Annotated in this window: 43 protein-coding genes; 17 read left to right on the forward strand and 26 right to left on the reverse strand. The window is 64.0% G+C overall.

Features of this window, described 5'->3' with window-relative positions:
- On the forward strand, positions 1 to 127 hold a 127-nt coding region (locus Q4I23_RS02085), incomplete at its 5' end, for a transposase (RefSeq protein ID WP_498525168.1).
- A gap of 6 nt (positions 128 to 133) precedes the next feature.
- Here Q4I23_RS02085 and Q4I23_RS02090 read toward each other — a convergent pair.
- Both Q4I23_RS02090 and Q4I23_RS02095 read right to left on the reverse strand, forming a co-directional pair.
- Complete coding sequence (locus Q4I23_RS02090; protein ID WP_498525141.1) at positions 134 to 1,285, reverse strand: DegT/DnrJ/EryC1/StrS family aminotransferase; 1,152 nt, start codon at positions 1,283 to 1,285, stop codon at positions 134 to 136.
- Entirely contained in the window at positions 1,282 to 1,692 is a 411-nt protein-coding gene (locus Q4I23_RS02095; protein ID WP_498525142.1) for a sugar 3,4-ketoisomerase, read from the reverse strand. The genes Q4I23_RS02090 and Q4I23_RS02095 overlap by 4 nt, the downstream gene beginning before the upstream one ends.
- A gap of 378 nt (positions 1,693 to 2,070) precedes the next feature.
- Between Q4I23_RS02095 and Q4I23_RS02100 the strand changes: the two genes are divergently transcribed.
- Positions 2,071 to 5,202, forward strand: a complete 3,132-nt coding sequence (locus Q4I23_RS02100) for a glycosyltransferase 61 family protein (protein WP_498525143.1) — start codon at positions 2,071 to 2,073, stop codon at positions 5,200 to 5,202.
- Between the two features lie 110 nt (positions 5,203 to 5,312).
- On the opposite strand, the gene Q4I23_RS02105 is transcribed toward Q4I23_RS02100, so the two are convergent.
- From Q4I23_RS02105 to Q4I23_RS02115, 3 genes are all read right to left on the reverse strand, one after another.
- Positions 5,313 to 7,211, reverse strand: a complete 1,899-nt coding sequence (locus Q4I23_RS02105) for a hypothetical protein (protein ID WP_498525144.1) — start codon at positions 7,209 to 7,211, stop codon at positions 5,313 to 5,315.
- A gap of 236 nt (positions 7,212 to 7,447) precedes the next feature.
- Positions 7,448 to 9,955 carry a glycosyltransferase gene (locus Q4I23_RS02110; protein WP_498525145.1) on the reverse strand — a complete coding sequence of 836 codons (2,508 nt, stop codon included), beginning with the start codon at positions 9,953 to 9,955 and terminating at the stop codon, positions 7,448 to 7,450.
- 37 nt (positions 9,956 to 9,992) lie between these two features.
- Positions 9,993 to 10,793 (reverse strand): glycosyltransferase family 2 protein, encoded by an 801-nt coding sequence (locus Q4I23_RS02115; protein WP_498525146.1) that lies wholly within the window; start codon positions 10,791 to 10,793, stop codon positions 9,993 to 9,995.
- 386 nt (positions 10,794 to 11,179) lie between these two features.
- Here Q4I23_RS02115 and gmd point away from each other — a divergent pair, with 386 nt between their 5' ends.
- The 5 genes from gmd (at position 11,180) to fcl (ending at position 16,021) form a co-directional block, all read left to right on the forward strand.
- A complete protein-coding gene (gene gmd, locus Q4I23_RS02120) occupies positions 11,180 to 12,241 on the forward strand; it encodes a GDP-mannose 4,6-dehydratase (RefSeq protein WP_454021106.1) in 1,062 nt (353 codons plus the stop codon).
- Between the two features lie 19 nt (positions 12,242 to 12,260).
- Positions 12,261 to 13,229, forward strand: a complete 969-nt coding sequence (locus Q4I23_RS02125; protein ID WP_237908207.1) for a GDP-mannose 4,6-dehydratase — start codon at positions 12,261 to 12,263, stop codon at positions 13,227 to 13,229.
- Positions 13,230 to 13,377: 148 nt separating this feature from the next.
- Positions 13,378 to 14,235 (forward strand): ABC transporter permease, encoded by an 858-nt coding sequence (locus Q4I23_RS02130; RefSeq protein ID WP_237908208.1) that lies wholly within the window; start codon positions 13,378 to 13,380, stop codon positions 14,233 to 14,235.
- Between the two features lie 15 nt (positions 14,236 to 14,250).
- Positions 14,251 to 15,033 carry an ABC transporter ATP-binding protein gene (locus Q4I23_RS02135; protein ID WP_237908209.1) on the forward strand — a complete coding sequence of 261 codons (783 nt, stop codon included), beginning with the start codon at positions 14,251 to 14,253 and terminating at the stop codon, positions 15,031 to 15,033.
- 4 nt (positions 15,034 to 15,037) lie between these two features.
- A complete protein-coding gene (fcl, locus tag Q4I23_RS02140; RefSeq protein ID WP_498525147.1) occupies positions 15,038 to 16,021 on the forward strand; it encodes a GDP-L-fucose synthase in 984 nt (327 codons plus the stop codon).
- Positions 16,022 to 16,029: 8 nt separating this feature from the next.
- On the opposite strand, the gene Q4I23_RS02145 is transcribed toward fcl, so the two are convergent.
- Positions 16,030 to 16,905, reverse strand: a complete 876-nt coding sequence (locus Q4I23_RS02145; RefSeq protein WP_498525148.1) for a glycosyltransferase family 2 protein — start codon at positions 16,903 to 16,905, stop codon at positions 16,030 to 16,032.
- A 128-nt stretch (positions 16,906 to 17,033) separates the two neighbouring features.
- Here Q4I23_RS02145 and Q4I23_RS02150 point away from each other — a divergent pair, with 128 nt between their 5' ends.
- Genes Q4I23_RS02150 through Q4I23_RS02160 form a run of 3 tightly spaced genes read left to right on the forward strand, consistent with a single transcriptional unit; the run spans position 17,034 to position 22,357 of the window.
- Positions 17,034 to 19,271 carry a peptidase domain-containing ABC transporter gene (locus tag Q4I23_RS02150; protein WP_498525149.1) on the forward strand — a complete coding sequence of 746 codons (2,238 nt, stop codon included), beginning with the start codon at positions 17,034 to 17,036 and terminating at the stop codon, positions 19,269 to 19,271.
- Complete coding sequence (locus tag Q4I23_RS02155; protein ID WP_237908212.1) at positions 19,234 to 20,592, forward strand: HlyD family type I secretion periplasmic adaptor subunit; 1,359 nt, start codon at positions 19,234 to 19,236, stop codon at positions 20,590 to 20,592. Before Q4I23_RS02150 ends, Q4I23_RS02155 begins: the two co-directional genes overlap by 38 nt.
- A gap of 55 nt (positions 20,593 to 20,647) precedes the next feature.
- Positions 20,648 to 22,357, forward strand: a complete 1,710-nt coding sequence (locus Q4I23_RS02160; RefSeq protein ID WP_498525150.1) for an SEL1-like repeat protein — start codon at positions 20,648 to 20,650, stop codon at positions 22,355 to 22,357.
- Between the two features lie 8 nt (positions 22,358 to 22,365).
- Here Q4I23_RS02160 and Q4I23_RS02165 read toward each other — a convergent pair whose 3' ends face one another.
- The 7 genes from Q4I23_RS02165 to Q4I23_RS02195 form a co-directional block, all read right to left on the reverse strand.
- Positions 22,366 to 23,217: a GNAT family N-acetyltransferase gene (locus Q4I23_RS02165; protein WP_498525151.1), complete on the reverse strand. Its 852-nt coding sequence runs from the start codon at positions 23,215 to 23,217 to the stop codon at positions 22,366 to 22,368.
- A 29-nt stretch (positions 23,218 to 23,246) separates the two neighbouring features.
- The gene (gene rfbA / locus Q4I23_RS02170; protein ID WP_498525152.1) at positions 23,247 to 24,113 is read right to left on the reverse strand and encodes a glucose-1-phosphate thymidylyltransferase RfbA; all 867 of its coding nucleotides are present in this window, start codon (positions 24,111 to 24,113) and stop codon (positions 23,247 to 23,249) included.
- On the reverse strand, positions 24,110 to 25,039 hold the full coding sequence (gene rfbD, locus Q4I23_RS02175; protein WP_498525153.1) for a dTDP-4-dehydrorhamnose reductase: 930 nt from the start codon (positions 25,037 to 25,039) through the stop codon (positions 24,110 to 24,112). Before rfbD ends, rfbA begins: the two co-directional genes overlap by 4 nt.
- Positions 25,032 to 26,105: a dTDP-glucose 4,6-dehydratase gene (rfbB, locus tag Q4I23_RS02180; RefSeq protein ID WP_237908217.1), complete on the reverse strand. Its 1,074-nt coding sequence runs from the start codon at positions 26,103 to 26,105 to the stop codon at positions 25,032 to 25,034. The genes rfbD and rfbB overlap by 8 nt, the downstream gene beginning before the upstream one ends.
- 92 nt (positions 26,106 to 26,197) lie before the next feature.
- Positions 26,198 to 26,776, reverse strand: coding sequence for a dTDP-4-dehydrorhamnose 3,5-epimerase (gene rfbC / locus Q4I23_RS02185; RefSeq protein WP_498525154.1), 579 nt, complete (start codon positions 26,774 to 26,776; stop codon positions 26,198 to 26,200).
- A gap of 211 nt (positions 26,777 to 26,987) precedes the next feature.
- Positions 26,988 to 28,670 (reverse strand): glycosyltransferase family 4 protein, encoded by a 1,683-nt coding sequence (locus tag Q4I23_RS02190; RefSeq protein ID WP_498525155.1) that lies wholly within the window; start codon positions 28,668 to 28,670, stop codon positions 26,988 to 26,990.
- Between the two features lie 112 nt (positions 28,671 to 28,782).
- On the reverse strand, positions 28,783 to 30,474 hold the full coding sequence (locus Q4I23_RS02195; RefSeq protein ID WP_498525156.1) for a M10 family metallopeptidase: 1,692 nt from the start codon (positions 30,472 to 30,474) through the stop codon (positions 28,783 to 28,785).
- A gap of 457 nt (positions 30,475 to 30,931) precedes the next feature.
- On the opposite strand from Q4I23_RS02195, the gene Q4I23_RS02200 reads away from it, so the two are divergent.
- The 3 genes from Q4I23_RS02200 (at position 30,932) to Q4I23_RS02210 (ending at position 35,407) form a co-directional block, all read left to right on the forward strand.
- Positions 30,932 to 32,071, forward strand: coding sequence for an NAD(P)/FAD-dependent oxidoreductase (locus tag Q4I23_RS02200; protein WP_498525157.1), 1,140 nt, complete (start codon positions 30,932 to 30,934; stop codon positions 32,069 to 32,071).
- A 496-nt stretch (positions 32,072 to 32,567) separates the two neighbouring features.
- Positions 32,568 to 33,704 (forward strand): dTDP-4-amino-4,6-dideoxygalactose transaminase, encoded by a 1,137-nt coding sequence (gene rffA, locus Q4I23_RS02205; protein ID WP_454021094.1) that lies wholly within the window; start codon positions 32,568 to 32,570, stop codon positions 33,702 to 33,704.
- A gap of 119 nt (positions 33,705 to 33,823) precedes the next feature.
- Positions 33,824 to 35,407 (forward strand): hypothetical protein, encoded by a 1,584-nt coding sequence (locus Q4I23_RS02210; protein ID WP_498525158.1) that lies wholly within the window; start codon positions 33,824 to 33,826, stop codon positions 35,405 to 35,407.
- Between the two features lie 30 nt (positions 35,408 to 35,437).
- Here the strand turns inward: Q4I23_RS02210 and Q4I23_RS02215 are convergent, their stop codons facing one another.
- The 5 genes from Q4I23_RS02215 to Q4I23_RS02235 are packed head-to-tail and all read right to left on the reverse strand — an operon-like array spanning position 35,438 to position 39,366.
- A complete protein-coding gene (locus Q4I23_RS02215) occupies positions 35,438 to 36,382 on the reverse strand; it encodes a glycoside hydrolase family protein (RefSeq protein ID WP_498525159.1) in 945 nt (314 codons plus the stop codon).
- 17 nt (positions 36,383 to 36,399) lie between these two features.
- Positions 36,400 to 37,062: an acetyltransferase gene (locus Q4I23_RS02220; RefSeq protein ID WP_454021091.1), complete on the reverse strand. Its 663-nt coding sequence runs from the start codon at positions 37,060 to 37,062 to the stop codon at positions 36,400 to 36,402.
- Positions 37,059 to 37,697: a class I SAM-dependent methyltransferase gene (locus Q4I23_RS02225; RefSeq protein ID WP_454021090.1), complete on the reverse strand. Its 639-nt coding sequence runs from the start codon at positions 37,695 to 37,697 to the stop codon at positions 37,059 to 37,061. The genes Q4I23_RS02220 and Q4I23_RS02225 overlap by 4 nt, the downstream gene beginning before the upstream one ends.
- The gene (locus Q4I23_RS02230; protein ID WP_498525160.1) at positions 37,694 to 38,665 is read right to left on the reverse strand and encodes a glycosyltransferase family 2 protein; all 972 of its coding nucleotides are present in this window, start codon (positions 38,663 to 38,665) and stop codon (positions 37,694 to 37,696) included. The genes Q4I23_RS02225 and Q4I23_RS02230 overlap by 4 nt, the downstream gene beginning before the upstream one ends.
- A complete protein-coding gene (locus Q4I23_RS02235) occupies positions 38,662 to 39,366 on the reverse strand; it encodes a WbqC family protein (protein ID WP_454021088.1) in 705 nt (234 codons plus the stop codon). Before Q4I23_RS02235 ends, Q4I23_RS02230 begins: the two co-directional genes overlap by 4 nt.
- A gap of 104 nt (positions 39,367 to 39,470) precedes the next feature.
- On the opposite strand from Q4I23_RS02235, the gene Q4I23_RS02240 reads away from it, so the two are divergent.
- Positions 39,471 to 39,833, forward strand: coding sequence for an EamA family transporter (locus tag Q4I23_RS02240; RefSeq protein WP_454021087.1), 363 nt, complete (start codon positions 39,471 to 39,473; stop codon positions 39,831 to 39,833).
- Between the two features lie 71 nt (positions 39,834 to 39,904).
- On the forward strand, positions 39,905 to 40,756 hold the full coding sequence (locus Q4I23_RS02245) for a class I SAM-dependent methyltransferase (RefSeq protein WP_498525161.1): 852 nt from the start codon (positions 39,905 to 39,907) through the stop codon (positions 40,754 to 40,756).
- Positions 40,757 to 40,902: 146 nt separating this feature from the next.
- Here the strand turns inward: Q4I23_RS02245 and gmhA are convergent, their stop codons facing one another.
- The 6 genes from gmhA to Q4I23_RS02275 all read right to left on the reverse strand — a co-directional run bounded on the left by gmhA (position 40,903) and on the right by Q4I23_RS02275 (position 50,485).
- On the reverse strand, positions 40,903 to 41,478 hold the full coding sequence (gmhA, locus tag Q4I23_RS02250) for a D-sedoheptulose 7-phosphate isomerase (protein ID WP_498525162.1): 576 nt from the start codon (positions 41,476 to 41,478) through the stop codon (positions 40,903 to 40,905).
- 87 nt (positions 41,479 to 41,565) lie between these two features.
- Positions 41,566 to 43,119: a methyltransferase regulatory domain-containing protein gene (locus Q4I23_RS02255; protein WP_498525163.1), complete on the reverse strand. Its 1,554-nt coding sequence runs from the start codon at positions 43,117 to 43,119 to the stop codon at positions 41,566 to 41,568.
- Complete coding sequence (locus Q4I23_RS02260; RefSeq protein WP_454021083.1) at positions 43,116 to 44,363, reverse strand: glycosyltransferase family 4 protein; 1,248 nt, start codon at positions 44,361 to 44,363, stop codon at positions 43,116 to 43,118. Before Q4I23_RS02260 ends, Q4I23_RS02255 begins: the two co-directional genes overlap by 4 nt.
- Positions 44,364 to 44,433: 70 nt before the next feature.
- Positions 44,434 to 45,039, reverse strand: a complete 606-nt coding sequence (locus tag Q4I23_RS02265) for a class I SAM-dependent methyltransferase (protein ID WP_237908234.1) — start codon at positions 45,037 to 45,039, stop codon at positions 44,434 to 44,436.
- A gap of 20 nt (positions 45,040 to 45,059) precedes the next feature.
- Complete coding sequence (locus Q4I23_RS02270) at positions 45,060 to 49,244, reverse strand: glycosyltransferase (RefSeq protein WP_498525164.1); 4,185 nt, start codon at positions 49,242 to 49,244, stop codon at positions 45,060 to 45,062.
- Positions 49,245 to 49,456: 212 nt separating this feature from the next.
- Positions 49,457 to 50,485 carry a calcium-binding protein gene (locus Q4I23_RS02275; RefSeq protein WP_454021081.1) on the reverse strand — a complete coding sequence of 343 codons (1,029 nt, stop codon included), beginning with the start codon at positions 50,483 to 50,485 and terminating at the stop codon, positions 49,457 to 49,459.
- A 444-nt stretch (positions 50,486 to 50,929) separates the two neighbouring features.
- Here Q4I23_RS02275 and Q4I23_RS02280 point away from each other — a divergent pair, with 444 nt between their 5' ends.
- On the forward strand, positions 50,930 to 51,991 hold the full coding sequence (locus Q4I23_RS02280) for a glycosyltransferase family 4 protein (protein WP_498525165.1): 1,062 nt from the start codon (positions 50,930 to 50,932) through the stop codon (positions 51,989 to 51,991).
- 90 nt (positions 51,992 to 52,081) lie between these two features.
- On the forward strand, positions 52,082 to 52,918 hold the full coding sequence (locus Q4I23_RS02285; protein ID WP_237908238.1) for an ABC transporter permease: 837 nt from the start codon (positions 52,082 to 52,084) through the stop codon (positions 52,916 to 52,918).
- A 78-nt stretch (positions 52,919 to 52,996) separates the two neighbouring features.
- Here Q4I23_RS02285 and Q4I23_RS02290 read toward each other — a convergent pair whose 3' ends face one another.
- Complete coding sequence (locus Q4I23_RS02290; RefSeq protein ID WP_498525166.1) at positions 52,997 to 55,198, reverse strand: FkbM family methyltransferase; 2,202 nt, start codon at positions 55,196 to 55,198, stop codon at positions 52,997 to 52,999.
- Positions 55,199 to 55,231: 33 nt separating this feature from the next.
- Positions 55,232 to 56,509 (reverse strand): ABC transporter ATP-binding protein, encoded by a 1,278-nt coding sequence (locus Q4I23_RS02295; RefSeq protein WP_498525167.1) that lies wholly within the window; start codon positions 56,507 to 56,509, stop codon positions 55,232 to 55,234.
- Positions 56,510 to 56,606: the final 97 nt, after the last annotated feature.

Here is a 56,606-nt window from a genome sequence, read left to right on the forward strand (position 1 = left end):
CATCGTCGAGCGCCTGTGGGCCCGGCTGAAAGAATGGCGCGCTATCGCCACCCGCTATGAGAAGACCGCCGTCTCCTTCATGGGAGTGCTTTGCTTGGCCGCCGCTCTCGACTGGCTCAAGTCCTAACAGGCCCTAGATAGGGGCGACCGTGGGCGTGCGTTTTCCGGTATCAGTCTTTTCCAATTGCCGGGCAATGCCTGCTGCGACCACGCATTCGGCGTCAGGTGGCAGGTGGGGACCAATGGGCAAGCTGAGGATGGAGGCAACGATCCGATCAGTCGCCGTGGGGCCAGGATGGCGCTCCCCAATGGCCGTATAGATAGGCTGTCGGTAACAGGCGATGGGATAATGAATGCCTGTACCGATCCCTTCAGCAGTCAGGGATGCCTGGACCTGATCTCGGTTCTGGAGACGCACAGTGTAAAGATGCCAAACCGGCTCAGCCCAATCGGGAACTACGGGAAGGAGTAGTCGGTCGGCCATGGGCGCCAGAAGCTCAGCATAGCGCGCGGCAGTCGCACGGCGCCGGTCGTTCCAAACATCGTTGTGGCGCAAGCGGACGCGCAGCAGCGCGGCTTGCAACTCATCAAGGCGGCTGTTTGTGCCTTCAACCTCGTGATGGTATTTGACGGCCGACCCGTAGTTGCCCAACTTGCGGATACGTTGGGCAAGCCCTGAGTCGCTGGTGACGACCGCCCCGCCATCGCCATAACAGCCGAGATTTTTGCCTGGATAGAAGCTGAAGGCGGCGGCGTGGCCAATGCTGCCTACCCGTCGGCCCTTATAGCGACCGCCATGGCCCTGTGCGGCGTCTTCCACCACCAGAAAACCGTGCTGTTCGGCCAGGGCCAGGATCGGGTCCATGTCCGCTGGTTGCCCGTAGAGATGTACGGGTATGATAGCGCGGGTTCGTGGGGTGATGGCGGCGGCAATGCAATCGGGGTCAATGTTGCAGGTGGCTTCGTCGGGCTCGATGGGAACCGGGGTGGCGCCCACCGCTGAAACCGCGAGCCAAGTGGCAACGAACGTATGTGCCGGCACGATCACCTCGTCCCCCGAGCCGATGCCGGCAGCGCGCAGGATCAGAACCAACGCGTCGAGGCCATTTCCGACGCCGACACAATGCTTCGCCTCGCAGTACTTTGCGAACTCCGTTTCAAAGGCGGAGACTTCCGGGCCTTGGATAAACCAGCCGGCTGTCATTACCCGACGCCAGGCTTCGTCCAGTTCGCTTTGCAATTCTCGATAGGTACTAGCCAATTCAAGAAAAGGAATCCCGCTCATCGTGCTCCAACCTCGGTTAGAAAATTATCGTAATCACGGATGTAGTCTGCTTCGTTATAAAACTCAGATGCCAAAACCAGCATCACGCAGCCGCCAGAGAAGTTATCAATTTTTCTCCATAGCATTGGCGAGATGTATAGGCCATAGTATGAGCGATTAAGGTGAAAGGTCCTCTGTGTGAAGCCGTCGTCAAGGGTCACATCACAGCTGCCTGACATAGCAATATAAAGCTGCTGCAAGTTACGGTGAGCGTGGGCTGCTCGCTCCGATCCTCCGGGGACGTCGTACAAATAGTAAACACGCTTCATTGAAAACGGAATGTGTTTTTCGTTCTCAATAAACGTAAGATTTCCTCTATAGTCCTCGACCTTCGGAAAATCAATAATTCGGCAATTATTGATGCTCATAATTTGCTCCATTTCACCGGTCGGCATTGATGCATTGCCGATATTCGCCTCGCGAGTGACATCATTTCCGGAAGGCTTTATAAGCTTTTCCTGGAGGAATATAGATGTCAATTTGCCGTGACATCTTGAGAGAGCGATTGTGCGACCTGGCAAGCATCGTCCAATCCGTACCAAGTCTCTTGACGTCTGTGGGGAGGGAATTTAGACAGGATAGCCTTCTGAAAGCAAGGGCGCCGCTATTTGCCGGTGGGGACTCTTGATGCCCAGGTGCAGAGCTTCACTGCTTCCACGATCAGTTTCAGGGAAATGCGTTGTGGCACAGCCACTGCCGTGGCGATACCTGGACGCCAAATTGGCGAATAGCACCAATGTGGTTGGATGGGGCGCAACCTGCGTGGTTTGCTCTGGATTTTCCAGAAATCACATGGTTATGGCGGCCCTTGTGCTGTGGCAAAATACATCGATGGGAATGTGATGCGGCTTTATGCTGAAAATGATGTGAGCGCAGATTTCGTTGCCCTGTGCGAGGTGATGGTGTCCGATCCGGCCCTTCTCGAGGATACCCTCCCGCAAGTGCTGGAAACCCTCGAAGCGATTCGAGCGCAGGGCAGTGGAGCAGAGCAGCGCTTCCTTGAAAAGCTGGCCGATATCACATGTTTCAGGGAGGACGTGGTTTCCAGGATAGGCCCAGCTCTTCGATGTGGATTTGGAGCGGTGGAGGTCGAATATCTGCAACGGGTGATCGATCGGCGCGGCGGACCGGAGCCCGTGCTTCTTGATGCCTTGATCGATGCGTTGCGCCATGCTGGGCGCCCGGTTGAAGCACTGGAGGCCGCTCGCCAACTGCGCCAGATGCAGCCGGATAGCGTTGTTGTCCGCATTATTGAAGCCGAAGCCACTCGCCACGTCGGCGATCATGAAGAGGCTGAGCGTCTGCTCCGCAGTGCGTTGCCTCATATTCAAGACAACCCCTGGGTGCCGTTCTGGTTGGCCGAATATGCGGCTCAGCGCGGTGACTGGCACGATGCCCAGACGCTTCTCCAAACAATTATGCCGGCTTTTCTACACCAGCCGGCGGCTGAACTTTTTTGCCGGAGCGGGCTTATGGCCGTTCTGGCTGAAAGCGAGGGCCCCTCAGGGGGAACTGGCCCATTGTTGGAGGCCGCCGCGGACAAGCTTGGCAGACCAGCCCACTTCTACCCGGAGCTGTTCGGTCGTATCGCCGCCGGTCATGGGAAGGAACTGGCGCGGCTCTACATCATGTCCCGGCGCCACGGAACCGCGCCGGCTCAGGACAGCATTAGAGCCGCGCTGTTCGCAAGCGTGGTGACTGGCGACCCCAGGGAGATGGTCGGCGTTGCAAAGGATTTGCATCGGGCCGGTTTTCCGACCGACGCCCGGGAATACCTGTTTCGGGCTCGCCGCCAAGCCACAGCTCCCAGCCACCTCCTGGGCTGGCATTGCGCAGATTTTCTGCGCCACGACGGATTTCCAGACGAAGCCAACAGAATCATCGACGAGTTGCTGAGAGAGCATCGGGAAGATTACGATGCATTGACCCAGCTTGCCGAGAGTGCCCAATCTGCCGAGCACTTCATTGATGAGGAGCGATTCCGGACAGCCGCCTTGGCGGTGCGGCCGGAGTGTCCACATACATGCTTGCGGATCGCCGAGATCGCCATGGCAGTGGGAGACGACAGCAGGGTGGTCGCGCAGCTTCGCGGCTTACCTGCTTTGGCGGATCATCCCCGCGCCATGCTTCTGCTGGCCCGTGCCAGTTTCGCCATCGGCCATTATGACGAGGCGGTGGAGTTGGCCGGGCGGGTTCTGGCCGTCTGGCCGGGCGATGATGAAACGCGGCACTTCCTCGGCCTTGTGTCCGCGCTGATCGCCGCCCGAGCGGCTCTTTTGAACGCTGACACGGCGGCATGCCTCGATTCCGCGGTCTTGCTCGATCATGGGCGGACTCTGCTTAGCCATGGCATGAGCGCGTTGCTCGTCTCCGCTTTGGCGCCGCTGGTGGATTCGGTTGACCCGTCGGTTTTGCCCGTGCTGGTTGAGGCCGCGTTCGCCACGAACGACGGTGTTCTGGCTCGACGGGCACTGGAGCGGCTTCTGTCCGTCACGAAGCCGGACGGTCAGGTGGCGTTTGCGAGGATCGTGGAGCGTGCCGGTGATTTCGCTGTCTGCGGGGGGGCTTTCGGCGAGGCTGCCGGCTGGTATCATCGCGCCAACGCCCTTGCCCCGTCCGAACACATCGATTTCAAACTGGCTGACCTTGACCGTCGGCGGGAAGGCGCCATACTGGCCGCCATCGTCGATCGGATCGATCCGCTATCCGTCGAAACCGGCGATGTCATAATCGGCCGGATGATCGGCCTTGCCGAAGCGGCCCAGGAGTACGCCGACGCGCATTTCCAGATTCCCTATAAGTGCGTTCCGCTTGACTTCGAGCGCGACCGGTTCGACCGCTTCGACCAACGACATGCCGAGCCTTTGGCGCTCCATCTCGGCGTTTTCCAGAACGTGCTGTGCGGTGAGATTTACGCTCCGATCCTGCCTAAGCACCGGCGCATCATTTTCAACGCAACCTATTCAAATTTTGCGAACTCGGGCGCACCGGTGCGTGTCTTCGGCCGCAGTTTCGAATACACAGTCAAAAACCCAGTCGAGGTAATCGATGAGCCGGTCGTAATCATTGGCGGTTCCGTCGAATATAATTATTACCACTGGCTTCTCAACTGGCTGCCGCGGATCATGATTGTCGAAGAGGCTGGGCGCTTGTGGCCGGAACTGTCCCGGTTCAAGTATCTGGTGCATCCCAATGTCCTGTCAGTGCCCCAGTTCCGCGAGAGTATAGACCGGCTTGGCATCCCGCATGAGCGTCTGTTGCTGGCCGATCCCAGCCGCAAGTCCCTGTTGCTGCGGCGTTGCGCTGTACCGTCCTTCATGGTTCAGCAATTCTATCATCCGCAGGTGCTCAATTTTGTGCGTCAGCGGGTTGGCGGCATTGCCGATGTCCAACCGACCGACCCAGCAACGGGGCGGCGTGTTTTTATCAGCCGGCAGAATGTGAAGGGCCCGAAGCGGCGTATACACAATTATGAAGCGGTTCTGCCGATACTCAAAAAACACGGCTTCGACATTGTCGAGATGGAGTCAATGAGCTTTGGGGATCAGGTTGAACTTGCGCGACAAGCGTCATTTATCTGCGCTATGTCCGGCGCCGCACTGACCAACTTGGTGTTTGCGAGCCCAGGGAGCCGCCTGCTGCTATTGTCACCCAACTATCTTTACGAGGCTGCGACTCACCGATATTGGAGCGGGATGGGACGTTTTCTGGATTTTGGCTTGGAGTTTTTCCTGATTCATCATTTCTTCGACGGAGAGCGGGAGTGGCGGTCAGAAGACCGTCCTTTCCATCCAATCGGCGACATGAATCTGGACGCGATCATCGATCCTGAAGCGCTCGACCTTTGGTTGGCCAAGCAGACCGCGCCGGCCGGCTGAGATGGATGGGCCATCGAAGGCCCGGTGTGGCTTCCAGTATGTGATGGCTCCGATGTTCGCCATAGGATTTCCGAACTTTACCTATGCATGGTCGGGGCCGGAAGTCCTGCTCACGCCCGGCCCATCTCCTGCCGCCAGTTCCATGTGGTCTTGAGATTGGCGATTTTGGCCCAAATGACAGCGCCCGGACAACAGAGGTCGTCTCCGATGGCCAAAGCGGAGGGGGCGATCAGTTCCTCGTCGGGCATATTGACCACCGCCTCGACCTTTCCGTCGATGGCCAGGATTGCCACCTTCCGGGTCTGAAGAACACAGACCGAAACCGAATACCAGTGGCCGATCTCGATGGAGCAGGGACGGGAATAACAACTAATCTGGGAGCCCGCTCTTGTCCCAACACTAGCGACAAGCGCGGCAGCCTCGGGACGATAGTAAACGGCAAGACCACGGGCTTTCTGCCATTCATGCGATTTGGTGCCAATCCATATCAGGGGAAGCCACCCGGTCGGATTCTGGTCGATGCAGAAATCGAACGATACGGCGGCGGTGTCCGCAGGCTCCAGTGGTGTGGCGAGGTCAAGGCGGGCGTTTCCCGGCGTCATGATGGCCGCGGGTCCTTGTGCAACGGGTTCGCTCAACGGGCAGAAGACGACGCTGCCCATCGTTTGTGGCCGCAATGAGTCCAGTGAGACCGACATGCCATCGGCGATCGGCCTCCGGATGTCTTCCGGCAAATCCTTCATGTCTTCGCCTTCCTGAACCACCAGGGCGCTCGCTGTTGTCGGCGTGCCCCGGAAGTGGTCGGTCGCGTCTGGGAACGGTGCGTAAGGATCGCCTGCGCCCTCTTGCCATGCCTTGAGGCGTTTCAGGGCAGGGTCTAGCCATTCCGTGGAAAAAAAACGGTCTTCCGGGACGTTGTAGCGGGTCAGCAGCCAGTACAGCAAAGCGCGGTGACGTGGGGTTTCACGCCAAGTGCCGATCAGGTTCGGTGCCTGTTCGATATAACCGGCCGCGAAGAAACTGGCGAAATCGCCATCGCTTGACAGGAACGGCAGGCCATAGAACAGGGCCAGGAAGCCAACCTTCGACGAGATTGACGTTATCGCGTCCACATGAGGGGCCAGATATTCGCAGGGTCCATGACCGCTCGGAAGTAGAGGCGGCAGGAAATGTACATTGTCGAATACCGCTTTGAGAGCAGCCTGGGTGGTGATGGAAAGCCCCCCGCCGGCCGGATGAGGCGGCGCAATCAGGGCGGTGTCCGCCGGCAACTTTCTGGCTACCGTCCAGATCAACTCTGCCGAACTGGCGATGTGGGTTCTGGAAGAGAAAAGATAGTCTTCTGTCGCAAACGGCAGTGGCAAAAGGACAAGGTGACGATAGCGTGCCCGTAGTTCTTGGATCAAGCGTGTGTATGGGGAATTTTTGTCGATCACTGAGCGGACATGGGAGCGGATCTCTCCAATCCATTTTTCTTCCGGAGGCCCATAAAGGAGAGTTTCGACAATGGAATTTTGATTATGTGCCAGGAAGGCTGCGCCATCGGGGCCGACTGGATCTAGGAAGAGGCTGAGCGGAAACGGCGGGCGGCAGAAAAGAGAAGCCTCGGAGTACAGGATCGGCAGAGGGCCGAAGGCCCGCCGATAATAGTTCGCCGGAGACCATGTCACCACAAGGGCGGGAGGACGGTGATGGAAGGCGCGCAGCAATTCGGCCGCCATGAGATCTTCGGCGGTTTCAGCGTGACCTGTGAATAGACGCGCAACAAGTGGTTGCCCCTGAAGGCCAAGGCATTCGGTTATGGCTCCAGTATCGAGATAGGTCAGCAAATCGGGAGGAGCGTCAACATCGCTGGCCTCCGCCTGCTTTCTATATCGCTCCCCAAGAACAATGACCGGATCCCATCCTCCCGCCTTCTGAAGTGTTCGGGCCATCCTGACAGCCCAGCGAAACCAAGTGACAGGAAACTCTTGGAGAAGCGGTTCGATATGGAGGGCGATCGTAATCAAGATGCTTTCCATTCCGGGGGTGGTTATGTGACCGTGCTACACACGGTAGCCGTCAGTGAGGCTAACTAACTTGCAATTTCCATAGTGCACAGCAAGTTATTCTATAATGGCACCACGGCAGTCCCTCAGGTGCAGAGGAGCTTTCAATCCTCGGCATTGCTGTGATTGAAGCGATCCGGACGGCGCGTGGTGCGGGTGTGCATCCCCCTGCATCGGTGTTTGGCGATCTGCTGCAATCACTCCGGCAAGGGGCGCAGCAGGCGGTATGGTGGGCCCAGCGGTTCGAAATGCGGGTTGTAACAGGGATCGTTGGACAGGCGCTCGCCCCAGCGGTTTCGCAGATGGCGGGCTTCTCCGGCCAGGCGGGCCATCTTCTCTGGCGTATCGTCGGTGCCGCGCGTCTGGGTTTCGAGGTGATAGAGCCGCGCGTGCGGCGTCCACAGAACCCGTAGTCCTGCCTGTTGGAGCTTCAGGCAGTAATCGACGTCCGCATAGGCGACGGGCAGATGCACCATGTCAAACCCTCCGACCGCTTCGAAAGCGGCCCTCGAGGTCAGCAAGCAGGCGCCGGTGACCGCCGAGACGGTGCGGGGCAGCGCGGCTTGGCCAAGATGTCCCGGCTCGTCGGCGCCAAGTCCCACGAAGGCGTGCCCGGCCGCGCCATCGGCGCCGAGGACGACGCCGGCGTGCTGAACCGTGTTGTTGGGGTAGAGCAATTTCGCCCCCACCGCCCCGACTCCGGGCCGGGCGAGCAGGGCCACCATCTCGCTCAGCCAGTCCGGGGTGATGGCGACGATGTCGTTGTTGAGGAAGCACAGCGCGTCGCTCTGGCTGGCGCCGGCTGCGGCGTTGTTGATGGCGGCCCAGTTGAAGGGACCGCGGAATCCGGCGACACGAAGCCGCGGATCACGCGCCAACGAGTCGAAGAAGGGGCGCGACCGAGGATCGGTGCTGTCGTGATCGACCAGGATGATCTCGTAGTTGGGGTAATCGGTCCTGCTCAGAAGGCTGGATACGCAGTCCCGAACCAGATCCACCGCATCCTTGGTCGGGATGACGATGGTTACCTTCGGGGCGGGCGAGGGGAGGGAGTAACGGACACGGGCACAGAACAGCCCGCCCGACCGGCTCCGCGTCTCGTGGTCGGCCGTGACGGTGGCGCGACTTCCGATGCGCCGCTGGTGCTCGCCCACCACGCGCTCAATTCCGGCCATGATGGCGGCTGGGTCACCGCCCCCCGACAGCGAAGTCGGGTTGATGCGCCAATGGTAGAGGATTCGGGGAATATGCCGGATGCCGCCGGCGCCGACCCGTTCCAGAAGGCGCAGCACCAGATCATGGTCCTGGACGCCCTCGGTCCCCTCGCGGAGTCCTCCGACCTCAAGCATCAGCCGCCGCTCGACCACCAGGAAATGGCAGACATAGTTGATGGATTGCAGCAGTTCGGGATCGAAATCCGGCTTGAAGGCGGGAGCGGTGTGCCGGCCGTCGGGGGCGATCCGGTCTTCGTCGCTGTAGAGAACGGGGAAGGGCGCCTTGGCCAGTTCCTCCGCCATGCAGAGCAGGGCATCGACGGCCAGCCGGTCGTCATGGTCGAGAAAGGCCACATGGCTTCCGGTCGCCAAGGACAGCGCCCGGTTGGTGTTGGCGCTGACACCGCTCCGGGTTCCGCTGAACACCGCGCGGATTCGGGCATCGCGGGCAGCTTCCCGCTGGATCAGCATGCGCACCGCGTCGTCGCGGGACGCATCGTCGGCGATGCAGAGCTCCCACTCCCCATAGGCTTGGGCGCGGACGGACTCGATCGCCTCCGCCAGCATCCACAGCGGCGGATCGCAGACCGGCATCAGCACCGAGAAGAGCGGGCGTTTCTCCAGCGCGGCGGCCCGCTTCGGCAGTTGGAGCCGGCGCATGGAGGTTTCGCTGTAATGGTCGTCGAAATAGGCGGCGTAGTCGGCAATGGACCGGGCGGAGGACACCCGCCGCCGCGGCACCTCGGCCCGGATTTCCCGCAGAATGCCGGCAAGCTCGTCCAGCCGATCCGACAGCGCGTCGGTCCGGTCGGCCTCGGCCTCGTTCAACTCGATGGCGAGGGGGCCGAACACCACCGCGCCGCTGCGCCGGTCGCACAGTTGCAGGGTACGGCCCGACCGGACGGTGAGCAGAACCTCGAATCCATGGTCACAGGTGGCGAAGCGGCTCAGGAGATCGCGGCGCTGCTGGTTGGCGACCGCTCTGGCAACGATGCGGTCGTCGACCAGGACATCGAGTTCGACCGTTTCCCGCTCATCCTCGGCATTGACCGCCCAGCCAATGACCCGCGCCCCTTCCACGCTGTCGACATTCGCCTCCACCTTGCGGCTGGCGGACAGAGACAGGCCGTTCTCCAGGACATGGCCGGTCGCGGCGACACGCAGGGCGACGGGGGTGCGCGCCGGGTCGATCCCGGGGAACAGGGAGGCGATATCCAGGGCGAAGCCGCAGGGCACCGGGCGGCCCAGCAACTGCGAGAGGCTTCCGCTCTCGCGGTCGGGCGTGAAAACCGCCTCACCCGTGCCGGCCGAGACGATGAGCGGAACGGGCGTGTCGGGCGCCGTGACGGATAGCACCCAGCCGGTCACACGCGTCCCGTCCCATGCTTCCACCCGTCCATAAAAGGGGGCGGTTGCCGAGGGTCGTCCCAGATCGCCGGTGGTCGTGCCGCCGTTTTCCGGTTCGGAGGGGCGTGCAGGCAAATGGGTCATGGTGAGGGTATCCTGAAAAAGCTGCCGCACGGTCCCATCAGGAGGAGCGCCGACGCAGCGCCTCCGTGATCTCCCGGCGGAACTCTTTCATCTCATCGTCGCCACGCCAAGCCGGACGATGGATCTCGTCCTTGATCACCTCGTCCAGCACGCGCCCGTTGGCCGCCACATGGGCTTCGTTGTAGTAGGAGTGCCCAGTGTCGACCGAAAAGCCGTGGGAGAGATAGAAGAAGTCGGCCTCATGCGGGTTTTCGGTCGGAATGGGTCGGCCGCCGTACCCCGCCTTGACGATCCGGATGGTGTGATCGGCGTGTTCAAAACCATAATGCTTGAACCGCGTGTCGTAGTATCCGCAATAGGAAATCACCTCTTTCGTAAAGGCGGACACCTGCGCCGTCAGCGAGCGGCATATGTACGGATCCTGCGGTACGCCCGCCCCTCCGACGATTTTGTCCTGATACCAGGGAGGCAGAAGGTTGATGTGCCCCCAGAGGTTCAGGGCTTCAACCCATGGGGCCTCCCATTCCGGCTCGATCGGATACGAGTCGTCTTCAATGATAAAATATAAATCGGCTTGCGTAAAATTATTCAAGTAAAACAGGGCTCTATTTTTGTTCCATGATATTCCTTTGTTTTGTCCTGTTACGTAATTTATTTCATTTTCTTCAAGAAATAGCTTAGTGTCGTCAGATGATCCATCATCGGCGACGATTATTTCGTATGAATGATTTGTATTTGCTTTGATTTTTTTGATAGTTTTGGCAAGGCAATCAACGCGATTGTAGGTAATGACGCCTATTCCAATGGTCTGGCTTTCAGTATTGTTTTTATCTTTCATAATTCTGTCCTGCATCGTATGCGATATGCCCCAGCGATGTTTGCGGAGATCATTGGAGCATATTTTAAAACTTCGGTTTGCACTTTTATTCGTAAAATTGCTTAAAGCCAATGTCTTGTCAACCGGCGTCAAGAGAAGGGGGCAGCTCGATGCCTGCTCCTAGACACGCTTTGGGGCTGCGACAAGCCTGTGGATATGGACTGGCCAGACAGCAAAGATGTTGACGCGCGTAATGGAACCGCGCACTCATGCACAGCCCTTGCGAGGGGTGCGATCACCGGTCTCCAGCTTGGGCTGGGTGGCTGGGCGGTATCGGGGAATGGCTTCGGTGCGCGACATACCGCCTGGAGCGTGGAAGATCACGATCTCTGAAACAGGAGCGAGCGTTGAGCAAGGTTGCTTTGATCACTGGTGTTACGGGACAGGACGGCGCCTATCTCGCGGAGCTTCTGCTTTCGAAGGGCTACACCGTCCACGGTGTCAAGCGGCGCTCGTCCTCGTTCAACACCGAGCGGGTGGAGCATCTGTACCATGACGTTCATGAGGGCAACGTCCGTTTCCGGATGCATTACGGCGACCTGACCGATGCGACCAACCTGATCCGCATCGTGCAGGAAGTCCAGCCCGACGAGATCTACAACCTTGCCGCCCAGAGCCATGTGCAGGTGAGTTTCGAGACTCCGGAATACACGGCGAACTCCGACGGGCTCGGCACGCTGCGCCTGCTGGAGGCGATCCGCATTCTTGGTCTGGAGCAGAAGACGCGCTTCTACCAGGCTTCCACCTCCGAGCTGTACGGCCTCGTGCAGGAGACGCCACAGAAGGAGACGACGCCCTTCTACCCGCGCAGCCCCTACGCGGCGGCAAAGCTCTACGCCTACTGGATCACGGTGAATTACCGTGAGGCCTATGGGATGCACGCCTCCAACGGCATCCTGTTCAATCATGAGGGTCCGACCCGCGGCGAGACCTTCGTCACCCGCAAGATCACCCGCGCCGTCGCGGCCATCCAGCTCGGCCTGCAGAAGGCGCTCTATCTCGGCAACCTGGACGCCAAGCGCGACTGGGGCCACGCCCGGGACTACGTCGAAGGCATGTGGCGCATCCTGCAGCAGGACAAGGCCGACGATTACGTCCTCGCCACCGGCGAGACCCATTCGATCCGCGAGTTCGTGGAGTTGGCCTTCGATTGCGTGGGCCGCAAGATCGAATGGCGCGGCACGGGCGTGGACGAGAAGGGCGTGGACGTGGCGACCGGCGACGTGCTGATCGAGGTCGATCCGCGCTATTTCCGCCCGACCGAGGTGGATCTGCTGCTGGGCGATCCGTCCAAGGCCCACTCCAAGCTGGGATGGAAGCACACCACCACCTTCCCGGAACTGGTGCGCGAGATGGTGTCGAGCGACCTTGCGCGTTTCGAGCGCGAGGCGGCGGGACGCCGGGCCTGATTCCGCCGGAGGAGCCGCCGTGGCGCGGACCGCACTGATCTTCGGGGTGTCCGGGCAGGATGGAAGCTATCTTGCCCGGCATCTGCTCGACCGCGGCTACACCGTCCATGGCACCTCGCGGGACTGCGAGATCGCGTCGTTCCGCAATCTGACAATCCTGGGCATCCGTGACCAGGTGAACGTCCATTCGGCGACCCTGCACGATTTCCGCAGCATCGTGCAGGTGATCCGGGCGGTGAAGCCCAACGAGATCTACAATCTCTCGGCCCAGTCGGCGGTGGGGCTGTCCTTCGAACAGCCGGTCGAGACGATCGACAGCATCCTGAACGGCACGCTGAACATCCTGGAGGCCATCCGCTTCCTGGGGGTGGACGCGCGCTTCTACCACGCCTCCTCCAGCGAGAGCTTCGGCAACACCCTGGACGAGCCGGCCGGTGAGGCGACCGCCTTCCGCCCCTGCAGCCCTTATGGCGTCGCCAAGTCGGCGGCGCATTGGATGGTCGCCAACTACCGGCAGGCCTACGGGCTCTATGCCTGCTCCGGCATCCTGTTCAACCACGAGTCGCCGCTGCGTCCGGCGCGCTTCGTCACCCGTAAGATTGTCCGCGGAGCCATCGCGGTGGCGCAGGGCCGGGTGAAGACGCTGGAACTGGGCAACCTCGCGGTGGCGCGCGACTGGGGCTGGGCGCCGGAATATGTGGACGCCATGTGGCGGATGCTCCAGCAGGAGGAACCGGATGATTTCGTCATCGCCACCGGCCGCATGCACGCGCTGGAGGACTTCGTCCGGACAGCCTTCGCGCATTTCGGCATAGACTGGCGGGAGCATGTGGTCCAGGGTGCCACGAACCTGCGGCCGATGGACATTCATCGCAGCGTCGGCAACCCGGCCAAGGCCGCGGCTCGTTTGGGGTGGAAGGCCGAAACCCTGATGCCGGATCTCGTCAGCCGGCTGATCGAAGCGGAGCTGGCCCTGGCGCCGCCGTAAGAGGGGCCCCGGAAAGGAGCCAAGAGAGGACTGTGACGGTGGCCGAGATCCAGGGTATAGAACCGGCCCGTTCCTGCCTGTGCCTTGGGGCTGCCGCCCATGGATTTCCCCACCCCGTCGGCCTGGCTTTGAGTGGATTGCGAGAGAAATGACCACCGAGAGCTTTCCCGGCTCCGTCAGCCAACAGAGGAACGGAGCCATCTACGACTCCGGAGACCGCAGCGAGGCGGCGCGGGCCTGGGAGGATCTCAGGGACGGCGCTCTGCGTTGGCGGCTGTGGAGCCGGCTCGGCTGGCACGACATCCGCAAGCGCTACCGCCGGTCGGTCCTGGGGCCCTTCTGGCTGACGCTCAGCATGGCCGTCATGGTGGGCAGCCTGGGGCTGATCTACGGCACGCTGTTCCGGTTGGACTTGGAGGGCTATCTGCCCTTCCTGGCGGTCGGGCTGGCCACCTGGACCCTTATCGCCTCATTCCTCAACGAGGGATGCATCAGCTTCATCGAGTTGGAGCCGCTCATCAAGAACGTCCGCATTCCGATGTCGGTGCACATCTTGCGGGCGCTGTGGCGCAATCTGATCATCTACGGCCACAACATCGTGATCTTCGCGGTGGTGGCGCTGATTTTCGGGATCTGGCCGGGAGCGGCGGGCCTCCTGGCGGTGGCCGGGTTGGCGCTGCTCCTGGTGAACGCCGGCTGGATCATGCTGCTGCTCGGCATGATCTGCACCCGTTTCCGCGATGTGCCCCCGATCATCGGCAGCGTGATCCAGCTCCTGTTCTTTGTGACGCCGGTCATGTGGAAGCCGGAACTGCTGGGCGACCGCCGCTACCTGATGGTCCTGAACCCCTTCTATCATCTGCTGGAGGTCATCCGGGCCCCGCTGCTGGGCCATGTGCCGGGCTGGGAAAGCTGGGTGGCTGGCCTGCTGTTCGCCGCCGCCGGCTGGGCTTTCACCTTTGCCTGCTTCGCCCGCTTCCGCAAACGCATCGCCTATTGGCTCTGACCCGCTGGATCTGGAATGGCTTCGATCCGCCTGAACGACGTCTCGGTCGATTTCGTGCTCTATCAGGGAAGCGCGCGCTCTCTGAAGAAGACGCTGCTTCGCACTTCCACCAGCGGTGCGCTGAAGCACGACGCGCACCACCGGATCACGGTGAAGGCGTTGAACAACCTGAACCTGACGCTGGAACACGGGGACCGGGTCGGGCTGGTTGGCGGCAACGGGGCCGGCAAGACGACCCTGCTGCGCGTCCTGGCCGGCGTGTATGAGCCGACCGCCGGGCGCATCCGCGTCGAGGGCAGCGTCACGCCGCTGTTCGACCTGGGGCTCGGCCTGGACATGGACGCGTCGGGCTACGACAACATCCGGATGCGGGCCGCCTATTTCGGCATCGACGGGGACGAGATCGAGTCCAAGATGGAGGACATCGCCGCCTTCACGGAACTCGGCGACTACCTCGACCTGCCGGTGCGCACCTATTCGGCGGGCATGACGCTGCGGCTGGCCTTCGCCGCGGCGACCGCGGTCGATCCGGAAATTTTGCTGATGGACGAATGGATCGCCGTCAGCGACACACAATTCCTGGAAAAGGCGCAGCGCCGGGCGGAAGGCTTCGTGAACCGGTCCAGCATCATGGTCGTGGCCTCCCATGTGGACGATGTCTTGAAACGGCTGTGCAACAAGGCCCTCTGGCTGGAACGCGGCGCGGTTGTGCGCATCGGTCCGGTTGACGAGGTGCTGGCGGCGTATCACAAACACAACGCGGGCGGCGAACCGCCGCCGCGAGACGGAGATGAGTGATCGGATGACGACGGGTACGGCAGCCTTTTCCCTGGACGGCAAGCGGGTGTGGGTCGCAGGGCATCGCGGCATGGCGGGGTCGGCGGTCGTGCGCCGGCTGGAGCGGGAGCCTTGCGAGATCCTGACCGTGGGCCGTGAGACGGTCGACCTGCGCCGCCAGGCCGAGGTCGAGGCGTGGATGGCCGAGGCGCGGCCCGACGTCGTCTTCCTCACCGCCGCCCTGGTCGGCGGCATTCACGCCAACAACACCCGTCCGGCCGAATTCCTCTACGAGAACTTGGCGATCGAAACCAACATCATCCACGCCGCCAAACAGGTTGGGGTGCAAAAGCTGGTCTTCCTCGGATCCTCCTGCATCTACCCGCGGATGGCGCCGCAACCCATCGTGGAGGACGCGCTGCTGACCGGCCCGCTGGAACCGACCAACGAGTGGTACGCGATCGCCAAGATCGCCGGCATCAAGATGTGCCAAGCCTATCGGCGGCAGTACGGCTGCGACTTCATCTCGGCCATGCCAACCAACCTCTACGGCTACGGCGACAACTTCGACATCCAGCAGGGCCATGTCGCTGCCGCTCTGATGATGAAGATCCACCGGGCCAAGACGGAGGGGGCAGGCAGCGTCGAGCTATGGGGTGACGGCAGCCCGCTGCGCGAGTTCCTGTTCGTCGATGATCTGGCCGACGGGCTGGTCTTCCTGGCCAAGCATTATTCGGGCGAGCCGCATGTCAACCTCGGCTCCGGCCATGAGGTTTCCATCCGCGGCCTGGCCGAACTGCTGGCTGAGGTGATCGGCTTCCAAGGTGATTTCCGCTTCGACCCGTCCAAGCCGAACGGCACCCCGCGCAAGATCATGGATGGTCACCGGCTGGCCGGCATGGGCTGGACCGCCCCGACGTCCCTGCGCGAGGGGTTTGCGCGCACGTACCGCTGGTATTTGGAAAAGCTCGACGCTGGCACCCTGCGCGGCATGACCACCGGCCGCTGAAGCGGCCGTCAGCCTTGACGGATGCGGCGCAGCAGCCGCCGCATCCGGTCGCGCCCGCGAAGGGCGACGCCGCGGGCCAACCGGCGCCAGGAGAGGTCGAGCCCGGCCCCGGTTTCGGCCAGCCGCCGCTTCAACTCGGCGTTCTCCAGCCGGGTGGCCAGGAAACCCTCCTGGTACAGCTCGATGCGCCGACGCAGCCAAGCTTCCGACTGATAGAGGGGCAGGGCGTTCTGGATGGCGTAGACCTCCGGCTGGCCCTTGGCGAGGTTGCTGGACGTGCCGCCCAGCCCGAAGGAGGCGATGATCACCGGCATGTGCATCAGCGTGACGGACGGGTCGGCGATGGCCTTCAGGAACCAGTCGTAATCGGCATGGACCCGCCACTGCGTGTCGAAGGGACCGGTGCGGTCGAACACCGCCCGCCGCGCGAAGGTCCCCTGGTGCGGCAGACAGCCGCACACCATCGTTTCCGCGGCCTTGTCGGCCTCCTGGGGCGTATGAATGACCGACCCGCCTTCTGGCAGGCGGACCTCGATGTCCCCATAGAAGAGGTCGCCGTCCGGGTGCCGTTCGATGAAGCGCACCGCGTTCTCGACCGAACGGGCGTCGTAGAACCAGTCTTCGGCATTCAGGAAGTGGATCAGGTCCCCGGTGGCCCGCGCCAGTCCTTTGTTCATCGCATCGTAGATTCCGGCGTCGGGTTCCGACACGAGAAGCGCCGGCCGGTGCCGGTGACCTTTTAGGATTTCCAGCGTTCCATCGGTCGAGGCGCCGTCAACGATGATATGCTCAACGTTCTGGTAAGTCTGCTGTGAGATGCTGTCCAGAGTACGGACTATGCCGTCACGGGCATTCCGGCAAATAGTAATAACCGAAACCTTCATCCACCTGCTCCTGTTGAGATCGCCCTGATTGAGCGTCCCGAGTGCAGAGCTTGTATCGGATGAGGGTGCTACAGTACAGTCGCGCCACCGGTGGACCACCGGAAGAGCGACCGGGACACAGGGGCCAGATGCAGAGCAAGACCGCCGCCGATCCGACAGACGCCTCTGCCGAGGCGGCACGGACCACCAGCCTTCATGCGCTTGCCGTTGTCGCACGTCATCATGGGCTGCACCTTTCGGTCGAGCAGCTCAGGCGCGATTATGCCATCGAAGCCGGTGAGCCACCGACGAAGCTGTTGCTGAAGATTGCCGAAGACAATGGCCTGACGGCCCGCGCCGTCAAGCTGCGCTGGAAGCAGCTGGCGCGTCTGGGCAAGGCCTTGCCTCTCCTCCTGCGGTTGCGGGATGGAAGCACGATGGTGCTGGTGTCCTTCCGGGAGGATGGCGGCGCACCCGTGGCCATGCTTCAGGACCCGCTGAGCACCGATCAGGCCTGCATTGCCGTGGACGAGCTGCGATTGGCCTCCGTGTGGGATGGCGATGCCGTCTTCATCAAGCGCCGCTATCGCATGACCGACCAGGAGCAGCCGTTCGGCTTCGGTTGGCTGTTCGGGCAGATCCTGCGCGAAAAGCGGATTTTCCGCGACGTCGCCATCTCCGCGCTCGTGCTCAGCATGTTTGCGCTGGTCCCGCCACTCGTCTTCATGGTCATCCTGGATCGCGTGCTTGTCCACCAGCGCCTGTCCACCCTGTATGTTCTGGTGATGGGAATCGCCTTCATCCTGGTGTTCGACACCCTGTTCGGCTACCTGCGCCGCTATCTGGTCGCGATCGGGACGGCCAAGGTGGACGCGCGTATCAGCACTTACATCTTCGACCGGATGATCGGGTTGCCGATCGATTTCTTCGAGCGGACGCCGACTGGCGTCATTTCCTACAAGCTGAACGAGGTCTGGCGCATCCGAGGCTTCCTGACCGGCCAGATGTTCGGGACGGTGCTGGATTCCATGACCCTGCTCGTGCTGATCCCGGCAATGTTCGTTCTCAGCCCACCGCTCGCCTTCATGGTGCTGGGCGTAGCCGCCATCATGTTCTTTGTAGTGGCGGTCTACATCGGCCCGCTCGCCCGCGCCTACGGTAAGGTCATCCAGGCGGAGCAGCGCAAGGGCTCTTTCATGATCGAGGTGCTGCATGGCATGCGCACGGTCAAGTCGCTGGCGCTGGAAGGCCGCAAGCGGCTTGACTGGGATGTGCGCGTGGCCGAGGCGGTGCGCGCCAACACTGCGATGCAGCTCCTGTCCAATCAGCCGCAGACCATTCTGCAGCCGCTGGAAAAGTCGATCTATGCGGGAACCCTGGCGATCGGCGCCTATCTTGCCATCGGCGAGGGAGCCATTGTGAACGGCGGTACGCTCGTCGCCTTCAGCATGATCGCGAGCCGTGCGACGAGCCCCTTCGTCCAGATGGCTTCCCTGATGCAGCAGTTTCAGGAAACCCGGGGTGCCGTCGGCCAAGTAGCCTCGGTCGTCAACCAAGCTCCGGAGCAAGCGCTCGGGCGCCAGGGCGTGCGACCGGCGATCAAGGGCGAAATCACGTTCTCCGATGTGCGGTTCCGTTATCCCGGCGCACAGAACCCGGCTCTCGACAACATCTCCTTCTCAATCGAATCCGGCCAGGTTATCGGCATCATGGGCCGCTCGGGGTCGGGCAAGACCACGGTCACGCGCCTGCTGCAGGGACTGCATCAGAACTACGACGGCCTGATCAAGATCGACGGTGTGGACCTGCGGGAGATCGACCTCAGCCATCTGCGCTCGAACCTGGGCGTGGTGCTTCAGGACAACTTCCTGTTCAACGGTACGATCCGCGAGAACATCATGGCCGCCAACCGCAGCGCCTCGCTCGAGGACGTGATGCGGGCAGCCCGGCTTGCCGGTGCGGAGGAGTTCATCGAACGTCTGCCCCGCGGCTACGAGACGGTGATCGAGGAAGGGTCGGCCAACCTGTCGGGTGGCCAGCGTCAGCGCATCGCCATCGCCCGCGCTTTGCTCGTCGATCCCAGCGTCCTCATCATGGATGAGGCGACCAGCGCACTCGACCCCGACAGCGAGGCGATCATCAACAACAACCTGACCCGCATCGCGCAGGGTCGGACGATGATCGTCATCTCCCACCGTCTGGCCTCTTTGGTGAACTGTGATCAGATCATGGTGCTGGAGCGCGGCAGTCTGTACGACATGGGCAAGCACGACGAACTGCTTCAGCGTTGCGACGTCTACCGCCATCTCTGGTTCCAGCAGAACCGACATCTCTCTCCGGGAAATTCTCATGACCGCGCTCCTCTTACGTCAGCCGCAAGCACCTGACCGGGAGGCCGAACAGGCCATCATCGATTTCCAAGGCGAGACCGAGGAAATCACCGGTCAACCGGAACCGCTCGGCGCGCGTGCGGTCGTGTGGGCTTTGGCGGCGATGGCCGTCGTGCTGATTGTTCTGGCTTCGGTGACTGGGCTGGACCGTGTGGTCAGCGCGTCCGGGCGCATCGTGTCCCAGGCGCCGACCATTGTCGTCCAGCCCCTGGAAACCTCGATCATCCGCAACCTCAACGCGCGTGCGGGCCAGACCGTCCAGCGCGGACAGGTGTTGGCGACGCTGGACCCGACCTTCTCGTCGGCCGACGTCGCCCAGCTCGAACGACAGGCCAGCAAGCTGTCGGCCGAGATCGCCCGGTTGAACGCCGAAGCCGAAGGCGCACCCTTCAAGCCCGGCAGCAAGGAGCAGGATCTGGTTCTGCAGGAGTCGATCTGGCAGTACCGGCAGGCCGAGTACGCGGCCAAGCTCGCCAACTTCGAACAGCGCATGGCCACCTTGCAGGCCACGATCAAGACCAGCCGGACCGATGCCGAGTATTACCGTTCCCGCCTGAAGATCGTCGGGGAGATCGAGGACATGCGCCGGACGCTGGAGAAAAACCAGACCGGCAGCCGCTTGAACTCGCTGATCGCCAGCGACACCCGCGTGGAAACGGAACGGACCCTCGGCCTCAGCGAGAACACCATCCGCACCTCGTCGCATGATCTGGAAGCGCTGCGCGCCGAACGGGATGTCTATATCCAGCAGTGGCGCAGCACCATTCTGACCGATCTGTCGACCCGCCAAGTTGATCTGGAGCGTGTTCGCGAAGAGCTCTCCAAGGCCCAGAAGCGCCGCGACCTGGTCGAGTTGCGTGCGGTTGAGGACGCCGTGGTGCTGGAGGTCGGGAAGTACTCCGTCGGTTCCGTGGTGGAAACGGCTCAGCCGATCTACACTCTGGTTCCTCTGAACGCGCCGCTTGAGGTGGAGGCGGAAATCGCCGGCATCGATCAAGGCTTCGTCAAGCCCGGTGACCATGTGCAGGTGAAGCTTGAAGCCTACCGCTACATGAAGCACGGAATGGCGAAGGGCATCGTCAAGACGATCAGCGAGGATGCTTTCACCCGTCGTGAGGACCAGAGCCAGGCGCCGCGGCCATTCTATCGTGCGCGGATCGAACTGACCGAGGTGAAGCTGCGCGACGTGCCGGAGGATTTCCGGCTGGTGCCCGGCATGCCTTTGACGGCGGACATCGTGGTCGGCGAACGGACGATCATGTCCTATCTTGTCGAAGGGGCATTGAGGAACACCTCGGAAGGGATGCGTGAGCCGTAAAGCCGCGAGGGCTCCGGCCCTCGCGTGATCTATTGGGAAAAGGATGTTGAGGCCGATGCGCAAGCTCATCAAGGCCGCCGGGCGGCTGTTCGGCTCCACGTCGCCAGACAACGATCACGCCAGAGGTCTTAAAGCGCACGAGCGGGAGGACCACAAGGCGGCGCTTGAAGCGTGGCTGGCCGCAGCACGCGCGGGCCATGCCGACGCGCAGTATCGCCTTGGCCGTCTGTACGACTTGGGCAAGGGAGTCGTGCGCAACGCGGTGGATGCGGTCGGCTGGTACCGGCAGGCCGCCGAGCAGGGACACGGCGAAGCCCAGGCCCGGCTTGCCGAAATCTATTACTATGGATCCGGCCAGCCCAAGGGCGTCGTTCCGACGGACGAGGCGCTGTCACTCCTCTTTCCCAACGGTCTGAAGATCGAACAGGATTACAAGGAGGCGCTCCGTTGGGCGCGGGCCGCCGCTGAAGGCGGAGTCGTCGGCGCACAGGCCATGCTCGGCTACATGTACGCCTCCGGTTTCGGCATCACCCCTGACTACGCAATGGCGGAGCGCTGGTACCGTGCCGCCGCCGAACAAGGCAACGCAGCCGCTCAGCTTGGGCTTGGGACGTTGCTCGCCGGTGGTTACGGGGGGGCTTCCGATCCCGTCGCGGCCCACGAATGGTTCCGCAAGGCGGCGGATCAGAAGAACGTCATGGCTTGGTACTACCTCGGCACCCAGTACGCCTCGGGGCTGGGTGTCGAGAAGGACCATGGCGAAGCGGCCAAATGGTTCCGCAAGGCGGCGGAGGCCGGCGCCGCCGCTGCTCAGCGGGCGCTCGGTCTGCTGTACGCGCGGGGAATTGGCGTCGCGGCCGACCCTCACCATGCGGAAACCTGGCTGCGCAAGGCGGCTGTCCAAGGCGATGCCGAGGCGATGCTGCAACTCGGCCATTTGAACAGCCGGGGCGGCGGGATGCAGCCCAACCTGTTCGACGCCGCATCCTGGTATCGTGCGGCGGGTGAGTTGGGCCATCGTGAAGCCCAGAAAATCATCGCTCAGATGTATCTGGCCGGATCCGGCGTGCCGCGTGACGAGATGGAGGCAGCCCGCTGGCTGGAGCGTGCCGCGGGACAGGGCGACCCGCAGGCGCAGTTGCGCATCGGCACCTTCTACGCGGAAGGGCGCGGGGTGACCCGCGACTATGACCGGGCGCTCGACTGGTTCCGACGGGCCGCCGACCAGGGAAACACCGACGCCGTCTACAACATCGGCATGCTGCACAGCCTGGGGCTGGGGGTGCCGCGCGACCCGGTGGGCGCCATCCAGTGGCTGGAACGGGCCGCCAGTCAGGGCAGCGTGTTGGCCCAGTTCCGTCTGGGGGCGGCGCTCGCGTCGGGGGACGGTGTGACGCAGGATTACGCCGCTGCGGCCGAATGGTCGCGCAAGGCGGCCGAGCAGGGCCATGTCGGTGCCATGGTCAATCTTGGCCGCTTCCGCATGCAGGGGTTGGGGGGAGACCGCGATATTTCGGAGGCAGTCCGTTGGCTGACCGCCGCCGCCAACCAGAAGGAGCCGGCGGCGATGACGGCGCTCGGCGAGTTGCACGGCCATTGGAGCGACCATAAGGACTTCGTGCAGGCCCATCTCTGGCTGGAGCGGGCGGCGGCGCTCGGTGACGAGCGTGCCAAGGTTCTGCTGGAGCGGATGCCGGTTCCCTCACCTTCCAACGCATCCGACAAGAACGATGGTGGTCGCTCCCGCGCCGCTGGGGAAGGCTGACCTCTGTCTTACAGGACCAGGGTAACGCCGTTCCAAAGGCGTCGTGGCGGCAGGGAAAGAGCCATATGGCGATGGATATCCCCCGTCACCGGATGCGCCACGGGGCCGAGGTCGGCGTAACCCAGCTTGTGGTACAAGGCTTGGGCGCGTGTGTTGTGGGGCAGGACGGCCAGTTCCAGCCGTGGGCAGCATCCGGCGGCCCAGCGCTCCGCCGCCCGCATCAGGGCATGCCCAAGCCCCCGACCACGGACGTCCGGGTGAAGCTCGATGCCCAGAGCAAGGCCGCGCGATTCCGGCATAACGGGCCAGTCCGGTCCGAGCCGGCATTGTCCGATGACGCGCCCGCCCCGTTCCGCCACCAGCCAGCACCGTCCGGCCGTCCCCTGCGCGGACGCGGCGAGCCAGGACCGGATGCTTTCCAAGTTTGGGACGCCGGTGGCGACGGTGCCGCCATTCCAATGAACCATCCCGGCCAGGAATGTCCACAAGCGTTCCGCATCGCCGTTTGCGGGATGCATGGCGCGCAGCGTGACAGGGCCGAGAGCAGGGATGGCGCGGCGGGGGGCACCGCGCAGACGCATGCCGGGAAAATCGGGCAGCCGCAAGTCCACGTCGTGCTCGTGCTCCGCGAACGCAGCGGGGACCGCTAGGTCGAAACCGTAGCGCCCATCCCCTCTGCCGGCTGATTTCAGATCGTCGCGTGGAAGGTCGGCCGCCGTGTCCAGCCGCATCGCATGCCCCGAACCGGAGTCCAGCAGGATCGAGAGGCGCAGCCGCCGGTCGGGATCGGCGGGCATCCACGCCCATCCCCTCACCCGGGGGCCGACACTTTCGAGAAAGCCTTCGATGCACGCCGTCATGGCGCGGCGATCCAGCGTCCGGGACGCGGCTATTCGGTCAGCAGGTTCAGCAGGTAGCTGCCGTAGCCGCTCTTGGCGAGCGGTCGGGCGATGCGGGCGAGCTGTTCACCGTCGATGAAGCCCTTGCGCCAAGCAATCTCCTCCGGCGCGGCGATCTTCAGGCCCTGGCGGGCCTCGATGGTCTGGACGAACTCGGCGGCCTGAAGCAGGGACTGGTGCGTGCCGGTGTCGAACCAGGCATAGCCGCGGCCCAACTTCTCCACCGCCAGACGCCGCTGCTCGAGATAGACATTGTTCACGTCGGTGATCTCAAGCTCGCCGCGCGGCGACGGCTTGATCGTCGCGGCGATGTCCAGGACGCTGTTGTCGTAGAAATAGAGGCCGGTGACCGCGTAGTTGGACTTCGGCTGAACCGGCTTCTCCTCGATGGCGTTGGGGCGGCCCTCGGCGTCGAAGCTGACCACGCCGTAGCGTTCCGGGTCGCGCACATGGTAGCCGAAGACGGTCGCCCCGTCTGTCCGGCCGGCGGCGCGGACCAGGGCCGGCTCCAGGTCGTGACCGAAGAAGATGTTGTCGCCCAGGATCAGGCAGACCCCGTCCGTACCGACAAAGTCCCGTCCGATGAGGAAGGCTTGGGCCAGCCCTTCGGGCTTCGGCTGCTCGGCGTAGGTGAGCGAAATGCCCCACTGGCTGCCGTCGCCCAGAAGGCGTTGGAACTGCTCCTGGTCCTGCGGCGTGGTGATGATCAGGATGTCGCGGATGCCGGCCAGCATCAGCGTCGACAGCGGATAATAGATCATCGGTTTGTCGAACACCGGCAGGAGCTGCTTGCTGGTCACCTGCGTCAGCGGATAGAGCCGCGTGCCGGACCCGCCGGCCAGAATGATGCCCTTCATGCCTTTGTTCCCACGCCCTGGGTTTCGTCGAGGATGTCGTCCAGCACCCGGTCGAGTCCGGTCATCCAGTCCGCTGGCGGAATGCCGTAGGCTTGGCCGAGACGCGTGGTGTCGAGGACGGAGTTGGCGGGCCGCCGGGCCGGTGTCGGGAAGTCGGCGGTCGTAATGGCGGTCACGGTCGGGCGGCGTCCGATGCGGGGGGCGGCGCGTTCGACGATGCGGTCGGCGAAGCCGTGCCAGGTGGTGGCCGGCGCCCCGCCGTAATGGAAGGTACCGGACGTCCAGCTTCCGCCGCCCAGCCGCGTCCGCGCGATGGCGGTGATAGCCGCGGCGATGGCCGCCGCCGGGGTCGGGCAACCGTGCTGGTCGGCGACGACCCGCAACTCGTCCCGCTCGCGGGCCAGCCGCAGCATGGTTTTGACAAAATTGTGCCCATGCGCCCCGAACACCCAGGCGGTGCGCAGGATCACATGATCGGGCTGGGCGTCTCGCACGGCCTCCTCGCCGGCCAGCTTGCTGGCGGCGTAGACACCCTGCGGGGCGACGGGGTCGTCCTCGCTCCAGGGGGTGGACTTGCTGGTTCCGTCAAAGACGTAGTCGGTCGAGATATGGATCAGCGGCACCCCGGTGGCGGCGCAGGCGCGGGCCAGATTGGCCGGGCCGTCGCGGTTGACCGCGAAGGCCGCGTCCCGCTCGCTCTCGGCCCTGTCCACCGCGGTGTAGGCCGAGGCGTTGACGACCAGGGCCGGGCGATGGGCGGCGATGGCCGCAGCCACCGCCCGCGCGTTGGTGACGTCGCCGGACGCACGGTCCAGCCCCACCGGGGTCAGGTCCGGCGCCCAGGCGGCGCGCAGCAGCTCAAATCCGACCTGACCGTTGGAGCCGAAGACGAGAACGGCGCGGGGGTGAGACGTTGCTTCAGCCATGGGTCGATTCGGCGACGGGAGCCACGCCGAGACGCTGGCCGCCGTAACCGGTGGACAGGCGCTCCCACCAGGCACGGTTGTCCAGATACCACGCGACGGTGCGGCGGATGCCGGTTTCGAAGGTTTCAGCGGGCGTCCAGCCTAGCTCGCTCTTCAGCTTGGAGGCATCGATGGCGTAGCGATGGTCGTGGCCGGGCCGGTCGGTGACGTGGGTGATCAGGTTTCGCCGCGGTCCGCCGGGCAGCGGTCCGGCCAGCTCGTCGACCAGATCGCAAATGGCGTGCACGACGTCGATGTTCTGGCGCTCGCTGTCGCCTCCGACGTTGTAGCTCTCGCCCAACCGGCCGGTCGTCAGGATGGTCCAGAGCGCCGAAGCGTGATCGTCCACATAGAGCCAGTCGCGCACGTTCAGCCCGCTGCCGTAGACCGGCAGGGGTTGCCCTTGCAGCGCCTTCAGCGTCATCAGGGGGATCAGCTTCTCCGGAAACTGCCAGCAACCGTAGTTGTTGGAGCAGTTGCTGGCCACAGTCGGCAGGCCGTAGGTCTCGTGCCAGGCCCGGACAAAATGGTCGGACGCCGCCTTGCTGGCCGAATAGGGAGAATTGGGGGCGTAGGGCGTGGTCTCGGTGAAGCGCCCATCGTCGCCCAGCGTGCCGAACACCTCGTCGGTGGAAACATGGTGGAAGCGGAAGGCCGCCTTCGCATCGCCTTCCAGCGCACGCCAATGATCGAGCGAGACCCGCAGCAGGGTGACGGTGCCGACCACGTTGGTCTGCACGAAGGCCATCGGACCGTCGATGGAGCGGTCGACGTGGGTTTCCGCCGCCAGATGGATGACCGCCGTGGGGCGGTGGTCGGCGAAGACGCGGCGCAGTTCCGCCTCGTCGCAGATGTCCACCTGTTCGAAGGCGTAGCGCGGGTTCCCGGCGAAGGGAGCCAGGCTTTCCAGATCCGCGGCGTAGGTGAGCTTGTCCACGTTGACGATCGAGGCCGTCGTGTTCGCCAGGACCCAACGGATGAAGGCCGAGCCGATGAAGCCCGCACCGCCCGTCACCAGTATGCGCATGCCATTTCCCCCTACCGCGCCTTTTCGAAAGGCGCCATCAAACCGTCAAAGAGCCCATTCTGAAGCCCCCACCCGGCCGGATCGTGCCGGCCTCAGGATGGCTGGAAATCAAACAGGTCGACCGTCTCGGCCAGCCGCGGAGCCACCGCGTCCTTGTCCGAAACCGACACGCCGGCCGTCGCCGGCCAACCGATGCCGAGCGCCGGATCGTTCCACAGGATGGACCGCTCGCACTCCCGCGAATAGAGCGCATCGACCTTGTAGGCAACGGTCGTGTTCGGCTCGAGCGTGCAGAAGCCATGCGCGAAGCCGGCGGGGATGAAAAGTTGCTCCAGCCCGTCGGCGGTCAGTTCCACCGCGGCGTGCCGCCCGAAGGTCGGCGATCCGCGGCGGATGTCCACCACCACGTCCAGGATGCGTCCGGCCAGAACCCGGATCAGCTTGGTCTGGGCGAAAGGAGGAAGCTGGTAATGCATGCCGCGCACCGTGCCGGGCGTGGCCGACAGCGATTGATTGTCCTGCACCCAGCGCCGTTCCAGGCCGTTCAGGGCAAAGGCCTGTTCATTCCAGGTTTCGACAAAATATCCCCGCGCATCGCCGAACCGCTTCGGCACGACCAGTCGGACATCAGGCAGTGACGTTGACGTTACCTGCATAGGGAGGGATCCCATCGATCAGAAAGCTCCGCGCGTCGAGGCCGAAGGCTTCTCGGGCGGATTGCGGTGAATGGCAAGGCGACGTGCCAAGGCAGGCGGATGATCGGTTGCATCGAACGTTTCGTCAGGACGCCTGCATTCGGCAAAGAATAAATGGAATAGACCGTTCCTTAGCGCAAACACCTGTTGCATCGCAAGCAAAAGCCGGCTGGAACCCGTGCATAACTTAGGACATCATCCCCTGTGCCGGGGCGGCCTCCTGTACGAAGCCGTACTTCATCAGGTGGACGAGGCTGCGCAGCAGCAGCAGGCGGCGCTCCTCGGGGACGAGCGTCAGGATCTGGGCGACCGTGCGGCCTGGGGCGTCCAGGGATTCCAAAGCCATCAGCAGATCGGTGGCCGGTGATACGGTGCCGCCGCGCGCCGTCGAGTTCAGCGGATCGGCGTGCAGCGCTGCCAGGGCCTCGGCCATTCCCGCGCGGGTCAGGCTGCCGGCCCGCGCCAGCCGGGTCGACGGGGTCAGGTGGCGCGTCGGGTAGGACGCGAACATGCGCAGGGGATCCGGGCGCAACGGGTTGCCGTCGCGGTCGGGGCGCCGCGGGGCGCGTTCCGCGGCGTGGTTGCGGATTTCCGCCAGCTGGCGCCAGACGTCGAGATACTGCGGGATGATCGCCCGCCAATCGAAGGCGGCAATGGCGCGGGCCCGGCCGGCCTCACCCATCCGCCGCCGCAGTGCGGGGTCCGCAGCCAGCCGCGTGTAGGCGTCCGCCGCCGCGGCCACGTCGACGGCGCTCACCTGCGAGACGCGCCCGATGTAGAAATCATAGGTGTCCAGCCCGGCGGCGTAGCGGTCGGCAAAATCGGGTCCGGTGCCCGGCGGCGGTAGGATGGTGGGAATCCGGAAGCCGTCCACTCCGTCGCGCACCGTCTCGCGGTAGCCGTTCCAGTCGGTGACGACGCAGGGCAGCCCGGCTGCCATCGCCTCCACCGGGGAGATCCCGAAGGTCTCCTGCACGTTGTCCACCAGCGAGGTGAACAGGTCGGCGGCGGCCCAGACGCGGGTCCGCACTTCCGGCTTGCGACCGTCCAGGAAGATGGCGTTGACGCTGGGGCAATAACGCTTGGCACCCTGGATGAAGGCGGTGCCGATGGAGTCGTTGCCGAACCAGCCGGCCTGGATCAGGTGGATCCGCTTGCCGGTTCGCCGGACAGCCTCCTCCAGCGCCAGATACATGGCGATCGGGTGCGCCTTGGCGTGGAAGCTTAGGCGTCCCATGAACAGCACAGCGACGTCGTCCTCGCCGATGCCCAGCGCCGCGCGCTCCGCGTTGCGGTCCGCCGGGCCGAAGCGGAACGCGTCCGTGTCCACGCCGAGCGGGATCACCGGCAGATGAGGCATCGGGACCCCGACGGCGCCCAGCCGGTCGCGCAGATACTCCGCGTAGGGCTCCAGAACCGCCTCCACCGAAGCGCGGGCCGCCCAGGATGTGCAGATCACCGCGTCCCACGGTTGCACCGGCGCGGTGGCCAGGGCGCCCAGGGTCTGGGGCGATTCCGAGGTCGTGTGGGTGATGCCGCACAGGCTGTAGCCCCGCTGGTCGCGGGAGCGGCGGCGCCAGGCGAACTGGTCGATGCCCGGTCCCGGCAGGAACAGGCAGCCGACACGGGCCAGCCGCGACGGTTCTCCAGTCGGGTAGAGCGCCACCTCCCGTCCTGGCGCGTGGCGGGCGGCGAGATCGGCGAACAGGCGCGCCTGCTCCGGTCCGTCGGCGTGACAGGCGAAGCTGTTCAATCCGGAGTGCCGGAAGAAACCGACGAGGAAGGATTCCCCCGCCACATGGCGGCCCTTCAGGTCCGCCCGCGCGGTCTCGTAACCGTCGGGGTGGAAATAGATGGCGGCGTTGGACACGGGCGGTCGGGGTCCTTGGCGGTTGTGCGGGCGCTGCTCGGGCAAGGTTGGCGGGAGAGTAACCGCCCATCCTCGCCAGAGCAACGCGCCCGAATGTCCGTCCGCACCCCGTTCAGCCGTTCAGCCAGACTGCCAGATAATCGGTGCCGTTCACCGTGCCGGGCATCGCCGTCAGGGACCCCACGGACTTGCCGGTCAGCGTCAGGCTGGCGTCGATGTTGCCGTCGCCGTTGAGATCGATGTGGGCCGTGGCGCCGGTGAAGCCGCCGGCGCCGCCCATCTCCGCCCAGCTGATGACCGACGTTCCCGGTTGCCAGCCCCAGACGGTCACGATCTCCCCCGCCTCCAGGTCGGTCACGGTGGACCAGACCGGCTCGCCCGAGCGGGCGTCGAGGAAGAAGGTGTCGTGGCCTTCGCCGCCGGTCAGGAAGTTGGACCCTGTTCCGCCGTCCAGCACATCGTTGCCGGCGCCGCCGTCGATGGCGTCCGTGCCGCCCCGGCTGTTGATGAAGTCGTTGCCGTTGCTGCCGACGATCGCCTCGCCGTCGTCGCTGCCGATGAGCTGCCATTCCAGGGTCTGGACGGGTCCGGAGTAGGTCGAGGCCTCCTGGAGGATCCGTTGCCCCGATGCGCTGTTGGCCACACCGAAGAAGGTGCTGGCCACCGTGCCGGGCGTCGCGTCCCGGCTCAACGCCAGGGTCATGTCGCCGAAGGACAGATGTTCGATGCTGCGCAGGGTGTTCGTGCCCTGCGGGCCTTCCACCATCACTTCACCCGCTCCGCTGTGGCGGATGGTGTAGGACGAGGGCGCCCCCTCGAACACCGCCGTGTCGAACCCGTCGCCGCCGTCCAGCAGGTTGTTGCCGGCCCCGCCGATCAGCGTGTCGTTGCCGGCCCCGCCGTACAGGGCGTTGTCCCGTTCGTTGCCGATCAGGACGTCGTTCCCCGAGCCGCCGATGGCGTTCTCGATCCAGCAGTCGTAGGAAATGCCCAGCGTCCGGGATTCCATGTAGAAGCCGGCCCGCCAAGCCGGTCCCAGGTCGCTGTAGGAACCGGGGCGCAGGTCGATCCGGGCGTCGCTGGTCTGGTTGGCCCAGCTTATGGTGTCGTTGCCGCCGCCGTCCCAGATGGTTTCGAAGATCGCCTGTCCAGGCGCCCAGGAATAGACGGTGTCCCCGGCGTTGGTCGACATGTTGGCGCCGTACAGATACTGGATGGCCGCGATGTCGTCGACCATGGGGGTGGCCGGGAAACGATCCTGCCAATAGCCCATCTCCGGAGGCGCCCCGGGGTAGGACCGGTAGCTCATCGTGCTGTAGAGCTGGCTGTCGATTCCGGTGGGAGCGATCGGAAAAGCCCCGTATTCCTCATGCAGGTGCTTCAGGCCGAAGGCGTGTCCGATCTCGTGGACGATGGTCTGGTAGGTGTAGGAGCCGGCTGCCCAGGACAGGGTCGGATCGGCAAAGAGGGAGCCGAACCACACGTCGCCCGCTTCCGGCAGATCCACCACGGGCAGAACCGTGTAGGCGGTTGCCGGGGCGTTGCTCCCTCCGAAGCGGAGGTCGCCGCAGGACAGGGCGTTGTCGGCGACCTCGGTACAGGTGATGTTCGCCACCGCCGTCCAGGTGCCGAGCGCTTGGCGGATCGCCGCCTGTGCCGTGCCGGACAGGGTCCAAAGGCTTCCCGGGTCCGGCGTCAGATAGCCGTCCCGATAGGCCGACAGGCCGGCAGTACCGAAAGAATAGGTCAGGGAAACCCCGGCCCCCGGATTGCTCCCTTCGCCCCATTTGTATCCGGAAAGCAATGAATCGATTTCAATGCGTCCATTTCCCATGATTTCGGATACCGGGGATGTGTAATCCGGTGCGCTCATGGCCACCACCTTTTGAATAAAAGAGGGTTGTTTGTAAAAACAGCTCTTCAATTCAGAAGCAGAGCGCGCTCATTCAATGAATTCGGAGGAGATATAAACTAAATAATTAATATAATTAAATAAATTAAGGCTTTAGCGCTTAAGTTACCGTGCTGGGTATTTGATTTTCCTGTGGGGCGTAACGCGGGTGACAACAATGTCTTGGCGGGTGATCTTTCTTGGGCTGGCCCTATCCGTCCGGACGTCACTTGCGGGGGCAGTGGGCTGAAGGGGAGTGGTCCGTCTGGACGCGCCGTGCCCATTCCTCTTGCGCGACCGGATGCTTTCGCGGCCTTTTGGACCTGATCGATCCTTGGGATCAGCCCTTTGGAAAGACCGGAGAGGGACGATGGAGCGGGTGGACTGTGTGGTGGTCGGGGCCGGGGTGATCGGGCTGGCGGTGGCCCGCCGGCTGGCCCGCGCCGGGCGGGAGGTGGTGATTCTGGAGGCGGCGGACGCCATCGGCACCGGCACCAGCTCGCGCAACTCCGAGGTCATCCACGCGGGCATCTACTACCCCACGGGCAGCCTGCGGGCGCGTCTGTGCGTGGCCGGGCGTGACGCGCTCTACGCCTACTGCGCGGCGCATGGTGTGGAGCACAAGCGCATCGGCAAACTGATCGTCGCCACCGAGGAGGCTCAGTTGCCCCGCCTGGAGGCCATCCGCGCCCAGGCCGCCGCCAATGGGGTGGCGGATCTCGTCCCGCTCTCCGCGTCCGAGGCCGTGACGCTGGAGCCCGGCCTGCGCTGCGTGGGCGCCCTGCTGTCGCCGTCCACCGGCATCATCGACAGCCACGGTCTGATGCTGGCCCTGCGGGGCGATGCGGAGGCGGCGGGCGCGATGCTGGCCTTGCTCAGCCCCCTGGAGCGCGCCCATCGGGCCGCGGACGGTTTCGAACTGGAGGTCGGCGGGGCGGAGCCGATGCGCATCGCCTGCGGCACGCTGGTCAACGCCGCCGGGCTGGGCGCCTGGGGGGTGGCCCGCAATCTGAGGGATTTCCCGGCGGAGCGTGTGCCGCCGCGGGTGCTGGCCAAGGGCAATTACTACGCGCTGGGGCAGGGGCGCTCACCCTTCGCGCGGCTGGTCTATCCGGTGCCGGTGGATGGCGGGCTGGGTGTCCACCTGACGCTGGATCTGGCCGGGCAGGCCCGTTTCGGCCCGGACGTGGAGTGGCTGGACCCCGCGGGCTACGACCGGCTCGACTACCGGCCTGACTACCGGGTGGACCCGAAACGGGCCGACGGCTTCTACGGTGAGGTTCGGCGTTATTGGCCGGGCCTGCCCGACGGCGCCCTGGTGCCGGCCTATTCCGGCGTCCGTCCGAAGCTGAGCGGCCGCGGCCAGCCGCAGGCCGATTTCCTGATCCAGGGACCGGGGACGCATGGAATGCCGGGTCTGGTCAATCTGTTCGGCATGGAATCCCCGGGCCTGACCTCCTGCCTCGCCATCGCCAACGAAGTGGCGGAACGGTTGGGAGGTTTGTCGTGATCGAGGGTTGGCATGGCCGCAAACGGTGTTCTCATAACTTCGAGCGTAAAGCCTGATTCATCAGGCTTTACGCTCGCCCTCAAACGGCGGGTACGGCTGTCCGGCCGCTTGCCTTTGCAGGTATGGGTCTTCGCGGCCGCCGTCGCGGCCCCTACCGTCGAGTGTAAATGAGGAATTACGCTCGACGGCATCCAGTCCATGATGGGTTCCGCCTGCCGGGCATGGGCCCAAGGCTGTGGTTCGTCGGGCTTGGTAAACGCGTGGCCGCTGGCGATTCCGAGGCTTGAGCCGTTTTTGCTGCGGGGCAGGGGGCAAGCAAATGAAATTTTGCCCCCAATGGTTGCGTTGCCGGCCCGACACTTTGGTATGGACGTCTTCCGGTTGGCCGTGTAACAGGAACCGAGATGCGCGGTGCGGGTTGCAGAAACGTTGGGAGCACCGATGCATTCCGGTCTGCGACGCTCCTGTTGCGACCCCATCCAAGAATGCGTGCTTGATGAAAATCCCATTTAACCTTCCTTCCATCGCCGGCAAAGAGATCGAGCATATTAAGAATGCTATTGAGCGCGGGCAGTTGGCTGGTGATGGGCACTACTCTCGACAATGCCACGCATGGCTGAAAGACTTCACAGGTGTTCACGCATCTCTTCTGACGCATTCCTGCACGGCAGCGTTAGAAATGGCCTCCATCCTGCTCGACATAGGGCCTGGGGATGAGGTCATCATGCCGTCCTTTACTTTCGTCTCGACCGCCAGTGCGGTGGCATTGCGAGGTGGGGTGCCGGTGTTCGTGGATATCAGGCCGGATACTCTGAATCTTGACGAGACCCTCATCGCCGATGCAATCACGCCACGCACGCGAGCAATCAGCGTGGTCCACTATGCCGGTGTTGTCGCCGAAATGGACGCTATAGGTGCCATTGCCCGCCAACACGACCTCGCTGTTATCGAGGACGCGGCACATGCTTTCGGTTCCAAGTACCATGGACGGGCGGCGGGTTCGATCGGCGATATGGCTGCCTTCAGCTTTCATGAAACGAAAAACATCATTGCGGGTGAAGGCGGGGCCCTGCTTCTGCGCGACGCCACCTACAATGAGCGTGCAGAAATCATCCGTGATAAGGGAACGAACCGACAGAAATTTTTCCGTGGCCAAGTCGATAAGTACACCTGGGTCGATATCGGCTCCTCTTACCTTCCAGGCGAGTTGATCGCCGCGTTTTTGTTTGGGCAGCTTGAGCAGGCGCACCGTATACAGAACGAGCGCATGGGATACTGGACGCGGTACGACAAGGCACTCCATGGTTATCGATCGCAGGGCATTGGCTTACCGAATATTCCAAGCCACTGCACTCATAATGCACACCTCTATTACGCTCTGATGCCAGATTGTGAGACCCGGCAGGAGATGATCCGTCGGTTGCAGTTGGAGGAGATTTTTGCCCCGTTCCATTACGTCCCGCTGCATACGGCGCCGGCTGGCCGACGTTTCGGCCGTGCGGCAAGTGATCTGGCGGTGACGGATGCCATTGCGCAGCGGCTTCTAAGGTTGCCTCTTTATCCAGGAATGGGAAACGATGCTGTCGATCGGGTGATCGAGAGCTTCGGCAGGCATCTTGAAGACATTCTGTGAGCTTTCCCAAGGAAATGGCAGGGATAATTCGAAATTAAAACGGGTATTTCTATTTCCATAAATTCTTTTTGTTAATTCCTGGATAGAATCCTGTATTATTCCAATCTGGAGTGGAGTCAATGGCAGATAATTTACCAAGAAAGAAGAGATTGCTCTCCATATCAATTTATTTTTTAGTGCCTGCTATTGTTTTTATCTGTTTGTTTTCCTGGCGCCCATTATTTCTTGGTTTCTACCACGATGACTGGTATAATATATTAAGACCTTTGCGTTACTCGGAATACGATGAATTCATAAATCAAATTACCAGACCTCTGTATTGGGCGGGAACGGCTTTTCTCAGGCACACGATTTTTGACAACCCTGTGGCCTGGCACACTGTTCTTGCCGGACTGGTGACGTTGAATGCGGTCGCGATCGGCGCCGTCGGCCATCGCCTTGTCGTGCTCATCTCGGATGATCGGGACATGGCACGCTGGAGCATGGCCTTGTGCGCCAGCGTGTGGCTTGCACTCCCTTGGGCGTTGGGCCTGACCGTTTGGCCAACGCCGACCGTTGGGCAACTGGCAATCACCTGTTTCTGCGGTGTTGCGCTTGTCCTTTTATCGGAGGCTCCCCTTCGAAACCGGCTTTATGCGGGAGGCGGGCTCTTTTTACTTGGTCAATTGATCAATGAACTGTTCTGGTTCGCCTTCATTCCTCTGTTGATAATCAACGCCGCTGCGGATCGTACTCGTTACGGTGCGGTGCGATGGCGCCATATTGGGCTATTGACCGGTGGCTTTCTGGCGCTCCAGGCCATCCCTTTGTTTGCCAACCGGGCTTTGCACGCCTTCGGCATCGGCATCAATCGATCATTCAACCCGAATTGGTTCGACACGATTTTTCTCAGCCTGCGTCTTTTGCCGCAGGAGGTGAACCGTGCCGTAGTCTACCCTCAAGCCTTTTGGGCGGTGCTCGCTGTTCTGTTCGCCGCCATCGCTTACGGTCTTGCAACACACCGCAACCGGTTGCTGATTTTTGCATGTCTCATGGCTGTCATAGCGGGCGGGGTGGGCTCGGCGATTATGTTCGCATTGGCTGGCTATCGGTTGGAGTCGGTCGGTGTTTTTTCCCGGACCATGAGCACAGCCAGTGTGTGGTTCAGCCTGCTGCCGGCGCTTGTCCTTGGCGCGTTCGGAGCGGTGGGTCGGTTGGGGCGCCACGCCGCCATCTTGGCCCTCTGCGCACTGATCGCCATCCTCGGCGTTTCGACGCAGTACCGTTTAGCGGAGTGGGCAACGTCCTGGGAGCGGCAGAAAGCCCTTCTTGCGTCCTTCCCTGGTGAAAAAATCGCCGACACTGCGTCGCCGAACGCCTTTATCGTCGTCTATCTTCCAAAGCAAGAAACGGCGGTTGAAGGGTTCGAGGCCTTTTGGGACATGACCGGTGCGCTGATGAACGCCTTCCCAAGGCTTCAAGAGCGGCTTGCGCCCGAACAGGTCCGTTATTTTGCCACCGCTGTGCGGGCCGACCGCCATCATGTGAAATGGGATGGCGCCGGTATGACGACATCCTGGTGTGCTCCCGCGCAGGGGGAACTTTGGCGTCTTACCGCCGAAGGAGAACTGTATGTTTGGGAAGCTGAAACGGGGAGACTTCACCGTTACGACAAGGGGGTCGACTTTGGGTGCGACACCCCTCCGCCAAAAAGCGGGTCATGACGAAACGGGAAACCCGCTGTGCAGCCGGTGTCATCGCCGCTCTTCCTGGATCGCCAACCCGAACCCTTCGCGGCCATAACCGTTGCCGTTGTAGAGCATGTAGCGGTGGCCGGCGTGATCGAAAACGCATGGATAGGTTCGTTCCCGGCTCTCCCATGGTTCAGGAGTACCCTGGAAGCGGATCGCTGCATCGTCCCGTTTCCAGGTCGCGCCATCGGCCGAGCGGGCAAAGCCCAGCGCATAGTCCGGCCGACGCCGCGCGTACCACATGGACAGGCTTCCATCCGGTTCACGGATCACCGAAGGGCGGGAAACGGCGAACTCGTCCGGGTCATCGGCCCCCGCGATGTCAATGACCGTTCGATCCCCAGGCGTCCATGTCGTCAGGTCAACGGATCGCGCCTCCTTGATCACGTGGGTCATCTGTAGCCCTGCGTCGCCCCAAGCCAAATGCGAACCGAACCACATGCGCCAGCCGATCCCATCGCGGATCACCCACGGATATCCAAGGGTGAAGGGGTTCTCCCGGCTGCGCCCGACTATGGGAACGGGCGAAACCCGGATAAGCGCCCCGTCGTCCTCGCCGACGGCAAGACCAATGAAGTTCGTGAACGGCACTCGCTGGAGCACGGTCCAACCGAGATAAAAGACGTATGTTCGGCCGTCATGACGAAGGACGCAACCGACCGTCACACCGTCGGCATCGAAAGCCCCTCGCGGTCCTGGTGAGAGAAGAGGGCCTCGGGGCGCCCCCAGCACCTCGAAGCGGTCGCCTTCAAGACCGAGGTCAAGCGCGGCGATGGACGAGCGTTGCTGCGCGTCACGGGTGGAAAAGAAGACGCGGACCCGTTCGCCATCGAGCGGCAAGACCGTCGGATAGCTGGCGTGACTCATCCCCCAGGGGGCAATTCCCGGTGCAGCCTGTACCTGGCCAAGCGGGCGCCAAACATTCCCGATACCGAGCAGCAGAGCCACGTCCTGCCCCCCTTCTGTCAGATGGATTTCAGGCGTGTACTTTTCACGCGCCGCTCTTCCGTATGGTCAATGGGCATATGGACGCTTTCCGCGGCGGTGTCTTTTGTAATCAGCCCTCCTGCTCCCACGAGGGTGAACGCTCCCAGCGAGACATGATCCCGAATTGTCGTGTTGACGCCCAGGAAGCTGTTTTCGCCGATCGTTACTCCACCGGACACCACCACATGGGACGTGATGAAGCAGTTCGATCCGATCACACTGTGGTGTCCGATGTGGTTGCCGCTCCACAAGGTCACGTTGTCGCCAATGGTCACAAAGGGCTGGATGGTGTTGTCTTCCAAGATGAAAGCGTTTTCCCCGATGCGCTTCGTATAGACGGTGGCCCGCGGACTGATGTAACTCGCCAGCTCATAGCCGGCCTCTTTCAGGGCGGTGCATTTGGCGGCGCGGAGCCGGTTCATCGACTGATAGGAAAGCGCGACAAAAGCGTCGTGCGAAGCGGCTGGAAAGCGGGCTGAGATCTCATCAAGGGCAACCAGCGGACGGCCGAACCGAGTGTGCGCATCAAGATAGCCGGCGTCGACAACAAAAGCGGCGACCACCCGCCCGGCCTCGCGCGTGAAGTAGAAGTCTGCCAATTCGGCAATGTCGCCGGCCCCGAAGATCACGATGGGCTTCATGGCCGTTCCTCCGGGGTGTGCCGAACCAGCAGAGTGAACTCGTAAAGCCCATAATCGTGCCGCAGGGCGACGTGCCGCCCGAAACGTTGGATGCACCAGTCCAGAAGCTCCGCCGGCGAGGCATAGTAGAGGCGCGGGTCCATGCGGTCACGGTCGGAATGGGCGGTCAGGACGTTGAAGGCGATGCCACGCCGTGCCTGTGCCGCCATCGCCGCGATCGTCTCCTGAACGAATCCCAGCCATTCCTGGTCGGGAATGTCAAAGCGGACGTTGAAGATGCCGCTGGCAACGACGTAGTCGGCCGGTGGAGGAGCATCGCTTTCCTCAAACACCACATCCACCAATCCGCCATGGGTCTGGCGTGCCGCTCGCACCATGTCGGGGGCGATGTCCACCCCATGGTAAGGATTGGGTCGGCCGTTGCGGCGCAAAAAGGCGGCAAGCGCTCCATATCCGCAGCCCAGTTCGGCGATGCTGCCGCGGTTGTCGGTTCCGACAAGGTCCAACAGCCGGGCGAAGCGAAGTTCCTGCGAACACTCGTCACGCCAATCCGCGCCGCGGGCGGTCGGCCCATGGGTCGCCAAGCGGTCACTGTAATAGGCTGCAACTCGGTCGAGGAATGGCCGGCGGCTCATGGGCTTGCGTCTTCCAGGGCATTGGCAGGGGATACGGTGCTCGGTGGCGCCGTCGAACGGTGGATCGCCGTTATGATGGTCCGCGGACGCCGCTTGACCTCAAGAAAGATCGTCCCGATGTAGATGGCAATCACACCGTTGATGAACATTGACAGGCCGCTGAACAGCAGAAGCCCGATCATCACCGAGGTCCATCCCGGAACCCCAATTCCGGTGATGAAATACCGCAGGACCAAGAAGGCGATCAAGAGAACCGATCCGGCGCTGATTGCGAGCCCCGTTAGAAACACCCCGATCAGCGGCGCGATGGAAAACGCGGTGACCGCCATCAGGAACAATCGGAGCAGCTTGCGGAGCGTGTATTTCGTCGGTGCGAGCGCTTCCTTTCTGACCGGTAGCGGAACCTGCCGGAAGCCGGTCACGTGCATGATTCCAACCAGAAAGATTTCCCGCTCATCGAACGTCAGAAGCGCGTCGATGTACCGCCGTGACATCAATCGGGCCGTTGTCACATCGCGCGGAAAATCAAGGTCGCTGAGGAAGCCGAGCAGGCTGTAGAACGCGTTGCGGCACATCTGATAAAGCGGGTTGCCCTTGGGCCGAACCTGAACGCCGTAGACGACATCCGCCCGCTCCCTGACCATGGCTTGATGAAAGTCCACCGCCCACAGCGGGTCCTCTTCCAGGTCGCCGTCCATCATCATGACGAGATCGCCGGTTGCGATGCCCAGCCCGGTCCATAATGCCTTGTGCTGGCCAAAGTTGCGGGACAAGTCCACGACGACGACGCTGGGGTCCCGTTCGGCAAGCGCCACGGCGACGGCCGCCCCGTTGTCGGGAGAGCCGTCGTTGACGAAGACCACTTCATGGTCGAAACCGAGCCGTCGGGCCGCCTCCGCCGCCCGTTCCGCGAAAGGCTCGATATCGTCGGCGGTGCGATAGATCGTCGTGACGAAGGATATCTTCACGGACCGTGAACCTTGACAAGGGACTGGCAATAGGCCGGCGCATCGGGCCCGACCGCGAACAGCACGTCGATCACGGAAACGGCATGGTCGAAAGCCGGCCCCCGCTGGGGATAAGGCGGATAGGGACCATAGCTCATCCAATCGACGGAGATTCCTGCCGCCGTGAACGGCGCCTCGTCAAGATAATCGCGTGCCGACGGGCCGGACAGATAGCGGGTGGCGCCCGCCTTGCGGCAGATGTCCAGCAGCCGGTCTCCACGCTTCCCTTCGGGTTCGAAGTTCCGGTCCCGCACCACGCGGGTGGTGATGCCAAGCCGTTTCAACAATCCGACAAGGAACAGTTCGTTCACCTCGGTCAGCGTGGACAGGCGGTCGGCCTGCTCGTACAGCGTCCGCAACGCCGGAGCTTCATCGGCGAAGAAGGGCGCGCGCCGGTAGGCAAGTTCGATCGCGCGCCAATGCTTTTCCGCCCAAGGTTCGGCAAAGCGGACGTCCTCAATTGACTGTTCGAAACGCGCCTTCGTCGCCACCGGAATGGTAAGCCAGATCGGGCCGTCGGTCGTCATGATCCGATTGCGGTTGTGCCAGTGCCGCTTGACATATTGCGCGCCATCCAGAATGACGTGGACGTCGGTTCGGCCGATCAGATCGAAGAAGCCCTTCCAGGGAATGTAACAGGACTGGATGATCGAGACGTTCATGAAGGGTCCGGTCGGCTGGTGCGTCGTGGGGCTGGCGGTCCGCCGAGAGCTGGTGGTATGCCTATGACGGGGCGGGGTGGCCGCTTGGTTGGGTTGTGCATTCCATGTTGAAATATCTGTTCCTTGCCGGAACTCTGCTCTTCACGGTTTATGGCCAGTTGATCATTAAGGCCCGCGCGGGCGTTCTGGCAAGCGATGTGAGCGAAGGCGCCGGTTCTTATCTCCTGCGCATGTTCCTCGATCCGCTGGTGATAACGGGTTTCGCAGGGGCTGGGATGGCCGCGCTGTGCTGGCTGCTCGCCGTGCGGTCCCTGCCGATCGTGTATGCCTATCCGTTCATGGCCTTGAGCTTCGTCCTGGTGCCTTGTGGTGCCGCCCTGTTCTTGGGCGAGGTCATCAATTGGCCCCAGATGGTCGGTCTCGCTCTTATCGTTGCGGGCGTGGCTCTCACCGCGGTGTTTCGGTAATGCCGTCCTTGGCGACGGGGCTTCGGCTGTGCCCAACCTGCGGTGCTGGCGATACGGTCGAGGTCGATGGGATGTTCTGGCCCACCGGCTGGTGCTGCCCGGCGTGCGGCGGCGGTGTGTCCAGGGTTGACGGTATTCCAATGTTCGCCCCGGATTTGGCAGACACAGTGTCCGGCATTGATCCGTCCGCTTTCGCTGCGCTTAAGGAGGTTGAGCAAAGGCATTTCTGGTTCCGCACCCGCAACCGTCTTCTCACCGGCCTGATCAACCGGCATTTTCCGCAGGCGCGCTCCTATCTGGAAGTTGGCTGCGGTAATGGTGCCGTGTTGGCCGAGGTGGCCGGGCTGCGCCGCTGGACCCGTCTGGTTGGCAGTGAGCTGCATCCTTCCGGCTTGGTCAACGCTCGGGAACGCCTGGAACCGGGAGCGGAGTTCATGCAGATGGACGCGCGGCGCATTCCTCTGCGCAGCGCTTTCGAACTGGTGGGCGCATTCGATGTGATCGAGCACATCGAAGAAGATGAGGCCGTGCTGACCGAACTGGGGGCGGCGTTGGTGCCCGGTGGCGGTTTGCTTCTAACCGTGCCTCAGCATCCCTTTTTGTGGAGCGAAACGGATGCGGCGGCGCATCATGTACGGCGGTATCGCCGTGGCGAACTCGACGCCAAAGTCCGCAAGGCCGGTTTTGAGATCCTTCAGTCTACGTCCTTCTTGTCTTTGCTGTTGCCATTGCTGATGACCTCGCGTCTGGCGTCTGGCCGCCGCTCGTCGCAACGCGCTGCCCACACGGCCGAATTCGCCATAGCTCCCGCATTGAATCGTATCCTTGGTGCCGTCACGGACCTGGAGGTTGGATTGACGCTCCGCGGTGCTTGTTGGCCGGTCGGCGGCAGTCGTGTCGTGATAGCCCGGAAAACGGCCTGAAGTGGGCTGAACCGTGCCGGGTTTCCCGGCAACTGCATTCAGGTTGCTGCTGGCTGTCGGTAATCGGTGCCCGTTGCGGCCATGGCGCTGAGGGTGACGGCGTGCACTGAGTCGAGGAGGAGCCGCTCCTGGGTAGGGGGCCTTCGTCAGACGAAGGCGTTCTCGACCAACTCGCACAGCATGTGGCCGGCGGCGATGTGCATTTCCTGGATGCGCGGGGTGTCGGTGGACGGGACGCACAGGCAGACGTCGCACAGCTCCTTCATCCGCCCGCCGGCGGCGCCGGTCAGGCCGATGGTGCGCATGCCGAGCGCGCGTGCGGCTTCCAGGGCGGCCACCACGTTGCGGCTGTTCCCGCTGGTCGAGATGCCAACCAGCACGTCGCCGGCCCGCCCCAGGGCGCGAACCTGCCGGGCGAACACCTCGTCGTAGGAATAATCGTTGGCGATGGCCGTCAGGGCGGAGGTGTCCACCGTCAGGGATACCGCCGCCAGTGGCGCGCGGTCCCGCAGATAGCGGCCCGTCAGCTCTGCCGCGAGATGCTGGGAATCGGCGGCGGATCCGCCGTTGCCGCAGAACAGCACCTTGCCGCCACCCTTCAGCCCGTCGATCATCAGCCCGGCGGCGGCGTCGATCTGCTCGGCCTGCTGGGCGAAGGCCGCAAAGTTCCGGGACGTCTCAAGCAGGGCTTCGCGGACGCGGTCGGCGGCGGAATGGCTCATCTTCAAGTCCTGGGGTTTGGAAAACGGACGAACCATACGACGGGGCGCCGATGGGCGCCACAGCCCTTTCCGGCGCCCCGCCTTCCATCACAGGATGCCGAGCCGCTGCCACACTGGCAGCTTCTGCGGCAGGAAATCGGCCAGCTTCGCGGCGACCAGCGGGCGCATGACGTCCGGGTCGGAGATGGGTGAACCATCCTCGGCGAAGATCGTGCGCCCAAGCGTGCGCAGCGCGTCCATCACGAAGCCGCTGAGGGGCTGGATATCCACCGGCTGCCCGGCCAGAAGACCGGCCAGGACGAGACGCTCCAGAGAGTCGGCCCCGATGCCCAGCCCGATCGTGGGCGCCGCCAGGAAGAACAGGCTTTCGTCGACCAGCATGCGCCGACCGATCGCGCGGTTCAGCCGTCCGGCCGCCTGATGGCCTTCCTCCGCAGGTTCCACCAGGGGATGGACTTGGTTGGCGGAAATCAGGAGCGCCACAAAGCGGGAGATCGTGCCGAAATCGTGCCGCGCCATCGTCGGCAGCGCCGCGATCTCGCCGAGGCTCGGCGTGCCCGTGGCAAGCGCGTCGAGGATTGGCAGGCCGAGCCCCGGATCGTGGCGCAGTTCGCCCAGCGGAACCGGAACCGCCAGCCCGGCGCTCTCGCGCGGGACCGTCAGGGTGAAACGAAGCCGCTGGAGTTCCGCGGTGGCTTCCGCGGCGGGCAGCCGGTCCAGGCCGCGGACGAAGATGTCGCGGCGGAACACCTGATTCATGGCGAAGTCGCGCACCGTCTCCGCCAGCGTCGGGTCGGCGATCTCCGCCAGGATGCCCCGCAGTTCCGGACGGACCGACAGCTCGTCGAAATTGTGCGGGATGTTGGCGGAGCAGGCGTAGCCCAGCTTCGCTCGTGCCATGTCCTGCGCCACCTGGGCATGGCCCAGAGGCTCCCAATGGGTGTTCAGATACTCGTGCGTCAGATAGTGGCGATCCTGCTTCGCGATCGTTTCGAGATGCTGCCCGGGGGTGGCGTTGGCGGCGAAATAGCCGGCCCCGCCCTCGCTCAACCGGCCGATGAAGCCGAGCGCCGCGTCGAGCTGCCGGTCGCTGCGGGCCGGGTTGGCCGCCGCGTGCGCCAACATCAGCTTCTGCAGGGGAAGCAGCGGCGCCCAGCCGGGCATGGCGTTGTAGCTGACGAAGACCAGCCCGCCGGGCTTCAGTGCCTTCTCCAGGATGTCCACCACCGCCCGGCGGTTCTCCGGGCTGACCCAACTGTAGACGCCGTGCAGGACGATGACGTCGAAACCCTCGCCGGCCTCGTCCGCCGGCAGCGCTCCGGCGGCCACCTCCTGGAAGCTCCGCTCCAGAAAGGTGACGTTGGACAGCCCCGCCTCTTCGGCCAGCCGGCGCGCCCCGGCGACGTGCAGCGGGTTGAAGTCGATGCCGGTGAAACGCCCGTGGGGGTGGGTCGCCGCCAGGATGTTCAGGGTCATCCCCTGGCCGCAGCCCAGCTCGCAATAGCGGAAGGCCCGGTCGGTGCGCGGCGGCCGGATGCCGTTCAGCAGGCAGACGTAGGACAGGTAACCGGGCGTCAGCTCGCGATAGGCACCATGGGTGTAGGCGATGTCGGCGTTGTAGCCGTCGCTCCACGCGCTCATGTCGGGGTCCTTTCCGCGGGGTTCCGTCCGGCGATCAGATCGTCGATCAGAGCGAGATGACGGGGCAGGGTGACGGTGCGGAGATCGTAATTCTCGACCACCGTCCGCCGCGCCCGGTCGCGCAGGGTCTGCATACGGTCGGGATGCTCGAACACCTCGTCGACCCGGTCGGCCAAGGCCGCCCCGTCGAAGAAGTCCACCAGCAGGCCGTTCTGCCGGTCGCGCAGGACCTCCTCAACCGGGATGGTGGCGGAGCCGATCAGCAGGCAGCCCGACGCCATGGCCTCCAGGAAGGACCAGGACAGAACGAAGGGATAGGTCAGGTAGACGTGGGCAGACGAGACGCGGAGCACCGACAAATAAGTGCCGTAGGGGATCTTGCCCAGGAAATGCACGCGGCTCCGGTCGATACCCGACCCGATCTCGGCCATCAGGATGTCACGGTAGCTCCTCCCGTCACCGGACACCTGCCCGTAGCTGACCTCGTCGCCGCCGACGATCAGCACATGGGCCTTGGGCCGCCGCTTCAGGATCTCCGGCAGGGCGCGCATGAAGACGTGGAAACCCCGGTAAGGCTCCAGGTTGCGGGCGACATAGGTGATGACCTCGTCCTTGCGGGTCAGCGTCAGGCCCGACGGCAGGCGCAGCCACGCGTCGGGCTCCGGGTGGACGATGGTGGTGTCCACGCCCTCGTGGATCACGCTGATGCGCGAACGCATGTAGTCGGGATAGAGCGACCACTGCCAGCCGGTCGGGGTCTGGCCCCAGTCGGCGGCGTCGAAGCCCAGCGTGTTGATGACGTTCTTGGTGCGCACCCGTGGGCCGTCGTTCTCGGTGACCGGCACCGTTGGATCGAAGCCGATGTCGGCCCCGTGCAGGTGATAGAAGAACTCGAAATAGGCGAGCAGAGGAACGTCCGGCCAGACGTCCTTCATATACAGCGTCTCGCCCCAGCCGTTGTGCCCGATCATGATGTCGGGGCGGAAGCCTTCGGCCTTCAGGCGGCGGCAGACCTCATGGACGCTCTGCCCATAGACGACCGCCAGCTCCAGTTCCTGGATGTAATGGTGCGTCGTCGGCTTCGCCGTCCGGAAGGGCTGGTAGACCGCGCGCTCCACGCCGGGAATCTGGGCTGGGCTGTCGTGCGAGATGAAAACCACCCGGTTGCCCGGCTGGGCTGCCAGATGCTGCACGATGTGCTGGTATTGGCCCGGAAAGTTCTGGTGGACGAAGAGATAGTTCATCGCGTGCCGCCGATTCCGCAAAGAAGGCCCGCCATCCGCTGCGGGCCAGGATGAGCATGGTTCCCGAGCCTCAGCCGGCGGACGGCGGGACGAGGCCAAGCTCCTTCAGCGCGTCCGCCGGCGCGGGTGGACGGAAAGCCTTGACCTGCAATTCGTACGCCTCGGCCCGCCGCCAGATCGCCACCGGTTCGAAACCCGCCTCCTGCAACAGGCGCCCGAGCAGGTTCGGGGTGAAGCCGGTGCGGTGGGCCATGAAGCGGTTTCCCATGGCCAGGGCCGGACCATAGCCGTACACGACGTCCAACGGCCGGATCGGACCGTTCCTGGAGTCATAGAGGGGCTCGTCCAGCCGATCCTCAGCCACCAGCTTCGCCACCGCCTGCAGGTCGGGCACGCTCAAGAAGAGCGTGCCACCCGGCGTCAGGACGCGCAGGAACTCCCGCAGCGCCACCGGCACGTCGTGCGGGTCGAGATGCTCCAGATTGTGCGACGACCAGACGGCATCCACCGACCCGTCGGGCACCGGAACCATGTCCGTTATCGAAGCGATGATGTCCGGGTCGACCTTCGGGTCGATGTCGAGACGCAGCTCCCGCCACCCATCCGTCGGCAGGGAGCTGCCGAGGATGGAAATGGCGCGCTGACCGCATCCGACATTGAGCACGGTCTTGAGCATCGGCCTGTGGGCGTTCCGGATCAATAGGAACGCGGCTGGGTGCCGCCGGCCTTCTCGACGAAGCGCAGCAGGAAGCCTTCCAGAGCGTCGCTGATCGCGTCGGAGCGGCAGGGGCTGCCGTTCTGTCCGGCGGGCGAGCGGTAGCCGCTGACGAAGGCCCCCTCATAGACGCAATCGAAACGCTCGGCCGTGGCGCCGCGCAGGCGGATCGAGAAGCCGACCAGGGGCGTGCCCAGGCCGCGGCTGCCGCACATGCCGCCACCGCTGATCCAGGGGGTTTCCCAGCCGTTCGCGGTCAGGCCCTTGTACTCGATGTCCTCGGAGGCGATGCCCTCGACCGGGGTGATCGAGAAGGCCTCGATCCACAGACGCTGTCCGACCGCGCCGGCCCAGTTGGAATCGGCGAAACGCAGATCGCCCTGGCGCTGGATGTGGGCCAGGATTTCGGTGCGCGGACGGACAGTCGATGAAGCTGCCGGCGCTTGGAACTGCGCGCCCTTGACCGGAGCGGACGCTGCCACCGGAGCGGCGGCCTGCTGAGCCGCGGGAGAATCCGCCGGGGCATCGTCGATGCGGGCGAACTGGAGCGAGAGCAGCGCGTTCTGCCGTTCGGTGTGCTTGTAGGAGGACAGGATCAGGTTCGCGGGCCCACCCGACACCTTGATGATGATGGTGTCGCCCGGCTTGCTAAGCCAATTTCCGGCCACGCTGCCAATCATCTCGACGGTGGTGCCGGAATGGTTGTTGGGGGACGCAGCGAGCTGAACGCTGGGAAGAGGAAACTCGCCGGCCGCCGCCATGCCGCCGCCGCTCGTGACGATCAGCGAATAGAAACCGGGTGCCAGCGACAGGGTCTGGGCCGTCGCCTTGATCTGAGAGGGTTGTTGGGCTTCTGTGGACGCAACTTTACCGATCATCGACGACCCCCCGCGGGACTGGGAAATTGAACAGAAGGCGTTCGGACCATCCGAATCCGCCCCCGGAATGCTTGGCCTGTAATCTGACCGAAAGGAAGAGGACTGCCCGATTGCTACGCCATGCGGCGTATGAGCGTCAAGAATGCCCAGGAGGGCGTCGTTGATTGTCGCAGCCTCCAGCAACGGTGGCAGCAGATGGCCGCCACCCTTCTCACGGATGCGCTCGGACATCGCTCCCAGGTCGAAGGCCACCACCTCCAGTTCGGCCTTCCAGGCGGTGGACAGGGCGTAGCACCAGGTCTCCGGCGAGATGGACGGCAGAAAGGCGATGTCGGCCTCCTGCGCCCGCACCAAAGCCACCGCCTCCGCCTCCGTGAAGCGGCCGGTGACGAAGCCGTGCCCCGTCTCGAACAGGGGCGGGTCCGCCTCGCTGAAGCCGACCACCACGAATTCCAATGGCAGGCCGCGCGCCGCGGCGTCGCGGGCGCAGGCCAAGAGAACCTCGTAGCCTTTCTGGATGCCGACGGCGCCGATCGTGCAGACGCGCCACCGGCGGCCGTCCCGGCGGCGGGGCGGCTGGGGTGGCGGCGGGGCGATATCTTCCCAGGGCCTGACCTCGATGGGGCGCGGGGCGATGTGACGCAGCAGCCGCGCCGCCACATCGCGGGTCGGCGCCGTCACCCGACGCGCGCCGGCGGCCAGAGTGCGCGTGCGCCGGCGCAGAGCACCCACCGTCAGTTCCGGGTCGGCACGGTCGTCCGGATCGGCGGTGCAGCGTTCGCAGGCGGCCAACTCCGGCTCCCCGCAATAGCGCCCGTCCTTGTCCACCAAGCTGAGGCGCGGGCAGATCAGGCCGTAATCGTGGATGGTGAGATCATAAGGAACGCCGAGCCGCCCGGCCAGGTCCAGCACCGCGGGGTCATGGCCCAGCAGATGATGGATCTCCACCGCCGCCGTGCCGGCCAGCCGCAGGGCCTCGACCAGTTCGTCAAGTTCTCCGCGGGTGCGGAACACCAGATCGCGCAGGTCGGGCCGGTCCATGGCCTCGATCCGGCAGCGGCGCTCGGACGGGATGGAAGGACGGCGCCGGGCATTCTCCTCCTCGTCCTCGTCATCGTCCTCGTTTCCCTCCGCGGCTCCGGCGGTTTCGGGAATGAGCCGCAGGACGCGCCAGCCCTCCGCGCGCAGAGCGTCGGTGTGCTCCTCGATGAAGCGGGCGACCCCGCCACGCCCGGCGAGCGTGACCAGCAGGACGGCGGGTCCCTGTGCGGTTCCGCCCCCCTCCGCCCAGCGGGCGAGGTCGAGGCGCCGGCGCGCGGCCATCAGCGGGTCGGCGGCGATAAAGTCCTGGACCAGCGCGTCGTATCCGGGATGCAGCCGTTCCAACAGGTGGCTGTTGCGCGCGGCGAGGATCGCCTTCTGCCGTCCGAAGGAGCGTCCGCCCACATGCGCCACGAAAACGTCGGCGGCCCCGAGATGGCGCCAACCCAACCGGTGCGCGCGCAGACAGAAATCGTTCTCCTCACCATAGCCGCGCCCGAACAGCCACTCTTCGAAGGGGCCGGTCTCCCTGAGGCAATCGCGCCGGATGTAGGCGCAGAAGCCGACCGCCGTCGGCAGGTCGACCCGCAACCCGGCGTTCACTGTGCGGGCCAGCCGGTCGAGCGCCGCCGTTTCCGTCAGGGACGGCGGGGATGGCCGGTCCGCCCCCGAGGGGTAGTTGAGGATTGTGGCGTCGTTGGACAGGGGGGTGACCGTGCCGACGTCCAGCGCCGACCAAGCCGCGGCGCGCAACCGTTCCAGCCACGGCCCGGCAACCAGCGTGTCGGCGTTCAGCAGCACGGCGTCACGGTCGGGATGCAGGGCCAGCCCCCGGTTTACCGTGGCTGGAAAGCCGAGATTGTGCTGGTTGCGGAGCAGCGTGATGCGCCCCGCCTCGGCGAGCGCCTTCAGTTCGCGGACAAGGTCCTCATCCGGGCTGGCGTCGTCGATGACGACGATCTCGCACGGCGTGGCATCCCCCGCCGCGAAGACCGACCGCAGACAGGCCATCGTCTCCTCCCGCCCGCGGTGGACCGGGATCACGATGTCCACCATGGGCGATGCCCCAGTGGTTGGCGAAGCGGCTGGAGGGCGCCCCGTCCCTGCCGGACGGGATGGCCGCGGACCGACCGGCGTGGAACGCCGTCCGATCCGGCGGGGGCCGGGCCAGGGAAGGGGGCTGCCAGCCAGGGGAGCATGTCCTGGTCCGGCGGTGACGTGGAGACGGCCGGGCGAGAGGCCGGCGACGACCGGATCGATGAGGAAGCCGTAATGGCCGTCCTCGACCCCTTGGGCTCTCACCCCCTGTACCGGACGGTTCGCAGTCACGGTCACGGTGCGTCCGGCCTCGTCCGTCACTTGGACGGTGACGGACTGCGGCGGATCGCCGGGGCACCAAGCCCAGCCGGAAAGCACCGCTTCGGCGGCCCCGCCGGGTCCATCATCAAGCAGGACGCTTCCTTCGACCGCTGCATGGCGCCTGGGATGCAGGGGCGTGCCGAGCAGGGGCTCTCCGTCCAGGGTGATGGAGAGTGGCTGCCCTTCCAACTCCGGGCCGACGGGAAGAACGAAACGGATCGGCCCACCGTCGCCCTGCTGGCCATATTGCCGCAGGAACGACGCCCGGCCCATGACGAGCAGGGCGGCATCCTGGGAAGATCCGATTCGGATTATGCCGTTCCGGTTCGGTGACGACGAATCCGGCGCGAGGGCACCGACGATCCTCAGGCCTATGTCGGCAGTCGCCCAACCGACGGCCTGCCCGGTCAGTACGGCGTGGTCGGCAAGGTCTCCCAACAGGGGGGCGACGCTCACCGGGAAACGGTTCAGTTGTTGGACGATCAAGGGAAGCAGGCGGTCCGCCGCTCCCAGACGGGCCAAGGCCTGTCCCAACGCGATAGCCGCGGTTGGAACGGCGGCCTTTTCAACCGCATCGCTCAGCAACGGCGGCACCTCGGCCGGGCGGTCCGCCGCGATCAGCAGGGCAGCGAAGAAAGCCTTGAGCGCGATGTCGTTCGGAGCGAAGCGGGCGCCGCGTTCGGCCCAGCGCAGCGCGGTGCCCAGATTCCCCCATGCGAGGGCGCAGCGGGCAAGGCCGGCGGCACCATAGACGTGGGTGGCGTTGTGGCGCAGCAGAATGCCCGCCGCCGTCTCGGCCTCGGCGATGCGCCCATCGGCAATCAGCCCTTCCAGGCGCTGCACGTCCAGGCGCCGGGCCTGGGTTTTCGAGCTGCCGGCCGAACCCATGAAGAACGATCCCCTGCCTCGATTTGGGGTGTCCCGATCAGGGATGTCCCGATCGGAGTTGCGGCTGTCCGCAAGGGCGCCGGAGCCGCCCGGCGGATCCTTGTCGGTCTTCGCTTCCACCCTTCATGCCGAAGAAAGGCAGAGACATGAAGCGCATAAAAATGGACCTGCCGATCGCTCGGCAGGTCCATCAGATAATGCAGAGACTCTTCTTAGACGGCGAAGTTGCTGGAGGTCAGGTTGGTGACCCCGGCGACCGTGATCTGGGTGCCGTCCGACAGCGAGATGACCGAGCTGCCGCCGGTGACCGTGACGCGCGACGCGACCTGGGCCGCGGTGAGGCCGTAGCCCTGGACCGCGATGAGGTCGGTGCCGGCCTTGAAGTCGCCGATGACGTGCTTGCCGCCGCCGAAGACGGTGCTGAACACGAAGATGTCGTTGCCTTCACCACCGAACAGCGTGTCGTTGCCGACGCCGCCGATGATCGTGTCGTTGCCGGCGAAGCCGCCAAGGACGGCGTTGCCCGACTTCGCGGTGCTGCCGATCAGAAGATCGTTGCCCGAACCGCCAGCGATCGTGGTATTGCCCGAGCCGCCGAAGATCGTGTTGTTGCCCGCCGCCGAAGCGATGGTGGTGTTGCCCTGACCGCCGGCGATCAGGTTGTTGCCGCCGGTGATCGCCAGGTAGGCGTTGCCCGTGCCCGCGCCGATGGTGGCGTTGCCGCCCGCCGCGAAGACGGTGTCGTTGCCCGCCGCGAAGATCTGGTTGTTGCCGCCCACCGCGAGGATGGTGTTGTTGCCGGCGCCGGCGGTCAGCACGTTGTTGCCGGCCGCGGCCACGACGGTGTCGGCACCCGAGCCGCCGAGGATGGTGGCCGAAGCGCCCGCCACGGTGCTGGTGCCCAGCAGCTGGCCGCCCGAGCCGCCGACCAGGGTCTGGCCGGTGCCGGTGCCGGCCTGCAGCACGGTGCCGGCGGCGTCGTTCGCGACGAGAACGTTGTTGTTGCCCGAACCGCCCAGGAGGGTGGCGGCGGTGTTGGTGTTCAGCACCAGCGCCGTGTTGCTGTCGCTGATCAGGCTGAGCGTCTTCGTCGGCGGAAGGGCGCTGTCGCCGATTACGAGCGCCTTGGTGTCCTTCGTCGTCGCGACGAGGCTGGTGTTCTGGAGAACCGCACCCGCCAGGGTGGACGCGGTCTTAACTTCGCTGGTAATACCACCGGTGATCGTGGTCGACGTCGTCATATTTTTGAACCCCCGCCAAAGTGTCTAAAACTTTGCGCCTTATGGCATGCCTTGCGCTCGATATCATTGGTAACCCGTTTTTGCAAGTGCGGAATGGAACCATCCGATAGAATAACCACTTATGGGAAAGCAATCCGAACGGATGAGGGGCTCTAGCGATAATGTTTCACATCAGTAACAGACTCGCAGGTTGCGCCAAGCCTGGATGCGAGAAGCGGATCGCATGATTTGCTTTCCTCACAGCATGCGCAGGTGGATTTGTTCAGCATCTTTTAGGAAAATGACTGGGAACCGGTTTCGCGTCGCATCCCGAGCGTTCCAGGTACAGCGATCCATCCCTTGGGGAAAGCCGGGGTTCCGGCCTTCCCCAAAGGCCTTCCGCCGTTCCTGGTTTGCAGCACCGCCGCCGCCGTGCCATTGTCCGAAGAAATATATACTGCGGCCATGCGTATCCTGCTGCTCTCCCGCTACAGCCCTCGGGGCCCCAGCAGCCGTCTCCGGCATTACCAGTTCCTTCCGGCACTGGCTGACGCGGGAATGTCGGTTGCCGTGGCTCCCTTGTTGCCCGATTCCTACCTGGAAGCCCTTTACACGGGGCGGTCGCGTCCGTTGCGCCGCATCGCGGCGTCCTATGCGGCGCGCATCTGCCAGATGGCGTCGGTGCGCAATTTCGACCTTCTGTGGGTCGAGAAGGAATTGCTGCCCTGGATTCCCTATGGGATGGAGCGTTGGATCCTGGAATCGGCCCCACCCTACGTCGTTGATTTCGATGACGCCTGGTTTCATCACTATGACCGCAGCCGCTGGTCCCTGGTGCGCCGGCTGCTGGGCAGCAAGCTCGACCGAGTGATGCAGCGTGCGGCCCTGGTGACCGTTGGAAACGATTATCTCGCCCGAAGGGCCGAGTCGGCTGGTGCCCGCTCGATCGCGACCCTTCCCACCGTGGTCGATCTCGCGCGCTACCCCACCGGAACGGCCCAGGCCGATGGTCTTCCGGCGGTGGGCTGGATCGGGTCCCCAATCACCGACCATTATCTCAATCTGGTCGAAGAGCCGCTGCGCCGGATGGTGACGGGGAGCGAGGCCCGGATTTTCCTGGTCGGCGCCACCCCCGCGGCGCTGAGCGGGCTGCCGGCCGATCGCCATGAATGGCGGGAGGAGACGGAAACCAGTCGCATCGCCCAGTTCGACATCGGCATCATGCCGCTGGCCGACACGCCCTGGGAACGAGGCAAGTGCGGTTACAAGCTGATCCAGTATATGGCTTGCGGCAAACCGGTGGTGGCGTCTCCGGTCGGCGTCAACCGGGACATTGTGGAGCATGGGGTCAACGGCTTCCTGGCCGAAACCCCGGAAGAGTGGACCGGCGCGCTGCGTCGCCTCGCCGCCGACCCCGACCTGCGGCGGCAGCTGGGTGCGGCCGGCCGCGCCAAGGTGGAGCGGCATTACTCCCTGGAAGGCACGGCGCCGCGCCTGGTCGAGTTGCTGCGCGCCGCGGCGTCCTGACAGATATGGGACGGTGCGGTTTCGCATTGCGCCACCCTTCGAGTCGGGACTAGAACGCCCGCGCCCTTTTCAAGACGGAACCCGTCGCTCATGACCATGGCTGCAAGCACTTCCCACGTCCCGTCCGGCCTGCTCGGCCTGTTCACGGAGCCCTGGCACCACCGGGCCCTGGTCCGGCGCCTGGTCCGGCGGGAGATCGAGGCGCGCTACCGGGGATCGGTCCTGGGAATCCTGTGGGCCTTGCTGACCCCGTTGCTGATGCTGGCCGTCTTCACCTTCGTCTTCTCGGTGGTGTTCCAGGCCCGCTGGGGAACCTCGACCGGTGGAAAGGGGGAATTCGCCCTGATCCTGTTCGCCGGCCTGATCGTCTTCACCATGTTCTCCGAAGCGCTGGTCCGCGCACCCGGCCTGATCCTGGAGAATCCCTCCTACGTCAAGAAGGTGGTGTTTCCCCTGGAGATCCTGCCCTGGGTGATGGTGCTCTCCAGCCTGTTCCAGGTGGCGGTCAGCCTTCTCATCCTGACCGCCTTCTATCTGGCGGTCTTCGGGCTGCCGCCTCTGTCGGTCCTGCTGCTGCCGCTGGTGTGGCTGCCGCTGCTCCTGTTCTGCCTGGGCGTCGGCCTGCTGCTGAGCGGGCTTGGTGTCTATCTGCGCGACCTGCGGGCGATCATGCCGGTGATCAGCCAGCTCCTGATGTTCCTCAGCCCGCTGTTCTACCCGGCGAGCGCGCTGCCGGAAGCCTTCCGCGGGCTGCTGCACCTGAACCCGTTGACCGGCATCATCGAGAACACGCGCACGGTGCTGTTCGCCGGCGCGGCCCCCGACTGGACGGTGCTTGGCATTCAGATCCTGGCCGGCCTGCTGTTCGCGGTCCTCAGCCTGCGGCTGTTCCGCTATCTGCGGACGGGGTTCGCCGATATCGTGTGACGGCGCGAACCGGACGATGAAAAGGCGCCCGGCGGACGAGCCCGCCGGGCGCCTTTTTTTGTTGCGATCCCTGAAGACTCAGGCCGGAGCCTTCACTGCCACGACATGGTAACCGACGGTGAACTGCGGGATCGGGCAGGCATCGTCGAGATTGTGGAGATAACGGGGCAGCAACTCCCCAAACAGCCGCCCGACGGCGCCGTCGAACCCGCCGTGCAACTCGCGATGGCGGTCCATGGTCCAGGCCACGCGGGCGCATTCCTGGGACAGCATCCGGAAGAAGCCGCCGTTCGGCACGGTTTCCCGCAACGTCAGCCCGGCCCGCTCGCAGGCATAGCGGTACCAGTGGGGCGTGAAGCCGCCATAGTAGTGATAGGGTTCCTGGTGCAGCCCCGACCCGAGGGGGGCGGTCAGCAGCAGCGTGCCGCCGGGGGCGAGGACGCGCGCCATTTCCCGAACCGCGGCGGCGGGTTCGGGCACATGCTCCAGCACCTCTGTGCACAGCACCACGTCGAACGCGCCATCCGGAGCCGGCAGGTTCAGAATGTCGCTGACAAGATCGATGCTGCCGTAGATTCCTTCATTGCGTTCCGGGCTCTGGAAGCCTTCATACTGCTTGAAATCATGGGACGTGTAGGCACCATGAGCGAACAGGGGCCGGTAGCGGCAGGTCCCCGCCCCAACGTCGAGTACCCGTGCCCCCGCCGGAATCCGGGCGGCCTGCGCGGCAACCCAGCGGTCGCGGTCCCGCTGGTTGAAGTCATGGATCTCCTCCAAGGAGGTGGATGCGCCTTCTGTTGCCGTGAGCCTGGTGAGGAAGCCCGCCAGATCGTCCGGAACGGAAGCGGGCTGCGAGGAAGATACGCCAAAAAGAGCGGGATGGGCGTTCGGAGCCGGCGGCAGCCGACCGTCGGCCAGGAAGGCGCGGAGCTGTTCGCGCCAGCGTTCCCAGGTCGGGCGCTCCGCCTCGGCGACGGTGCTCTCCCAGAGCAGGGCTTCGACCGCGGCGATCTGCTCGTCCAGCGGCCGATCCTTGTCCTTGACGGCACGGGCGGTCACGTTGTGCAGCGGCGGCTCGTGACCGGACTGGTGCTGCTCGATCACCACGTCGGTGAAGCCCAGCTTTTCCAACGTATGACGGAAACGGTCACCGAACCAATGGCCGACGTGATAACCCCAACTCGCCGTCTGGTCGCCTTCCATGTGGCGGAGTGCGCGCAGCTTCAGCGTAAGGGGCAGGTCGCCGGCGACCTCGCGGGCACAGGCCACCGTGTCGGGGGTTTCCAGATGCAGCGTGCCACCCGGCTTCAGCCAGCGGTGCCAACGCACCAGCAGGCCATAGGCCGCCACGCGGTTGAAATGCTCGAAGACGTGATGCAGCCGGACCTCGTCCACCGACCCATCCGGGAAGTGCAGCCCCAGGACATCGGCTTCCAGATCGGGGCGCACCGCCATGACGTTATGGGCATCCGCCGGATAATCGATGTTGACGTAGCCCGGCAGCCGCGTCTCTCCACAGCCGAGATGCAGGCGAAGGGGAACGCCGGCATAGCTTAATCCCAGAGCCACCAAGGCCGTCAGCCCATCGGGCCACTGCGGCGGGGGCGGGGAGGGCAGCAGCGGGGTTACGATGGACGGTGGTGCTTCCTGCCACGAGGCATAGACATCACCCCACACGAGCGGGTGCGGATGCTGTGCCAGTTCATCAAGCAGCCTGTCCGCTCCGACCCAGGTTCCATGACGGAACACCGCGGATTCGCCAAAGGCGACATTGAAATGGCGATAGCCGAGCCCTGAGAGCCGTTCGATGCAAATGCGTGTTTCGTCCAATCCTTCCCGACAGAATTCGAAGGAAATCACAGGAATTGGCTGAGTCAACCCAGCCAGCACGAACCGTTCGAATCCCTCGACGTCGATCTTGCAGTAGTCCGGCGTTCCATGAGCCGCGATGGCGGCGTCCAGGGTATTGACCTCCACCTCGACACTACGGTCCCAATTGTGCTCTTTGAAACGGCCTTGCTTCCACGTTTCCGAGAAGGTGGAAATGGTCGGTGCATCCGAGCAGACCGACAAAGTCAGGCGGCCCGGCTCGGCGCCCATCGCCATTGGAACCACCTGCACAGTCGGCACATCGGCGAAGCGGCGGCGAAGGGATGCCGCACAATCCGGCTGCGGCTCGAAGCATATCACGCGCGCTCCTCCCGCAGCGAAGGCAGCAGCCTTGTCGCCGATGTTCGCACCGACGTCGAAAATAAGAGGAGAGCGTGAGATGGTGGTCATAGTTCCAGAAATCTCCATAGCCCGTTCGGCACTTCAAGCTGGAAGTAACGGGCGGATTTCAACGCGATGCATGGGAATGCCGATCAGGCCGTTGGCGACACTGCTGTAACGCACGTCAAATTCGAGCACATGGTAGAGCCAGTGGTGCTGCACATGGTTGTCCGCCGTCCCGTCGGCAACCGCGAGATTCATTGTGTAGCGCCCGCCTGCGATGTACGGGAAGGTGAAAGAAAACTCGGCTTTGAAGCGATCCCCCGGCTCGGCGGAGAAGGAATAGGCGTCACAGCTGCGGGCGGTGTCCCAGGCAAAAATGACCTGTCCAAGCCGGTCGTAGATGGCAAAGCCGACGATCGGGCTCAGCACAGGGACTGTGGTTTCCATCTCGACCACAAGGGTGACGTCCGTACCGCCGTCGATCAGGCTCGTGTCCTTGCCCGCAGTGTCCCGGAATGCCGCATGGACGATGTTGATGCCACGCTCACCGGTCCAGTCGGCGTCTTTGCGGAAGTCGAAAACATCGACACGGCTGACCGGAGCGGGCAAGGGAGCGGAGTTTTCCGGAACAGCCCGGCTCGGTTCGGCAGTGTCCGTCGCCGCAGGCTCACATTGCGCCAGCGTTTCCTGCGAAGCAGCCGGCAAGGGCTCCTCCACGTCCTTCTCCTGTCTTTTGCCAAGTTCCTGGGCGAGGTAGGCGGCAGGGTCGGTCCGGCCCTGGGGATTGGCCATCCACGCCTGATAATGATGAACCACTTCCTTAGGCAGGCCGTCTTCGATCAGCCGCCCGCCGTTCAGCCAGACCGCCCGGTCGCACAGGGCGGCGACCGCCGCCATGTCGTGCGACACGAACAGCAGGGTGCCGCGCTCGCGGAACTCGCGGATGAAGCGGGTGCATTTCTGGGTGAAGGAGATGTCGCCGACCGACAGGATCTCATCCACGATCAGCACCTCGGCGTCCACATGGGCGGCCACGGCGAAGGCCAGGCGGGCCTGCATCCCGCTGGAATAGGTGCGCACCGGCTGGTGGATGAAATCGCCAATGTCGGCGAAGGCGGCGATGGTGTCGCGCCGTTCGGCGATCTGCTCCTCCGTCAGGCCAAGCACCGAGGCCGACAGGGCGATGTTCTCCATACCCGTGAATTCGGGGTTGAAGCTGGTTCCCAGCTCCAGAAGCGGGGCGATCCGCCCGGTGATCGACGCGGTTCCGGCGGTCGGCTGAAGCACGCCGCTGATGACTTGGAGCAGCGTGGACTTGCCCGCCCCGTTGCGCCCGACCAGCGCCACCGATTCCCCGCGCCGGACCGTCAGGTTCACGTCCTTGAGCGCCCAGAACTCCTTATAGAAACGGCGCTTGCGGCCAAGGAGGAGCTGAAGCAGCCGATCCTGCGGCCGTGAATAGATATGGTAGCAC

The organism is Azospirillum sp. UFLA03-27, from assembly GCF_059803775.1.

What these genes read in the sequence shown, in the direction of transcription:
- Q4I23_RS02090 (WP_498525141.1), bottom strand. Translation starts at nt 1,285, where the DNA reads ATGAGCGGGATTCCTTTTCTTGAATTGGCTAGTACCTATCGAGAATTG.
- Q4I23_RS02095 (WP_498525142.1), bottom strand. Translation starts at nt 1,692, where the DNA reads ATGAGCATCAATAATTGCCGAATTATTGATTTTCCGAAGGTCGAGGAC.
- Q4I23_RS02100 (WP_498525143.1), top strand. Translation starts at nt 2,071, where the DNA reads ATGGGGCGCAACCTGCGTGGTTTGCTCTGGATTTTCCAGAAATCACAT.
- Q4I23_RS02110 (WP_498525145.1), bottom strand. Translation starts at nt 9,955, where the DNA reads ATGACCCATTTGCCTGCACGCCCCTCCGAACCGGAAAACGGCGGCACG.
- Q4I23_RS02115 (WP_498525146.1), bottom strand. Translation starts at nt 10,793, where the DNA reads ATGAAAGATAAAAACAATACTGAAAGCCAGACCATTGGAATAGGCGTC.
- Q4I23_RS02130 (WP_237908208.1), top strand. Translation starts at nt 13,378, where the DNA reads ATGACCACCGAGAGCTTTCCCGGCTCCGTCAGCCAACAGAGGAACGGA.
- Q4I23_RS02135 (WP_237908209.1), top strand. Translation starts at nt 14,251, where the DNA reads ATGGCTTCGATCCGCCTGAACGACGTCTCGGTCGATTTCGTGCTCTAT.
- fcl (WP_498525147.1), top strand. Translation starts at nt 15,038, where the DNA reads ATGACGACGGGTACGGCAGCCTTTTCCCTGGACGGCAAGCGGGTGTGG.
- Q4I23_RS02145 (WP_498525148.1), bottom strand. Translation starts at nt 16,905, where the DNA reads ATGAAGGTTTCGGTTATTACTATTTGCCGGAATGCCCGTGACGGCATA.
- Q4I23_RS02150 (WP_498525149.1), top strand. Translation starts at nt 17,034, where the DNA reads ATGCAGAGCAAGACCGCCGCCGATCCGACAGACGCCTCTGCCGAGGCG.
- Q4I23_RS02155 (WP_237908212.1), top strand. Translation starts at nt 19,234, where the DNA reads ATGACCGCGCTCCTCTTACGTCAGCCGCAAGCACCTGACCGGGAGGCC.
- Q4I23_RS02160 (WP_498525150.1), top strand. Translation starts at nt 20,648, where the DNA reads ATGCGCAAGCTCATCAAGGCCGCCGGGCGGCTGTTCGGCTCCACGTCG.
- Q4I23_RS02165 (WP_498525151.1), bottom strand. Translation starts at nt 23,217, where the DNA reads ATGACGGCGTGCATCGAAGGCTTTCTCGAAAGTGTCGGCCCCCGGGTG.
- rfbA (WP_498525152.1), bottom strand. Translation starts at nt 24,113, where the DNA reads ATGAAGGGCATCATTCTGGCCGGCGGGTCCGGCACGCGGCTCTATCCG.
- rfbD (WP_498525153.1), bottom strand. Translation starts at nt 25,039, where the DNA reads ATGGCTGAAGCAACGTCTCACCCCCGCGCCGTTCTCGTCTTCGGCTCC.
- rfbB (WP_237908217.1), bottom strand. Translation starts at nt 26,105, where the DNA reads ATGCGCATACTGGTGACGGGCGGTGCGGGCTTCATCGGCTCGGCCTTC.
- rfbC (WP_498525154.1), bottom strand. Translation starts at nt 26,776, where the DNA reads ATGGGATCCCTCCCTATGCAGGTAACGTCAACGTCACTGCCTGATGTC.
- Q4I23_RS02200 (WP_498525157.1), top strand. Translation starts at nt 30,932, where the DNA reads ATGGAGCGGGTGGACTGTGTGGTGGTCGGGGCCGGGGTGATCGGGCTG.
- rffA (WP_454021094.1), top strand. Translation starts at nt 32,568, where the DNA reads ATGAAAATCCCATTTAACCTTCCTTCCATCGCCGGCAAAGAGATCGAG.
- Q4I23_RS02210 (WP_498525158.1), top strand. Translation starts at nt 33,824, where the DNA reads ATGGCAGATAATTTACCAAGAAAGAAGAGATTGCTCTCCATATCAATT.
- Q4I23_RS02220 (WP_454021091.1), bottom strand. Translation starts at nt 37,062, where the DNA reads ATGAAGCCCATCGTGATCTTCGGGGCCGGCGACATTGCCGAATTGGCA.
- Q4I23_RS02225 (WP_454021090.1), bottom strand. Translation starts at nt 37,697, where the DNA reads ATGAGCCGCCGGCCATTCCTCGACCGAGTTGCAGCCTATTACAGTGAC.
- Q4I23_RS02235 (WP_454021088.1), bottom strand. Translation starts at nt 39,366, where the DNA reads ATGAACGTCTCGATCATCCAGTCCTGTTACATTCCCTGGAAGGGCTTC.
- Q4I23_RS02240 (WP_454021087.1), top strand. Translation starts at nt 39,471, where the DNA reads ATGTTGAAATATCTGTTCCTTGCCGGAACTCTGCTCTTCACGGTTTAT.
- Q4I23_RS02245 (WP_498525161.1), top strand. Translation starts at nt 39,905, where the DNA reads ATGTTCTGGCCCACCGGCTGGTGCTGCCCGGCGTGCGGCGGCGGTGTG.
- gmhA (WP_498525162.1), bottom strand. Translation starts at nt 41,478, where the DNA reads ATGAGCCATTCCGCCGCCGACCGCGTCCGCGAAGCCCTGCTTGAGACG.
- Q4I23_RS02255 (WP_498525163.1), bottom strand. Translation starts at nt 43,119, where the DNA reads ATGAGCGCGTGGAGCGACGGCTACAACGCCGACATCGCCTACACCCAT.
- Q4I23_RS02260 (WP_454021083.1), bottom strand. Translation starts at nt 44,363, where the DNA reads ATGAACTATCTCTTCGTCCACCAGAACTTTCCGGGCCAATACCAGCAC.
- Q4I23_RS02265 (WP_237908234.1), bottom strand. Translation starts at nt 45,039, where the DNA reads ATGCTCAAGACCGTGCTCAATGTCGGATGCGGTCAGCGCGCCATTTCC.
- Q4I23_RS02270 (WP_498525164.1), bottom strand. Translation starts at nt 49,244, where the DNA reads ATGGGTTCGGCCGGCAGCTCGAAAACCCAGGCCCGGCGCCTGGACGTG.
- Q4I23_RS02275 (WP_454021081.1), bottom strand. Translation starts at nt 50,485, where the DNA reads ATGACGACGTCGACCACGATCACCGGTGGTATTACCAGCGAAGTTAAG.
- Q4I23_RS02280 (WP_498525165.1), top strand. Translation starts at nt 50,930, where the DNA reads ATGCGTATCCTGCTGCTCTCCCGCTACAGCCCTCGGGGCCCCAGCAGC.
- Q4I23_RS02285 (WP_237908238.1), top strand. Translation starts at nt 52,082, where the DNA reads ATGACCATGGCTGCAAGCACTTCCCACGTCCCGTCCGGCCTGCTCGGC.
- Q4I23_RS02290 (WP_498525166.1), bottom strand. Translation starts at nt 55,198, where the DNA reads ATGACCACCATCTCACGCTCTCCTCTTATTTTCGACGTCGGTGCGAAC.